We start from the raw sequence: 56,794 nt of genomic DNA on the forward strand, positions 1-56,794 counted from the left end.
CGAAGTTCCCGAGGGGACGACGCTGGCCAATGCCGGCTGGACCGGCACAGGAGACCTGACCCCCAATTTCCAGCCGGCCACGAGCGGCGGGGACTATTACCTTGGCGCCAAACGGATCAACACCTTCGAAACCGGGACGGTTCCCGGTGATGACCGCCAAGGTACCCTTACATCACCCGGGTTCCCCATCACGAAGAATTTCATGAGCATGTTGGTGGGAGGAGGCAACCGCTCCGCCGACTCCGGACAGACCCTCGCCGTCCAGCTGCTCATCAATGGCAACGTGGTCCGCTCCCTGGCCGGCGACAACGGCGGGTTGCTGAACTGGAAAGGCTGGGATGTCTCCGAATTCGCCGGGCAAAACGCCCAGCTGCGTATCGTTGACCAGGCTACCGGCGGGTGGGGACACCTGACGCTTGACCACGTCATGCTCACCGACACCGCTGCTGTTCCCAGGTCCGATGAAGAAACGGTGAACCTGGTCGTCGACGGGAAGGTGGTACGTACGGCCACCGGCAACGACAGTGAGAACCTGGACTGGGCATCCTGGGATGTCAAGGAATTCGTTGGCCGGCAGGCACAAATCAAGGTTGTCGACAACAACCGGTTCGGCTGGGGGCACATTCTCGCGGACGAATTCACAGCAAGCCCCGCCCCGGCGACGTCCCGGCTGGAGTCCTATGACTGGCTGGATTACGGCCGTGACTACTACGCCGCTGTCTCCTTCGGCAACATGCCCGAGGACAAGCGGATCATGCTGGGCTGGATGAGTAACTGGGACTACGCCAACAACATCCCAACCAACCCCTGGCGCAGCGCCATGGCCCTTCCCCGGGAAGTGAAACTCACCCAAACCCCTGACGGCCCCCGCCTCACCCAAAGCGCCGTGAAGCAAGTGGAAAAACTGGGAGGGAAAGCCAGCTACAACGACAAGAAGGGCGGCCCGATTTCCGCAGGAACGCACCCGCTTCCTGCACAGTCGGCAGGCCAGGTGCAGCAGGTGGACATCAGCTTCGCCCCCGGTACCGCAAAAAAATCCGGCATCACCGTCCTTGGTGACGGACAATCGTCCACCGTCATCGGCTACGATGCCACGACCGGCAAGATGTTCGTTGACCGCACCAAATCCGGCAACACCACATTCCACCCGGCCTTTGCATCCATCGAGGACGCCGCCGTCACGCTGGACAAGAACGGCAACGTCATTATGCGGATCTACCTCGACCGCTCCTCCGTAGAGGTGTTCGCCCAGAACGGCCTGAAGACCATCACCGACCAGGTATTCCCCAACCCGGGAGCCGACAAGATGGCCCTCTTCGCCGAAGGCGGTACCGCGCAGCTCAAATCACTCACCGTGACACCGCTGGAAAAGGCAATGTTCCTCCCCGAAAAGAAATAACACCCGCAATTTGACCAGCTCACCTGTGAGCTGGGGTTGAAGGGACTGGGTTCGGTAATCACCGGGCCCAGTCCCTTCAGCTTTTCCCTTGCACGTCTTGATGGGACACTGATCATGCATCAATTCCGCAGGGTTATCCTCAGAATCTTGCGCTTTTATTGCAGCTCCTGTGACCCTAATCTCATCAGTACAGGCTCTTCGACCGTCGGTCCCGTGCCCGTGAAGGGTGCTTCGGTGGCCTGAAACCTGGGGAGGTATCCTCATCGAAGCATCCCTCACGGGCCATGGGGCAGCGCCTGCAACTTTGCCGGACCAGTGCCAGGCCATCCGAATGGAAGGCCTGGCACCAAATACCCCTACCCAAAGGAGTGTCCATGTCAGGAAACAAAGCCGTCGCCTACAAAGAACCGGGTGTCGTCGAAATCATCAACACCGACTACCCGACGTTCGAACTGAAAGATGGGCCTGGTGTCAATCCGGCCAATGTGGGCCGAAAAGTACCCCACGGCGCGATCCTCCGCACGGTGACCACCAATATCTGCGGCTCGGACCAGCACATGGTCAGGGGCCGGACCACGGCGCCTAAGGACCTCGTCCTTGGCCATGAAATCACCGGCGAAGTGGTGGAGGTCGGTCCTGACGTGGAGTTCATCAAGGTGGGAGACATTGTCTCTGTACCTTTCAACATCTCCTGCGGCCGTTGCCGGAACTGCAAGGAGCGCAAGACGGGCATCTGCCTGAACGTCAACCCTGACCGCCCGGGCAGCGCCTATGGTTATGTGGATATGGGCGGCTGGGTGGGCGGCCAGGCCGAATACGTGCTGGTCCCCTACGCTGACTGGAACCTGCTCAGGTTCCCGGACCGTGACCAGGCCCTGGAAAAGATCATGGACCTGACCATGCTTTCCGATATCTTCCCCACAGGCTTTCACGGCGCCGTCACCGCAGGAGTGGGCGTCGGATCCACCGTCTACATTGCCGGTGCCGGCCCGGTGGGCCTCGCGGCCGCCGTCGGCGCGCAGCTGCTCGGCGCCGCCGTCGTGATTGTCGGTGACATGAACGAAGACCGCCTGGCTCAGGCCCGCTCCTTCGGCTGCGAAACGGTGAACGTCACCAACGGCGATCCGAAGGACCAGATCGAGCAAATCCTTGGCGTCCCCGAAGTGGACTGCGGCGTCGACGCCGTAGGGTTCGAAGCCCGCGGTCACGGCAAGGACGCCTCTCACGAGGCCCCCGCCACGGTGCTGAATTCGCTCATGGACATCACCGCTGCAGGCGGTGCCCTTGGAATTCCCGGCCTGTATGTCACCGGAGACCCTGGTGGAATTGACGAGGCAGCAAAGCACGGCTCCCTGTCGCTGTCCTTGGGCACCGGATGGGCAAAGTCCCTGTCGTTCACCACTGGACAGTGCCCCGTCATGTCGTACAACCGCCAGCTGATGATGGCGATCCTGCACGACAAGGTCCAGATCGCCAAGGCAGTAAACGCCACAGCGATCCCCCTTGAGGATGCACCGCGCGGTTACGCCGAATTCGACGCCGGTTCGGCAACCAAGTTCGTTCTGAATCCGAACGGATACGTCAAGAACTAGAACCGCAGCTGGCGGGGTCCGGAGGAAGATTCACGGTCTCTGGCCCCACCGTCACACCCCGGCATATAGACCGCTCACCGTAAGTAGCAACCCGCCCGGGTGGCACGGGCCTTCCTGGCCCGTGCCACCGGCGCGCATCCCTCTCCCCGCATCAGCAAAGGTAAGCACATGACCCATTACACCGCCCAAGAATCGATTCTCCGCCTTAGCAGCAACGGGAAGGAGCATGTTGACGTCCGGCTCGAAGCATCGAGTCCAGTGACCGTTCGACTGCAGCTCGATGGCGGCTGCAATTGCCAGCATGGCACTGAAAACCGCCCGGGTTCGTACGTTGACAGCGACCTCGGCGTCCGCTGACAGTCGCTACACGGGCCGTCCGGCAACAGCCCTAAGGCCGGGACGGCCCCGATGGAGGCGGGCGGATTGACCCGCTCCTGAACTGGCCCCGGAGCGCGACGCCGCTTACGCACGCGTTTTACTCGAGTGATTACCTGGTTTAGGCCCGGGATCTGCCTTGAATGAAGTGGAAGACCAGGACCACGACGGCAATAACCAGAAGTATGTGTATGAGGCCGCCGCCGATATTGGTGAGCAGGCCTAGAAGCCAGAGAACTGCGATGATGATGGCTATCCAAAGCAACACGAGAATCTCCCTCTTTTGTTTGGTAGAGAATGCCTGGTTGAATTCCCGCCCCTGATGCACCGGAAGAAGCCCTGCAGGAATGGCGGGTCTTTGAGAGTGCTAGGTCCGCTGGTGTCCGGATATTGGCGTGCCTCCCTGCTCTCGTGGCCTATGCGGCAGCAGCAATTTGGCCGACCCCGAATATAAATGCCGGATCGATGCCGAAGCTCACTTCATTTCCGCGTGGTGCCTCTCAACCTACTCCGCGTTCCGAATTTGGGACATATCAAAAATGGAGGAATTACAAGGCAGCGCGGCCGTACCAGCTCAGAATCTCGAAGTCTCATGCTTTTTGGGCGCTCCCCCATGCCGCTGCCTTCTTCTCAGAAGTGAAGCACAACAGCGATCATTTTGTTCGTTTCCATGGCCTCGTGGCACCCCTGCTGAACAAGTGAAGGTCTGTCAGAATCCAACTAGGCACCCAAATCCGATACCGCGAGCTAGCTCGACAGAATCTCCATTATCGGCGTATAAAGCACGAGTAGAAGTAGGTGCGAGAACTCCCGGGTTTCGACCAAGCGCGTGCAGCTTATCAACCTGATTGCCTTCCTTTACGAAGGTTTGCGAGATCTAAGATCACCTGTCGACGACGCTCGGATAGTTCTTCAGTTTGCGCGGTCCTGCCATAACTTCGGCGGTAGTTGGGACGGGAATTTCGAACCAGAGGGATCAAGGCGTAGGCAAGTTGGCTATCTTTCATCGGGTCATAGAAAAGCGGGATGGACTTAATTGTCCGCAACTAGGATTGCGACTCCGCGGGGTCGTGCGCCGGTGGAGGTGGCGAATGTGGCGAGCATGAAGAACCGTCCGTTAGCGGAGTGGACTTCCGGAGCCCAGTACTGGGTGTCCGCCCAGAAGCCTTGCGGTGGTCGGAATGCGGCGATGGGGCCATTCCAGTGCTCGAGATCATTGCTGGTGTAGCAGTCGAAGCCAGTCGCGGGCCCTCCCCAGACGTTCTCGTCGGTGGTCCCGAAAAGGACGAACTCCCCTGGAACCGGCTCCAGGATGAACGGATCACGCATCCGGATCTCCTCAAGGCGGAGTTGTTCAGCGGGCATCTGTGTTCCTTTCGTCGGTTTGCCGGCTCACCGCGTCCCGGTGTCGGCCCGTCCGTGCGCCAACACCAGTCTTGCCGTCCGGGTAGCCGTAGAGAGGACCACTTTCGCCTAATGAAAGCTTTTGCCCGCGGAGCGTCAGGGACGTGGCAGCTCGCACGGGGCTGGACCTGGACCAGCTCGCGGCCGTCCAAGGGATGCAGCCCTGCCCACCGCCAGCCTGACCTCTACCTGGCGGGAGCTACACTCCCCTGAAGACCTGGACCTGGATTTCGACCTGGGCGAGTAAAGGTACGGCTGCCGATGATCTCTCCGCTTGCTACCGCTGGCCAATGCTGAAGAGGCCCTTCGGGTCTTCGGCGCCAATCAGGACATGTTGAAGGCAGCCCAGGCGATGACCCGAACCGCACTGCCTTGTTTAACCCGCCTTACCAAGCGCTAAAGTTGCCGCCTCCCCTAGTGTGTTCATCATCGTCTTTGCCGCACCGCCGACAGCGCTTGTACACAGTGCCGTCTTCGGCATGTTCGACATGCCATTCGTGACGGATGTTAAATTTGCACAGAAGGGCCTGGATCATGGCATCCTCCGATTCAAATCGAAATGGTCCATACCGCTCAGGGTGGTCACCTACCACCACCGCCTTAGAGCCCAGTCGTTGGCTGCCCCGTCCCCGTCGGCCCCGTCCTTGCCGCAATACAGGCAGCGTTTGTACAGGCCACCGTCGTCGTTGTGTTCGACGTGCCAGCGGTGATGGAGATTGAGCTTGCACAGCATGTCTTTGAGCATCACGATCTAGCGCCTAATAGTAGTCGCGGGTGTGGGGGTCTTCGGGGTGATCACCGCTCGCAAGCGTTCCCGACCATCGGGCACTGTGGGCATCTTCCTTCCCGCAGTGAATGCAGTGGCGACGAAACTCGCCGTCGTTCATTTGGGCAAGCCAGTGATGGCCGATGCCCCATCTGCAAAGCAGTTTTCGGATCATGGTGATGTCTTTTCTGGGGCTTGCCCAGCTGTCTTTTGGTTGGCCGCATGACGTGGCTGTAAGACTAATCATGGCCTTTTGGAATCACCAGGAGAAGAGGCAATCGGCAACGCTTAGACCAGCTCGCGCCTCCCCGCGAAGGGTCAAGAAGCCCCTCCTCGCCCTAGCTTACGGAATCTGTATTCTCGGCGTTCAAGTAGGACGAGTAGAAGTAGGTGGGGAACTCGTCTCATTCTGCTTTCCGGCGTTCGGCTATGCAGGTTTTTCTTCTTGACCCCGCAGAATCTGCCTTCCATTCTGTTTTCAGGAGTGGTGCTGTATGGCCTCGTGCCCCCTAGGTAAGGTTGCGTCCAATGCCAGGCGAAGTGAAATCAGTGGCGACGTCCACGGGCTGGAAGCGCCTGGTCCTTCCCCGCTGCCCTGATTGTGACGATCGGGCCGGTATTGGAAGTACTGTCTTGGAATTGCCTGCCGTCGTTCCGCGATCTGGGCTACGGGATGCGGTCCTACGAACGTGAGATCCGCGGCCGGTCGGACTCCGTTGCGATACGGGATGCTATTGCCACGTCTATAGTGCTCGTTTATCTGGTTTTGCTGTCGTGGGCGAGCTACTGGGCAAAGGGTTCCCCAGGACGCAGCCCAGTCATAAAGTTGAGGGGCCGGGGCGACGGTGCCGCCGCAGGTCTGGCCGGATCCGGTGCCGCGGGCGGCCCCGAACCTGTCACGACGTCCCGAGTGGATGCGGCAATGAGCACGAAAAATCGCGTATGGCGGCAGGCGGCCCTCGCAGTCGTCCTCCTTGTATCTGGCTGTACCTCGTCCACCGATGAGCCCGCGCCGTCCTCAAGCTCACCGAATCCCTTCGCTTCCCTGGAAACTCAGGTCCAGCTGTTCATGGACGAAGGCGCGGTGGCCGCCGTCGTCCAGATACGCTGGCCCGAGGGCGAGTGGTCCAGGGCCTACGGCGTGCGTGACCTTGAGACCAGGACCCCGGCGCAGCCAACGGACCGTGCTGCGGTCGCCAGCGTCACCAAGACGATGACGGCCGTGGCCGTGCTGAAGCTTGTGGACGACAACCTCATCGGCCTCGACGATCCCGTCAACGACGTCATCCCCGGATTCACGACTTCACTCGCGCCACCAGCTCCGATCACCGTGAGGCAGCTGCTCAGCCATACCTCCGGAATGCCGGAAGTCAACGATGCCCTGCCGAAGGATGTTGACTTCCGCCCTGTGCTCGCCCAAACGTTGACGATGGAGCGGGGCCTGCAACTGGCAGGGACCCTTCCCTGGACCTCTGACGATGTCGGGTCATTCAAGTACTCGAACACCAACTATCTCGCACTCGGCCTCCTCATCCAGACGCTGCGGGACAAGCCCTTCGTCCAGGTACTGCAGGAGGAGGTCTTAGTCCCTCTCGGTTTGAAGAACACCAGCCTGGACCGTGTTGACCCGCACGAACCTGGTCTTCTGCACGGCTACGTGACCCTGCGCGGTGAACTAGTAGACACCACCGACAACACCTTCGCGATCGGCAACCCGGCCGGGGGCGCTATATCGACGATGGCGGACCTGAACCTCCTCATGGCCGGAATCTTCCAGGGACGGGCGGTTTCAGCGTCGTCCCTGCGCGAAATGAAGAGCAGCCCAGGCTTTCACCCGTACGGGCTGGGCGTGTGGGAGCATGCGGACGGTTGCTCGAAAGACTCGCGGCACGAGGGCCGTGGCGGGCTCTGGGACTACCAGACCGTGGCGGTCAGCAGCGCGGACGGGCGGTATCAGGCCGCGATGACAGTCACAACACCACCAATGCCCACCGAACTCGAGGACCCCTCCACCCAAGACAAGCGCGACTACCTGAACGGCCGAATAGAATCCACACTCAACGAAGCATTGGACCGCATCTGCAAGCCGGCCAACTGAAAGCGGTTTGGCCCCGCTGACGCCTCCTTCGTTAGCTTACTAAGCATTAGTGCAGCCCCCCCCCGGGAACGTCCAAATGCTGCCTGGTTGGACCGTGGGGTCTAGGTATTTACATTGAAGAAGCTTGCTGATGGACATCGTCGCTGAGCAGAAGACCAAGGGTGCCACCGTCGTGATGGTCACCCACCAGATGGAGGAAGTCGAACGGCTCTGTGACTAAGTGTGCTGACACCCCGGGGCGAACTTGTGTCAGCGCCTGCCGGTGACCCTTCCGAAGGGTTTCCTTCGCGCTGGTGCCAGCCGCAAAATTATCTTTATGAGCAGCAAAGTTGGCGCCCGTTGGGCTTGGCCGCTCTTTCTGGTCCTTGCCTACGGCATCCCCTGGGCGGTGCAAATCCCCGTGTACATGTCCTTGGTCCCGCGAGGTGTTGCGCCGACGAATGAAGCGAACTTCCTCCTGCTCGGCGCCGGCGGACCTGACTTCGGAATCCTCCTTGCAGTGGTCCTGCTGTGCTTTTCCTTCGGACCGTCAATCGCCGGCGTGGTTGCGATTGCGTTGGAATCCGGGCGCCCCGGGCTGCGGGAGCTTTTCGCCCGCCTGGTCAAGGTCCGGATTCCCGGTAAGTGGATCTTGTTTGTCTTCCTGTTCCCCGTCGTTCTCAGCCTGGCCGCGCTGGCGCTGGGCTGGGTCATGGGCGGCATGTCGCCGTTGGACTACCGCTTCCTGGTGCCCGTGGTGCTGGCCGTCCCATTCCTGCTGTTCCTCATCGTCTGCACCGGCCTGGCCGAAGAACTCGGATGGCGGGGCTTCGCACTGCCCCACCTGCAACGGACGCGGACCGCCGAGCGGGCCAGCTGGATCCTGGGTGTTGCGTGGGGTCTTTGGCATCTGCCCTCTGTTGTACTGCTGCCCCTGATGACTGGCGCGGCGGGCCCTTTTCAGGCGGCGATCTCGCTGATCGGCCTGACGTTCGGCGTTGTCGGGTACACCATCGTGCTGACGTGGCTCTACAACAACACCGGCAGCCTGTTCTGGATCGTCATCCTCCACGGCTACGCCAACGCATGGCAGTCATACGTGGTCCTTTCCTCCGGCAGCTTCACCGCACAGGTCGTTTACGGCGTTCTGCCCTGGGTCCTCGCCGCCTGGGTGCTAAAGAAGTACGACGTGCAGACACTCACCCACCGCGCACCGCCCACAGCGGCCCCCCGCCGGACGCGTCCGGCATAGAGAAGCACCAAAGAGCACCATTCCAAGGAAGTGACTCCCTGAGACCGCAGTCCACCGCCGCACCATGTCCTCGACAGCGGGGAGCTCAAAAACGGGCCTTTGAGGATCCGGATCGTGAAAATCCTGCATCCCCCGAACCCATCCGTTCCGAGTAGCGGCCACGCGGTTCCGCCGTCATCACGATTTTTGGCTACAAGGGATGCCCGTGGTCCCTGCCCTAATGTCAGCCAGCGATGCTGCCAAATCCTGCGAGGAGGGAGGGGGACGATCATGTTGCCGGGTGGGCGTGCCGCAGAGTGTCCAAAAATGACTCCCAAGGAGCCGTTGATGGCCTCCTTCACGAACGCTTTGAGTGCACTGCCGCCGCTGAGGTCCTCGGCGGGGGTTGCCCTGCGGAATTGTTCCTGTCGGGCAGTCTACCCCCGGCCTTCTGGTGGGGCGGGCCCGCGTGTGGAGGTCGGCACTGCACGGTATTCAGCAATACTCGTGGCCATCGACCAGACCACCAGTGCCAGGATGCCGGGAAGAAAGCCGTACCCGAACATGCTGTCTTGACCGAGGCCTACGACGGCGGTCAAGAACGTGATGAGGAAAGCAACCGCTCCGACTAGTGCCACGACTCCGGTCCAACGGGGGAAGGAACCGCTTCGCAGTGTCGACAGTCCGACGGCGCCCAGGAAGGCGGCAAAGCCCATCGCTGCAACCAGGTACGGGCCGGCGGACGCGGTTGCCACCGCTCTAATCGCGACCGGATTCGCGTCGGCACCCGCGCTGGTCGCGGACGCGACGTTAACGAGGGCCATCCCGATGCCCGCGATGCCAACGAGAGCACCCCCGAACGCCGCGTCACCTAGCGTCCCGGACCCGCGAACCGTCGGCTCCGCGCTCCCCAGTGTGCTTCGAATGGTCGCCGCGAAGTGCACGAACGCGACGCCTCCACAAAGGATGAGGGACGCACCGATGCCGCTCCTGGGCCCAACCTCGCCCGCCCAGGTCCTCCAGTCCTCGTCGGTGGCCGTGTAGTCCGGCGTGTTGCCACCGCTCAGGAACCAACCGAAGAGCAGGAGTACTGCGAACGCAAAGCCAGACAGAGCGAACAGCTGTTGCCACCGCCTGGGGAGGTCATCGGTCGACCGGGCCTTCGGGTTGCGTGAACCCGGTGTTGGCTCGGGAGTCATGGCTCGCGGGAAAGGATCGGACTATCCCGCCTGAACCCCCGGAGAGCGCAGTAGAAGCCGACGAACAGCTCCCAGATGGCCTCCGGCGCTACGAGGACGCTCGCCGCGCTTCCTGCCTCCCACAAGTCGAAGAGCACGCCAAGCTGCCCAATCAGGAGAAGTGGCCCTCCGATGAGACCGAACCAGGCCATGCGTGGCGGGACGAGGCCAGAGCGGTACATCAGGTAGCCGAGTACCAGGCCGTTCCCGATGGGGACGACAAGTCCTGGGCCGAATAAAAAGGACAAGTCCTTCAGCGCTGCTAATGAGACAGCGACGTCGGCTGCCTCGGGAGCCTCGTGGCGCAGTGCGACGATCGCGAGCACAAACATGATCCCAGATGCAATGAAAACACTCTCCATGATTCGAGCGGCGACGAAGGATATCGCCAGCGTCTGGTAGCGGCGCCTCGCGACCGGGTAGAGAACGACGGCCGTTCCGACGTTCGAGACGATCAGCAGAAACTCCAGGAATGCGGCCAGATAGATCTGCGTGTCGCTCCCGCCACCCGCGAGGTAACCAGCAGGGTCTTCGAGAACCGGCACAAACAGAAGCGCCGCGGGAATCGAGGTGAGGAACGTGATGATGAACAGCACCCCGAAGATCCGCGCGGTCCTCTGGTCGTCAGTCATTCCGCCCTCCGCTGCCATCCCTGTCAGTGGAGTCTAGGGAAACATACGCCCACAGGCAACGGACACGGAGCCCTCCCTGATCGGGCGCCGGTGTCTGCTTGCGTCTCCCCCGTTCGATGCATCCGACCAGGTCGCGGAAGACCCCCACCATCGAAAGGGCCCAGCGGCGAGGCCCATCCCGGTCATCCGCGAAGTTACTCAATGGCAGTGACCCCTTGGACTACGTATGGAAGCGCTACGCGCAGACTCCCGAGAGAGCTGGGGACGAACCGCCGAAGTGGCTCCCTGGCATCGCTGCCGGCGAGCTGCACGGTCAGCCCTCCCTCTGTACGCAGCCCTGGCGCTTATGTTCTGGTGATAAAGCCCTGCCTTTTGGCGAAGCCCGCGGGGGCACAAATCAGCGTGAGCTTCCGACCCTCATCGGAGTCGGAGAACAAAGGATCGACAAACCGGGGGCGCGCGAGGGCGTGGCGCCGCGGGACCGGGACATGGAACTTCTGGCAAGCAGCGTAGCTTTACGGAATATCAATTATCGGCGTTTTAGGAGCAATATCGGGCTTTGATTTCCGGCCCTGGGAAGGGATAGCCTTCACGGCAGGGGCCACAAGGCCTTGGACGCAGCTACATAGGCTCAGTGTGCGTAGCCTGCGGCTGCCTCGGTGAGCGTCTTTCCTTTCGTTTCGGGAGCCAGCCACTGGGATAGCCCCGCTCCGGCTAGGGCGACAGCGGCGGCGATGAGCATGGTGGGACCTGCCCCGAGGGTTTCCATTGAGATTGGCATCAGGAAGATGCCGATTCCTGCCCCGACGCGGCTGACAGCGGCTGCGAAACCTGTTCCGATTCCTCGGATCTCCGTGGGGAGGACTTCGCTCGGATAGACGCCTGTCAGCGTGGTGTACATCGCGTTGAAGAAGGAGAAGATCAGGAACAGGACGAGTACGACAGGCCCGGGCGCGCCGGCCCACAGGCCGATTATTGCGAGGACGACAGCGCACAGCCACTGCGGCGGGACGCACAGTATGCGACGGCCGGCCTTGTCGATCAGCAAGACCGTGACCACGACTCCGGCCAGGGCGATGGCGGACAGTCCTACTCCGCCGGCGAGTCCGCCGGCCAGGCCGTACTGATTCAAGACGCTGTCGGCGAACGTGGCGATAGCGAAGTATGGTGTCACGGCGCAGAACCAGAAGGCCGAGATGAACAGGGTGGACCGCCAGTGCTCCTTGGAGAACAGCATTCCGAAGCTGCCCTTGCGCACGTCCTCGTGCTGGACGTCTTCGAGCGCGTCATCGGGCATGTATTTTGCGGCGAGGGCGCGGGCTTCGTCCTTGCGGCCGACGCTCCATAGCCAGCGTGGCGACTCCGGCAAGCCAAGCCGGGCGAGGAACAATGCGATCGCGATGAAGGTGCTCGTACCCAGGATGAAGTGCCAGCTAAGGCTGGTGTACTCGGCCAGCATATGGCCGATCAGGAACGCGACCATGAAGCCGCCGTACCAGGCGATCTCCATTGCGCCCATCAGCCGCCCCCGCAGATGGGTGGCCGAGAACTCAGCCATTAGGGGCCATCCGACCGCATATTCGGCGCCGATTGCGATGCCCATCAGCAGCCGCACTACCAGCAGCCACAGGGGTGAGTCGATGAAGAACTGCATGCCTGACGCGACTGCGAAGAGGCCGATGTCAAACATGAAAATGGGTTTGCGTCCCCATTTGTCGGCTGCCCAGCCGCCAAGTGGTGAGCCGATGAGGATGCCGATCAAGGCAGCCGCTGCGATGAGACCTTGCCAAACCACTGAGAGTTCCAGGTCCTCGGCCATCCTGCCCGACAATGGCCCGATGATGCCGAGGATGTAGCCGTCCAGGAACATGCCGCCGATCAGGACGGCGATCATTCTGGCCATGAAGCGTTTTTTTCTTGCTGCTGTGACGACGTTCTGTCCTGCAGTTGAATTGTTTGTGGCTGTCACTGGTTAGTTCCTCCCCGTGGGGATAGACGAGCCTGGTTCCTCGTTTGCGGCAGTGAGGGGTTGGTGTTGGAGTATCATTTTGATCTTTTCGTGACTAGGCGGTGGGCGTGCCCTCCGGCGACGTTGGTGTGCAGATGAGAGACATCACGCCGCCGGAGCGCTTTTGGCGCGCAATACGAGTCTGAAGTTGTTTGTCGAGTTGACTCGGTAGGAAGATCACTCGTTATCGGCTTTGAATCTTCCGTTTGCTGCGCTTGGGGTTTCTAGCTTTCAGGGTGGGCGTGTGAGGCTTGCTTTCCGTTGCTGCTGGCGTAGATGGGTGTGCCCGCTGCGGTGGCGTCCACTGCCTGGAGCTGTCCTGTTGGTGGGGCGGTGGATTCTTTGGTAGCGAGGATGAACTTTTGGTGGCCGTGTTCATCGACTGCTGCGCGGACGGTGCGTCGTATGACGGAGTCAGAGAGTTGTTTGCGGAGCCAGATGGGGTCCCGGCGCAGGTCGCGGGTGAGGGCGACGCAGAGGACGAGCAGGACGATGACAAATGGTGCCGCGGCGACAATGGTCATGCGTTGGAGTCCGCTGAGTGCTTCGGCCGGTGTGTCTCCGCCGGCCAGGAGCATCACGATAGCGACGGTTCCCATCAGGGTTCCCCAGAACACGACGACAGGTTTTGAGGGTTTGAGCGTGCCGCGGGAGCTCAGGGAGCCCATGACGATGGAGGCGGAGTCGGCGCCGGTGACGAAGAAGATCGCGGTGAGGACCATGGCGAGCACGGCCAGGCCAATGGTGAGCCATTGGGGTGTGCCGAGTCCGTTCAGCATCGCGAAGAGGGCACCGTCGAAGGAGATGCTGGGGGCACCATCGACGATGGTGGCGATCCCGTCGCCGGTGTCGGGGGTGGCGTCAGCAGCGCGTTGCTGGTGGATGGCGGTGCCGCCGAACACGGCGAACCAGAGCAGGGAGACCAGGGACGGGACGAACAGCACGCCCGTGACGAACTGGCGGATGGTGCGTCCGCGGCTGATGCGGGCGATGAACATGCCGACGAACGGGGTCCAGGACATCCACCAGACCCAGTAGAACACTGTCCAGCTGGAGAGCCAGGACCGCATGGTGTCATCGCCGGTGGCTTCGGTGCGTGCTGCCATTTCCGGCAGCTGCTGGATGTAGGAGCCCAGGGCGGAGGGGATGAGGTTCAGGATGAACAGGGTGGGGCCAACGACAAAGACGATGACGGCAAGCACGACGGCGAGGACCATGTTGGTGTTGGAAAGGAACTGGATGCCTTTTTCCAGGCCGGAGACTGCGGAGGCCACGAAGCAGAACGTGAGCACGGCGATGATGATGACGAGCAGGGGTGTGGCAACTTCGCCGACGACGCCGTTGAACTGCAGCCCGCTGCCGATCTGCAGCGCGCCCAGGCCCAGGGACGCGGCTGATCCAAAGAGGGTAGCGAAGATGGCGAGAATGTTGATGATTTTGCCGCCGATACCGTCAACGGCTTTACGGCCGAAGAGGGAGACGAACGCTTCGGAGAGCAGGTTCTTTCGGCCCAGCCGGAAGGTGCTGTAGGCGATGGCGATGCCGACGACGGCGTACATCGCCCAGGGGTGCAGGGTCCAGTGGAACACTGAGGTGGCCATCGCGGTCTCCACGGCTTCGACTGTCTGGCCGTCCACGGTGCTGGGGGGCGGTGAGATGTAGTGGTACAGGGGCTCGGCGACGCCGTAGAACATCAGGCCGATGCCCATGCCGCAGGCGAACATCATGGAGATCCAGGACCCGGTCTTGAATTCGGGTCCCTCGCCGTCCTTGCCCAGCGGGATGTTCCCGAACCGGCCGATCGCCAGCCACAGGACGTACACGACGAAGACCGAGGACAGGAGAACGAAGACCCACCCCGAGGTTCCGAGGACCCAGTTCAGCGCCAGTGTCGAGGCGGCCGCCAGGCCATCGGTGTCAGTGAAACCCCAGATCAGGAACGCAATGACCAGGGCGCCGGTCACCACAATGATCGTCTTATCGAGTCCGCGGGCGTGTTCCCTGAGTGCTCCGCGTCGTTCGGCGACACCGTCCTTTAGATCTTCAAGGATCTTCACCTCCTCGGATTCGGTGCGGTGCAGGAGGGCGGTGTCATCTACGGGTGGCGCCGTTACCACCTCATCAGGGGAACCATCCGATGCAGAATGCTTAGTGCTCATCAGAGCCTCTTTCAGGAAAGGTAGGGATTTAGGGGTCTTGCGAATTGGGTGGGAGACACTGTCGGGAAGTTGTCTTCCAATCAGCGGCCCCACGCTGTGGGAAGCTTTTTAGCCGGCCCGGGTCCCCGGAGACTTGCCAGGGCCGTCCACGGGCTAATCTGAAGCCGACCAGCCTGATAAATATGACGTTGGCAAGATTTTGCCTACTGACAAGTGAAGTGTTCCCGCACGACGGGCATCACGCTGTGGCCTCGTAAAGCCCAGCCCACGGTGCGCAGTTCCAGAGATCAGAAGCGGGCGCACTGGACGGGGCGGGGGCAATGGGTGGCACGTGCGGGTGCTGACGGACCATCCCGGCGGGCAGATGGAAGAAAGCTGTGCCCAGAATGCGAAGTGCGGTGCTCATAATGACTCCTCGACGCTGACGAGGGAACCAAAGGTTCCGGAGGCTTTTGAAATGTTGGTCGGTGGTCCGTCGCCGGAACCTATGGAGTTGAACGCGGCGTTCATTTATTGAACCATTTTTATTGTGGCGCAGCTCACCCCAATCCGCAAGGGGTCGGGGGAATATTTCGAACGTTACGTTCATTGGATGAACAGCACTTGTTAGACGGGGTGCTGTTGAATCCAGCAGTTGTTGTTGGGCCTGCGCCGTCCCCCGAGCAACGGCCCTTTGTGCAATACGGGAATACTGACCCGTGGGCGGTTATCTCAACGCTTTAAAGCTCTCAGCGTTGCCGCCGGGGATGGACAATCTGCGGAGGGGCATCTGCGGGCCAAAGGAGTCCCAACAAAGGGCAGGCCCCGCCGGGCGGGCCCTTTAGAAGGGCAGTGGCAGCTTGGCGGTCCTGCCGCCGTCGAGCGTGATGACTTCCCCGGTGAGAAAGCCGGCTCTGTCGCCGGCCAGGAAAACAGCGAGGTCGCCCACGTCGCGAGGCTCGCCGATACGGCCGACTGGATGCAGCCTTTTCAAGGCGTCGCGCGCCTCTTTCGGTGCCGGTTGGGAGGCGAGATAGGTTTCGCTGAGTTCTGAGGCGATCCAGCCGGGGGCGATGGCGTTGCAGCGCATGTTGTCTGCGCCGAGATCGAGGGCGAGAGCTTTCGTCATCCCATGGATACCCGCTTTGGATGCGGCATATACCGCGTGCTGGGGATTGGCGGCAATGCCTTCGATGGAGCCAATATTGATGATGCTTCCGCCGCCTGCCTTACGAAGCTCGGGCAGCACGGCCTGGGCAAGGAATAGCGGTGCCCGCAAATTCAGGGCAATCATGCGGTCCCACTCCTCGGGCGTGATCTCAGCGACGCTGCGTTCGAACATGATGCCGGCGTTGTTGACGAGGATGTCAACCCCGCCAATCCGGTCGACCACCCGATCGACGACCGCGGGGAGGGCCGCTGTGTCCGCCAGGTCTGCCTGGATGCCAAACACTGAGGTGTGGTGTTGCAGTTCCGGATCAAGTGGCCGACGCTGAACGACGGCCACGCGGGCGCCTTCTTCGAGGAAGCGGTCTACGATGCCCCTGCCGATTCCCTGGCCGCCCCCGGTGATCAGGGCTTTTTTGCCCAAAAGCTGCATGGTCTTGGTTAGTCGGTTTCCGGGCTGGTGCAGAAAAAGCAGCTGTTGGTGTCACAGTCGTCGGCAGCCGAAGCGACAGCACTGTCGCCGCCGGCTGTTTCGGCATAGAGAGTGTTGGCCATGGCTTATTCGCCGTACATCAGATTTGCAAGGAACGATTCCAGTTGCCGGCTTGAACTGGCTTCGTTGCCGCGCGCCGTAACGGGGTGCGCCTGCTCCAGGTACAGACCTTCCCAGGGTGAGCACCTCAGCTCTCCTGCTTCGGCGGAGACGCCTGCTTCGAAGGGGGCGACATTTTCCTCCGTGGCTGCCGGCGAAAACGCCGGAAGGGACGGAGCGGGTTCACGTACCGTGGTGGAGTTGCGGTGACCGAAAGCGCTAAAAATGGCGCGGTGCCCAATGGAGATAGACATGCTTGCTTTCCTTCCTTGCTGCCGGCTTCGAAACGACTGTGCCTGAAGCTAACGATAATAAAATGAACGTCTCGTTCGACTATTGAACGTTTAGCTAGTGTGGCACACCTCACGCGAGCGGCGCAATAGGTGTCCTGCAGGATTTCCCCCCTCAGATTTCATGACGGGACACGGCGAGTACGCGGGGCTTATCGGCGCTGCAGACCATGACCCGACCGCTGCCGTCATCCTGGATGATCCAGAAGACGCTTCGGTCAAGGGCCAGCATGTCAATGTGGCCCAGCATGCTGCTCCCGTCCCGGCGGAAGACCCGCACAACATCTCCCCGGGACAATTTTGACCAGTCCGGTACGGGTGCAGGCGGCTGAGGGCGGTGGTGGGCAGTGGCGGTCCGGGGGTGGGTGTACATGGTCATGGTCCGATCAAAGTTGGGTGAGGGCCTGGCGCCGCCTTGCAAAGGAGCGTGAGGGGGGCCACAATTGAGACTGTTTATCTTATGAACGTGACGTTCAACTTATTACTGGGATGCGGCTTTTTCAAGACCCTGCATCAACGGAGCATTTGATAAACGATGGGGACAAGCACTTTCCAGACTTCATCATGCAGTGGCCCCACGGATCTTTCTCCGCCTCCCGGGCTTGCTGTGTCAGAAGGGCCTGATGGCGGGCTGTGTGGCCCTTTTGCGGGACAAGCGAGGGCCTCTTTTCCCTGACAAGGAGGGATTGACTATGCCGTACTGGCGTCAGAAGCAGAAGCAGAAGCAGAAACCGCGCAGGGAGCCCGCGGAAGTTATCAGGGAGCGCGATGAGCGCCGGACCGCGGCATTGGCCCAATGCGTGAGGGAAATGAATCACAGCAAACAGGGGTTGACCCACACTCTGGTGGCCGAGCGCGTCGGAGTCCCGGTTCAGTACGTGCGCTGGAAGTATCCGTCCATGGAGCAGCTGCTGGAGATGGCCGAGGCCTAGACGGGCATGGCTGTGCGCTTTGCCGGATGCCGTACAGCACGGCCTGTCAGGCAGGAAGTAAGGTTAGGAAGTGCCCTGGTCGATGCCGAGGAGAGCCTTGGCTATGTCTTTGCTGGCCATGCGGAGCTGTTCGATCGTGTCCGGCAGGCTGTCCGCTTTCAGCCGCTGCTCCGGTCCGTTGACGGACACGATGCCTACCAGGGCGCCGCCTACGTCCCGAACCGGGACGGCCACGACAAAGAGGCCTTCTTCAAGTTCACTGTCCAGAACTGCGTACCCCTGTTCCCGGACTGTGTGCAGTTCCTCGATGAGCGCGCGGGATTTTGTGATGGTTTTCGACGTATATGCTTCCAGCTTTTTGGGGAGCGCTTCGGCAACTTCTTCGTCGGTCATTTCCGCAAGCAAAAGCTTGCCCGTGGCACTGGCATGCACCGGGTAGGTTTCGCCCACGTACATGGTGACGTTCAGATACCGGGAACCGGACGCTTCGGCAATAACGTCGTAGGCCAGCGCCTCCCGCACCATTGAAAAGCTCAGAGTCTCTTTAACCTGCGCGGCATACTCTTCCAGAATGGGTTGCACCCTCGCCACCGCGCCGGTGTAGGGGTCTGCCAGCCGGCCCAGTCGCGCCATCTCCCAACCGAGGGTATAGCGGTTGTCTACCCGGTCAACGAATCCCGTTTGCTCCAGGCTCAGCAGCAGGCGGAAAGCCGTGGGGCGGGTCATTCCGACGGCCTGGGCCAGCTCGGTAACAGTGATTCCCGCCCTGTGCCGGCCCAGCTCACTGAGCAGTACGGTGGCTTTAATGACGGACTTGTTGGTGAGGTCAACGGTCTCGCCAGGCGCAGTGTCGTCGCTGCCAATTCCCGCCTGTACGTCCACGTCTGTTTCCGCTGCCACATCAGCCCCCGGTCCCGGTTCTGTTCACTTCTGTCATGGCACAGCAGCCCTGACTGGTCTGTTTACCATCCTATGCCCCTCCAAGAAGCGAACAAGGCGTTCAAGACCGCAACGCTCGACTCCATGTCTTCTCAGGCCTGACGGCAAAAGGCCCCAGGCTTGCCCGAAGGGGATATGCCCGGGAGGAGCACTGGCGCCCGGGCCGGGCAGCAGTGACTTCTGTCGGTTGCCGTCAGCCGACCCTTGTGTCCTCGTGGGATACGGGTTCTCGCACGAGGAGCGTGGTCGGAGTATTGATGCGCTCGTAAGCATCCTGCCCCGTGGCAAGCTGGGCTGCCTCCTCAACGTTGGTCACGACCGGCACGGAACCCAGTAGCGGACGTAGCGCCCTGAATGCGACGGCGGAGAAAAACACGATGTAGAAGGCCGGGTCATAGGAGCTGCCGGTGACTTCGACGAGTACCTCGCTGCCCAGTAGCGGGGTGCCGCCAAAGATAGAAATCGCCAGGGTGGCCTTGCTCGTTCAAGCATCGAACGGCACGGTCGGAACGACGACATGCGCAACATCCACTCTCAAAAAGTAGCCCCCGGTAGGCCCAGTAGAAAAAACCTCTTGACAGTGAGCTGGGTTACAACCTAAATTGAACGCAGTGTTCATATCTTGAACGTGACCAGTTCTCAAGTTGTCGCATTGTCCGGCACCAGTCCAAGGAAGCACCGCTGCCATGAAAAACGAGCCTCTTAGCCTCTTCGCCTTCGACGTCTTTGCCCCCTCCCACCTCACTTCCGGGTCGTGGCGCAACGAAGCTGACCAGGGCTACCGCTACACGGACCTCCGGTACTGGACCGGCATCGCTCAGATGCTCGAAAACGCGAGTTTTGACGGGATTTTCTTCGCCGACAACCTCGGATACCACGACGTTTTCCGCGGGAACGGCGACGCCGCCCTGCGCGACGCGGCGCAGTTCCCGATCAACGATCCGACTGTGCTGATCAGCGGAATGGCTGCCGTCACCAGGCACCTCACGTTCGGGGTCACCGTCTCGGCAACGTACGAGCCGCCCTACCTGTTGGCCCGCAAGTTCAGCTCGCTGGACCACCTGACCTCCGGCCGGGTCGGCTGGAATATCGTGACCTCCTACTCGGAGGCTGCGGCCCGCAACCTGGGTAAAGAGCAGCAGCTCACTCCGGCGGAGCGCTACGACCTCGCCGATGAGTACATGGACGTCGTCTACAAACTGTGGGAGAGCTCCTTCGAAGAGGACGCTGTGGTCCGCGACTCTGAATCGGCAACCTACATCGATCCATCCAAGGTGCATCCGATCAACCACTCCGGTGAGCACTTCACTGTCCCCGGGTTCCACCTGTGCGAGCCTTCTCCGCAGCGCACTCCTGTCCTGTTCCAGGCCGGTTCTTCGGCCAGGGGCATGGAGTTCGGCGGCAGGCACGCGGAGGCCGTCTTTATTCAGAGCACCTCTGTTGAGGGGGCCAAGCGCAGTGTCGCCAAACTCCGGCAGGCTGTGGCCGACGCCGGCCGTGACCCGCGTGACATCAAGGTGGTCATCCTGCTCACCGTCGTTGTCGCCCCGACGGATGAAGAAGCCCAGGCGAAGTACAAGAAGGCCGTGGACAACGCCCCCATCGACGGGATCCTGGCGCGGTTCAGTGGCTGGACCGGAATCGACATGTCCGAATACGAACTCGACACCCCCTTGCGCTCCGTGGGAACCAAAGCGGGGCAGTCCATGGTGGACATGTTCTCCAAGGCGGACCCGGACCGGGACTGGACAGCGCGCCAGATCGCAGAATTCCTCGCCGTCGGCGGCACCGGTTCCACCATCGTTGGCTCGCCGGAAACGGTTGCGGCGGAACTGCGCCGCTGGCGCGACGAGGCCGACATCGACGGCATCAATCTCAGCTACATCACTAAACCCGGGGGCTGGGAAGAGTTCATCGAGCTCGCCCTTCCGGAGCTCCGCGCCCAGGGCATCGTTGCCCCGGCCCGCCCCGAGGACCAGGAGCCGGTCACCCTGCGTGAAAAGCTCTTCGGCCAGAAGTACACGCTGGACGGCCACCCTGCCACGGCCCAGCGCGCCAAGCACCTCAGCGACGCCGCCCGCTAACCGCAGCCGCCACAACGGAAATTATCAACGAAGGATCCCTCAATGACTGAACAAACTGACGTCGTCGTCATCGGCGCCGGTCTCGCCGGCCTCATCACCGCCCGTGAGCTCAGCAACCGCGGCCACAGCGTGGTTGTCCTGGAAGCCCGCGACCGTATTGGTGGCCGTCTGTGGACCGAAAACCGCCTGGGCCAGAAGCTGGAGCTCGGCGGCAACTGGCTGCACTGGACCCAGCCCCACGTCTGGGCAGAGGTCACCCGCTACGGACTCGAGGTCTCCCGGGGCCCGCGCTCCGAAGAAACCTACTGGCTGGCCGGCGATGAAGTACGCCGAGGCAACCTGGACGACTTCATGAAGCTGATCGATCCCGGCATGACCCGGTTGCTGGAAGACACCATGAAATGGCTGCCCCGCCCCGATGCGCCGCTGACCAACCCCAACCTCGCCGAAGCCGACCAATACAACCTGCAGGAAATGCTGGACAAACTGGACCTGTCCGAGGACGAGCGGAACGCGAACGAAGCCGCCTGGGTGGGCCACTTCAACGCTCCCCTGGACCAATGTGCCTACGTCAACGCCCTGCGCTGGACCGCCGGCTCCTCAGGCCATTGGCACCTGATGCACGAGGCGTCGGCAATCTTCCGCCTGAAGCACGGCAATGACACGCTGCCCAACGCGATCGCCGCGGACACCAACGCCGACATCCGCTTCGAGGCCCCGGTGACCGCCATCCGCCACCACAGCGGCGGAGCCACGATCTTCTACGCCGACGGGCAGGAGATCGAGACGAAAAAGGTGGTCATCACCCTACCGCAGAACATTCTGCACAAGCTCGATGTCCAGCCCGCCCTGTCCGAGGGCAAGCTCGCCCCCAGCCGGGAAAAGACCGCATCCCAGGGCGTCAAAGCCTGGATCCGCGTCAAAGGACCCATCAAGCCCTTCTTCGCCTACTCCGCCCAGGACAAGCCACTCTCCGTGATCCGCACCGAATTCGTCAGCGAAACCGACGCCGTCCTGGTCGGCTTCGGCGCCGACGCGAACCGCATCGACGTCACAGACCCCGGGCAGGTCCAGGAAGCCATCAAGGTATGGCGCGACGACCTGGAAGTCCTCGAAGTCACCGGACACAAGTGGGGCGAAGACCCCTACGCCGAGGAAACCTGGCAAATCCAGCGCCCCGGTCAGCTCACCAAGTACCACGCAGCGCAACAGGCCAGCGAAGGTGCACTGCACTTCGCCAGCAGCGACATCGCCAACATCTGGGCCGGGTTCTTCGACGGCGCCATCGAGTCCGGCCTGCGAGCCTCCCGTAATGTCCACGCAGAACTCATGGCGGGTCAGCCATGAGCGCACCGGCACTGGACACCCGCCGGATCACCTCCGATCACTACCGGGCCGTCATGCGGCACCTGGCCACCGGGGTCGCCGCCATCTGCTCCACCAATGCTGTCACCGGTGCGCAGAACGGCATGATCGTCGGAACGTTCGCGTCGTTGTCCATGGAACCGGCGCTGGTGACCTTCAGCGTCACCCACACCTCCACCAGCTGGCCGAAGATCTCCGAAGCCGGAACCTTCAGCATCAGCCTTCTCGCCGAAGACCAGCAGCAGGTCTGCCGCGCGCTGTCAGCCAAGGGCGAGGACAAACTCAGCGACGTCAGGTGGTCCGAATCCGCCTGCGGAACACCCCACATCCACGGCTCAGTTGCCTGGTTCGACTGCAGGATTGAGCAGCAGTTCGTGGCCGGCGACCACGTCGTCGTCATCGCCAGCGTCCTGGAGATGACCCCGGGAGAGGGCAACCCCCTCATCTTCCATGGCGGCCGCTTCGGAAGCTTCAGCGAACGCCAAACCGCACCGTCCCTTTAACTGGAGACGACGCCGACAGGGCCCGCCCAGCCAAGCAGAAGGCACTACGGGCCCCACCCTCTCTGAAATCGATCAAGGAAGATTGACATGGATATCACCCCAACCAAAGCCACAACTCCAGCAACAGAGGTCACCCCCGCCTTTTACCGCCAGGTGCTGGGAAAGCTCCCTACCGGTGTTGTGGCCATCACCGGCATCAACGATGACGACGAAAAGCTCGGACTGGTCGTCGGCACGTTCCAGTCCCTTTCACTGGAGCCGCCGCTGGTCATGTTCTGCGTCGACAAGTCCTCTTCAACCTGGCCCAAGCTGCGCAAGCTCCAGAACTTCACGGCCAACATCCTTTCCGATGACCAGATCAGCATCTGCCGCTCTCTCTCCCGGAAAGGCCCCCAAAAGTTCGAAGGCCTGCCCTGCACCACCGGGCCCCTCGGCACCCCGCACCTGGATGGCGCCACCGCCTATATCGACTGCAAGGTCACCGCCGAAGTTGTGGTCGGTGACCACTACATGGTCGTCGGAGCAGTCACCAACATGGAGGAAGGCAGCGGTAACGCCCTGATCTTCCGTGGCGGCAAATTCGGGCAGTACCTGCCCATCGACCTCCCCACCCAAACACCCGAAGCAGTCAGGAGCGCATCATGAGCAACCGCCGCGAGGAACTTCTCAACGCCTGGAACCGTGCCTGGGGCGACGGGGACGTCGCCGCCTTTGAACAAATCATCACTCCCGGGTACCTCCGCCGCTCAAAATCCGGCAGCGAGGACTCCACCAGCGTCGTGGAAACCATCAAGGCGACCCACGAAGCCTTCCCGGATTTCAGTACCGACATCCTGCACATCGTTGAAGACGGCGAAACCGCCGCCATTCATTGGCAAAGCCAGGGAACCCACCAAGGCTCGTTCATGGACGTGCCCGCCACGGGTCGGAGCATCACCGTCACCGGTGCCTCCTTCCTCCGCTTCGAAAACGGAAAAATCGCCGAGGAATTCGTCGTGTGGGACCCCCGGGAGCTGCTCTCCGCCCTCGGCATCTGGCACCTCGGGCCAGGCAACGCCTGAAAGCCCAGCCGACCAACCCGCCAGCCACAGAGGCAGCAACAACTCCAGCGGGCTGCCCGCGCCCTTTCATTGTCTTCAGGAGACGTATCAATGACGCTTAACGGACACTCCCTCATCGCGGGAGAGACCACCGCCGGAACAGGCGGCACCACCTACGGAATCAACCCGGCCACCAATGAACAGCTCGAGCCGGCCTACTCACTGCTCACCGAGGACCAGGTCAAGGCCGCCACAGCAGCGGCAGCTGAGGCCTACCCGTCCTTCTCCACCCTCGACCCGGAAATCCACTCCGCTTTCCTTGAAGCCATCGCTGACAACATCGAGGCACTCGGCGAGGAACTCATCATCCGGGCCAGCCAAGAGACCGGGCTTCCCGCCCCCCGGCTCCAGGGCGAACGTGCCCGCACCACCGGCCAGCTGCGCCTCTTCGCAACCGTTATCCGTGCCGGTGACTTCCGCGGCGTCCGCATCGACCCCGCCATCCCGGACCGCACTCCCCTGCCCCGCGCGGACATCCGTCAGCGCCAGATTCCGCTCGGCCCGGTCGCCGTGTTCGGTGCCAGCAACTTCCCGTTCGCCTTCTCGACGGCGGGCGGTGACACCGCCTCGGCTTTGGCCGCCGGCTGCCCCGTGGTCTTCAAGGCCCACAACGCCCATCCCGGCACCGGCGAACTCGTCGGCCAAGCAGTCGTGAAGGCTGTCAGGCACTTCGGCCTGCACCCCGGCGTGTTCTCCCTGGTCTACGGGCCCGGAGCCAGCATCGGCCAGGCCCTCGTGGCCGACCCCGCCATCAAGGCTGTCGGTTTCACCGGTTCCCAGGCCGCCGGCATCGCACTCATGAAGACGGCCGCCGCCCGCCGGGAGCCCATCCCCGTCTACGCCGAAATGTCTTCGCTGAACCCGGTCTTCGTCTTCGAAGGGGCCCTCAAGGGTGACATTGACGCCCTGGCGCAGCAGTACGTCACCGCCGTCACCGGAAGCTCCGGCCAGCTCTGCACCTCCCCCGGGCTGCTATTCGCCCCAGCAGGTGAGGCAGGGGACAAACTCGCCGCCGCCGTCGGCCGCGCTGTGTCCGCCTGCGCAGGGCAGACCATGCTCACCGAAGGCATCGCGGGCTCCTGGAACGCAGGAACCGAAGCACTCGGCAGCGCAACAGGTGTAGCCCTTATCGGGAAGGGACTGGAAGGGCAGACCAAGAACGCCCCGGCTCCGACAATCTTCGGCACCCAGGTCCGCGACTTCGTGACCAACCATGTCCTGCACGAGGAGATCTTCGGCGCCGCGTCCCTGGTCATCCGCTACACCAGCACCCAGGACCTGATCGAGGCCATCAGCAGGATCGAAGGTCAGCTCACCGCGTCCCTGCAACTCACAGAAGAGGACTACCCGACCGTGGCACCCCTCATCCCGGCGCTCGAGCAGAAAGTGGGCCGCATCATCGTCAACGGCTGGCCCACCGGCGTCGAAGTAGGCCATGCCATGGTCCACGGCGGCCCCTTCCCCGCCACCTCCGACTCCCGCACCACCTCGGTCGGGACCCTCGCCATTAACCGCTTCCTGCGCCCCGTCGCCTACCAAAACATCCCCCAGGAACTCCTCCCGGCCCCGCTGCAGGACGAGAACCCCTGGAAGGTCAACCGCCTCATAGACGGCAAACCGGAACACGGCTAAGCCGGCACTTCCCCGCATCTTCCGGCCCCGGGCATGCCTCCCGCAACGAGTCGCCCGGGGCCGGATCCCCAACCACTAAGAAACCAGGGACCGTGACGACCATCATTACGCTTGAAGACATCGCCGATACCCTCCGCACCGCCCGGCTGCAAGGCCAGCCCGTCTCCGCCCCCACCAAGACCTGGCCCGCGCTGGACGCCGACGCCGCGTTCCAGGTCCAGAAGATCAACGTTGAGCACGCCGTTGCCAGCGGCGACCGGCTCGTAGGCTACAAGCTCGGAAACATCGCAAAGGTCATGCAGGACGCCTTCGGCTTGGACCAGCCGGACTACGGCCACCTGCTCGCCGGCCTCTTCGAATTCGAAGGCACCACCCTCAGGCGGGACAACTACATTGCGCCCTATGTGGAACTCGAGCCGGCCTTTGTGCTCCGGTCCCGCCTCGGCGGCCGGAACACGACCATTGCGGACGTCATCAACGCCATCGACTATGGGCTGCCCGCCATCGAAATCATCGACTCCCGTGTGAAGGACTGGGCCATCGGCCTACCTGACACCCTCGCAGACAACGGTTCCACCGGCGCCGTCATCCTCGGCGGTACCCCGCGTAAGGTCACCGACCTGAACCTTCGCGACATGCGGGGTGTCCTGACCTTCAACCACCGCGAAATCATCTCCGGCAGCACCGGAAACATCCTCGGAAACCCTCTCGCTGCCGTCGCCTGGCTGGTGAACCGCCTCGCTGACTATGACGTGGAGTTCGAAGCAGGCCACGTAATCCTTCCAGGCAGCTGCCTGCAGGCCGTGCCAATGAACGAAGCCGGCCGCTGGTCCGGGACCTTCGAAGGCTGGGGCACCGTGGAATTCGACGTCGCAACCTGACGTTGTATTTTGACCAACGTCTCGGGGCGGCCAACTCCTAATTTCAGATGTTGCGGGGGCGAAAATGCGGGTCATCCTTCTAAGTGGCTACAACAATAAGCGGGACGCGTAGCCCTCTATATCCACACCGGCAATGCTTCCGGAGACAGTCTCAGCGCCCGGCTGGCCAAGGAGCGGTGGCTACTTTGACACTGGCATCGTCCGTTGCTCTGCATGCGAAATGAAAGAAACAAACACCATGGCATTACTGGCTGAGCTGAGCGGCTGGGTCGGTGCACTGTCTGTCCTGGCAGGATACGTCTCGCTGTCACTTGGATTGATTAGGAACGGCCGCCTCTTCCAGCTGAGCAATCTGCTCGGATCAGTCACCCTTGGGCTCAACGGACTTTTCCACGGGGCCATGCCCTCGGTTGCCTCAACGTCGCTTGGGCCACCATTTCCGCCGTCGCCCTTGTCCGTCTCCGCCGGACCACGAAGACAGATAAGGATCCGGACCGCCCCCAAGAAGCTTTCGCGGCCCCGCTACCCAGTTCAATACCCGACCTAAATTGACTCCCGCCATGGACGGACAAAAGTCGCAACTGGTTTGGCCCAGGGATCAGCAAGCACGGGTTTGCCCGGCCGTGGCAGGTTGTTGGTTCGACTGCCACCCTCTTGCGGCATCCTGACCCACCTGCAGTAGGCCTCAGGCGTAATCCACACTTCGCGCGGGGTGCCAGATGTGCGAAGTAGCTCTTGGTATCCGAGCCGGGAAAAGCAAAAATGGGATGTTCGCTGAATGGACACCGCGTTCATAGTCGTGGCTCGGTGTAGGCGAACCAGTACTAGAGGTGTGCTCCTTGGAAGACTCGTTATCAATCGCCGACATCATCGCGGATCCTAGCCTTGATACGTGGATAGTCAGTGGACAGGCTGGCGCTTCCCGGCCGGTATTTTGGGCGCATTCCTGCGAAATGCCTGACCCGAGCCAGTGGCTCCAGCCGCATGAGTTGTTGATGACAACGGGCATGTGTGTTCCTGCTGACGCGCAGGCGCAGCGTCGCTTTATTGCAGCACTGGATGAGGCGGGCCTTGCCGGAATAACCATCGGGGAGGATGGACTCGCCCCGCCGCTGACCAAGGCAATGATGGATGAGTCCCAGCGCCGCGGTTTTCCGATCCTCAGAACCGGTCCCAGCACCCCTTTTGTTGCCATCGGGCGGATGGTCGCCTCGTCGAACTCCAATAAACAAACCATGGGAGTCCTGCGCCTTGCCAAGCTATATCGGGTCGCGGCACAACGTGACCCGGCGGATCGGCGGTCCGCTGCGTCGCTTAAGAAGCTGTTCGGCACCGCTATTACCGTGGTAGATGTAGCGACCGGGTGTGTCGTTATCGGTGAGGGACATCTGGGGCCGGTCGAGGCACGCTCACACCCTTTGCGCACTCTGCGGCATGCTCGCCTCATTCTGGGGGATGACCCACGGCTCGACGCGTTGTCGCTCGTGCACCTGTCGCAGGTCCTTGAGGTTGATGCCAACGAGATATTTCAAAGTGCCATGAAGAAGATCGGCGAAAGCACCGCTACGTTCGAGAGCGCGCTTGCTGGCCGCTTGGAGGCGCGCTCTGCGCTCGGGAACTTGTGGGGCGGTGACCACGGGGGATATCGGGTAATGGCGACGGCGTGCGAGGTCGAACTAAAGGTGGAACTTGCACTGGCCTTGGCCACCCCCGACACGCTCACAACATGCAGAGACGGCAGGCAGCTCACCGCGGTGCCCGAGAGCAGATTCGAGCAGGTCAAGGCGTTGTTCCGTGAGTTTGGCCTTCGCGCAGGAGCTTCTGGGGTGCATTTTGATCCGGCAGATCTGGAAGCGGCCGTGGACGAGTCTCGCTCCGAATATGCCGCTGCGAGCACAACCGGAGGAACTTTTAGCGAGTTCCACGGCGAACGGGTGTCACTGCTTGCCAGGTCGAAAACGGAACGTGGTCGGATCGTGAAGTCAGTGCTGGGGCCGCTCGCCTCGGATGACGCGCGGTTCGTGCCGTTACGGGAAACTCTCTTTACCTTCCTCGACCATAACCTCCACTGGAATCAGACAGCAGAGACGTTGAGGTTGCATCGGCAAAGCGTGGTGTATCGGCTTGATCGGGTGGAGCAGCTCACCGGGAGGAGTGTACGCCGCACTAAGGACCTGGCCGAGCTTTGGCTGGCACGAACGAGCTGGGAATCACTTGAGGCTGACCGCCTGGCTTGAGCGCCACATAGGTGCCGGCACCTCGGCTGGTTAGGCGGCGCTGGACAAGAAAGGGTCCCGGGCAGCAGCCAGCCGCGGGACCCTTTCGTGTGCCGAGCGAGGCGTCAGGAGTTGATGACGGTGAAGACCTTGGTGATGGTCTCGTGGACGAGCCATCTGCCCTTCCATCCTGGCTGCATTAACACCGTCGTTCCGGGCGTGAGGTCGGTGGCCTGGCCGGTGTCGTCGACGAGTTGACCGGAACCAGCAATGATGTGGATGTACTCCACATAGCCGACGTGGTCCGTGGAGAATTCCCCTGGGCTGACCTGCCACAGGCCCAGCTGATGCGCCGGGGTTTCCTCAAGGACGAGCGTTGATGCTGTCGGCTGACCGGTGATGACACGTTCAGATGCGATCGGAACCGGTGCTGGCCAGCTTATTTGTGCGGTGTCGATGTGTGTCGTTGTCTGCATGCTCAGATACTTATACTCTTTCTTGCGGTTTCGATAATGGCTGTGGCAGCACGTTCTCCGCTGCGCAAGGCTCCCTCCATGAGCCCGGTGTACTCGAAATCGATGTACTCCCCGGCGAAGTAGAGATGTCCGTGCGGTGCGGCGAGAGCCTGCGCGTCCTCGGGGGTGAAACCGGGTGCGTGTGCGGTGTACGCGCCGGCTGCCAGAGGGTCGAAGGGCCACGCGGTCAGCACTGCTTTGGACGATGCCAAGGCGAGGTCGCTCCGCAGCTCGCGGACGCGCTGCTCCCACACGTTCTCGTTCTCGTCGATCTGCAGGTCAAGGAGGTGCCCAATCTCGCCGCCGAAGCAGTTCAGCACAGGCGCAACTTCGACCTCGGACGCGTTGGCCGTCCAGGTCCAGAATCGGTCTGTCACACTCATTACAGCGCTGGTTTTGGGTGTCTCCTCCAGCGGGATCTGCAGCTTCGCCGCGTTTCCCTGGACCACCCGGTCCATCGCGTCCGTCTTCCACTTGGGCAGCGCCAGTTCCATTTTGGAGGGATTGTTGATCACCCCAAATGGCAGGGCCACAACCACATAGTCGAAACTTTCGGTTTGCTCTCCCGCTGTTACCAATACGGTTTCACCAATTTGCTCCACTGCGTCGACCTTCGTCCTCAGACGGATGTGATCCCGGATGGTTGCCGCCATCGCCTCTGGCAGGCGCTGGTTGCCGCCCCCCACGCGCCAGCTGGGTCCTGGCGCGAGCGAGGCTACGTGGTCCAGTGTCTCTTCGGCAGTGACCTGGTCGATCCGAACGGCCGTGGATATCTCCACCCGTGCTTCCAAAGCCTCCCGGGCAGGTCCGGAAACTCCGATCTGGTCAAGTACATCCGCGACAGAGCACGGTTCATTGGCGGTGGCCGCCGCCTCGGCCGCCAATTTCCCCAGGTCCGCCATTTCGCCCATCGTTACGCCGGGGCGATCGGCAGGTGTCCGGCTGTAGTAACTCATTCCAGTGTCCACCAGGGAAAGTTCGTGCTCTAAGCAGTAGCGGCGGAACGTCGTGTAGCCGTCGAGCACAAACTCAGCGCCGCGTTCGATCACATGTGGTGCGCCGGCAGCAATGACAGTGTCAGACCACACCCGTCCACCCAGACGATCCCTGGCTTCGTAGACCGTGACGTCATGACCGGCCCGTACCAGTTGGGTGGCGGCGGCGAGCCCCGCCAGCCCAGCGCCGAGCACCGCGACGCGCGGCGCGGCACTCATCAAGATGCTCCCTTGGAACCGGCGACGGCGCGTTCACCCAGCCTGCTGCCATTCGGGCCCTCGATTGATGCTGCCTCAGCCAACGTGCGCCCCTTGGTCTCCGGCGCCCAGGCGGCGCAGACGAGGAATCCGATCACGGTGATTGCGGCACCGATGAAAAGGGTGCCATTGAGCCCGATCGTGGTGATGCCGATCGGCGTCAGGTAAATTCCGATCGCAGCACCGATCCTGCTGCACGCAACTGCCACGCCCACAGCGGTGGCGCGCACCTCGGTGGGGAACAGTTCGTTGGGATAGATCCACTCCAGGACGCTCGGCCCGCCGGACACGAGAGCGTAGAACGCGAAACCGGCCACAACAAACCAGCTCGGCGCGTTCTGCCACACGCCGAGGGCGAGCATGGCAACAGACATAAGGGCGAAGGGGAAAACAGTCATGGGACGGCGTCCCCACGTCTCGATCAGCCTGAGAGCCGGCAGGATCCCAACGGCAAACAGTGCTGCGATCAGGAGCTGCCCCAGAGTCTCTGCGCTGCTGCCGTGAATACCTGCAGCAACGAGGATGATTCCTCCGAAGGTGTAAAGCACGTTCTGCGGGATGATCTGCGTTGAATATAGTGTGCCGCACATGATCGTCCGCTTGAGGTATCCGCCACGGGTAAGGGAAGCCAGGTCTCCCCAAAAGGAACGGTGGCGCGTGTCAGTGGTCAGATCGGCAGCATCAAGCGTGACGTGGTTCCCATAGACGAGCTTCATGACCTTCTCGGCCTCGTCGATGCGTCCCTTGCCGGCAAGCCAGCGCGGTGACTCGGGGATCCCGCGCCGAAGCAGGACCACGATGATGCCAACGACGGCGCCGCTAAAGAGCAGAGCGCGCCACTGACCATACCCTCCGGAGAGGCTCACTACGATGTAGCTGACAAGGAACGCGAACATTGCTCCAACCGTCCACGCAAGCCCCGACAGACCGATCATGAAGCCACGCCGTTTGCTGGGCGTGAATTCAGTCAGCAGCGAGGTTGCGATTGGGTAATCTGCGCCGATGGCTAGGCCGATGATGAACCGCAGAACAATCAGCTGCCATGCCGCGTCCACGAAGGCGGAGAGCGCGCAGGCGATGACGAGCACGGCGAGGTCTAGCGCATACATCTTTTCGCGTCCGATTCGGTCGGTGAGGGCGCCGAAAATGGTAGCGCCGAAGAACATGCCGACAACGGAGGCTGCGCCGATGAGTCCAGCCTCCACGGTGTTGCTGGGGATGTCATTGGCAAAGCCGATAAGGGCTACGCCGATGAGGCTAATGATGTAGCCGTCCAGAAAGGGACCACCGCAACACGCGATCAGCAGCTTTCGGTGGAACTTGGTGACCGGGGAATTGTCGATTACGTCAAATGCTGTCATGTCATCTTCCTTGATGAGACGGGTGACCGGATGACCAACACTAAGACCGAGCCATTTCCCCTGCGTATTAGCGATTTGTATGGAATCAGGTCCCCGTTTAGGCATTTGACGAAAGGCATCGCATCGGGGGTGGCTAGACGACGAGGCCGCGGGCAGTCGTCTTGCTCCCACACAAAAATATCAGGTTGGAGCACACCCCAACCTGACAGATGCGACGCCTGGCCCTCCAAACGGCGGGCTTGATTCTGCGATCCACGGAGAAGCCCGTCCCACCGCCCACACCCGGGACAATTCTTATGGGTTATCCACCGTTACTGCTGCTAAGGAGCTACCCCTACGGCTCCCCCATACGAGGCCGTAGATAACCCGAACTGACCCCAGCTGTGGACGGACCAGAGTCACCGGAGCGAGCTTGTCCGAGTCCGCTCCGGTTGAGGAATATCCACCGGCGCTCTAGGAAACGGCTGGGGGAGGGAGTGAGCGGGTGCAGCATTACGTGTGGTTCACGGTTAGGCACGTTTATTAGAACTACTCGTGTACTTGTGAGTTACTTCAGCCGTAATGCCCCGTCTGCTGGGGTAACGGTAAATATGTCTGGCTTCTTATAGCCCGCTTGTGCAAAGGTTTTTCTCACAACGGCGCGGACGTCCTGTTCGGCATCTTTTGGACTTAATGCAATAGCGGCTCCGCCGAAGCCGCCGCCGGTCATTCGGGCTCCGATTGCGCCATTGGATCGCGCCGATTCGACGGCCAGGTCCAGTTCCGGACAGGAAATTTCGAAATCATCGCGCATAGATACGTGGCTTCCGTCAAGCAGATCTCCAATTGATACCGGGCCCGCGGAGCGGAGACGGTCTACTGTTTGGAGCACGCGCGCGTTCTCGGTTACTACGTGGCGGACGCGGCGGAAGGTTGCTTCGTCCAGCTTCTTTCGTGCCTCGTCGAGGTCCTGAACTGTAATGTCTCTTAGGGTTTGGACGCCGAGCATGCTGGCACCTAGCTCGCAGGAGGCGCGGCGTGCGGCATAGCCGCCGTCGGAGTGGGAGTGTGAGACTTTGGTGTCGATCACCAGCATGACCAGGTCGGCCTCTTCGGCTGGAAACGGGACGAGTTGGACGCTCTGGTCCCGGCAGTCAAGGAAGACAGCGTGCCCTTTGGACCCTCGCAGGGACGCTGACTGGTCCATGATGCCGGTGGGCGCACCGACGAAGTCGTTCTCTGCGCGTTGCGTGGCCAAGACCATGTCCTCGGCTTGGAGGTTTGCGCCTGTGAGTTCATTGAGTGCCGTGATGACGGCGCACTCGATGGCGTGTGATGAGGAAAGTCCGGCGCCGAGGGGTACATCCGAATCGAGAAGGAGGTCGATACCGGGGACGGAAATCCCGCGCTGCTGCAGCGCCCACACCACCCCGAGAGGGTACTTTGTCCAACCTTTGGCAGACGCGCGATCCAATGAGGTCACGTTCGCCGTCGTTATTTCCTGGTTACCGTAGGTCGACTGCAACCTGATAGTTGCGTCCGGGCGGACACGCACGGCTACCCGGGCGGTTTTGTCGATGGCGAACGGCAGCACGAAGCCGTCGTTGTAATCCGTGTGCTCGCCAATCAGGTTCACCCGGCCGGGCGCCTGCCATATGCCATTTGGTGCAGATCCGAAGGCCTGCTCGAAACGGGCTGACAGCTGAGTGATGCTGAGGGGGCGGGTCATGCGGGTGTGCCTTCCTTGGCGGTGTTGCGTGCTGAAGCGGCTCCTGCCATTGAGCGGAGCTGGTCGGCGACGCGTTCGGGCGTGGTGTCGTTGATGAAGGCTCCCATGGCAGCTTCTGAACCAGCGAGGTACTTCAATTTGTCCGCAGCCCGGCGCGGGGAGGTCAGCTGGAGGTGAAGGTAGCTTGCCGGGCGGAGCAGGTCATCGAGCGGGGCCTGGTGCCAGGCGGAGATATACGGCATTGGTGTGGGGTACAAGGCATCGAGGCGCCGGAGCAGGTCAAGGTACACCTCGGCCAGCTCATCCTTCTCTTCGCTGCTGAGACCGGCAAGATCCGCGACGTGGCGGTTTGGCACCAGATGAACTTCCAATGGCCACCGGGCAGCGAACGGCACGTAGGCGCTGAAGTGCTCGCTCTCCAGGACCATGCGGCTGCCGTCCTCCCGCTCTTGTCGCAGAATCGAGCCCGTCAGGGTTTCCCTGCCGTTCGTATTGTCGAAGTACTTCCGCGCGGCAGCGCCGAGCACGCTGGCACGAGGCGTGATGTAGGGGTAGGCGTAAATTTGCCCGTGTGGGTGGTGCAGGGTAACGCCAATTTCCGGACCGCGGTTTTCGAACGGAAACACCTGCTTGACGCCGGGCAGGGAACTAAGGACCTCCGTCCGCTGGGCCCAGGCTTCCACCACAGTCCGGGCACGGACTTCACTGAGGCCGCTGAATGACCCGGTGTGTTCCGGAGTAAAGGCAATAACCTCACAACGCCCGTTCGCCGGCGCGGTCACGCCCCAGACAGGGTCGCCGGAGACCGGCCCGAGGGTCGGGCCCAGTGACGGAAAGCGGTTCTCGAAGACGACAACGTCGTAGTTCGCTGCGGGGATTTCGGAAGGGTTTCCAGACGTCGTGGGGCAGATAGGGCACTGGTCCGCGGGCGGCAGGTGCGTCCGGCTCTGCCGGTGTGCCGCGACTGCGACCCATTCACCGGTCAGGGCGTCATACCGGACTTCGCCCGGTTCTCCGCGCGGCGGCAAGTCCCTGAGGTCGTTAAGTTCTTCTGCGCGCGGTACTCCGGCGGGCGCATCATCGTCGAAATAGATCAGTTCACGGCCGTCAGCAAGACTGGTGCTGGTGATGCTTGTCATGTGAGAAGTCCTTTGGATTCTGGAGTGTATACCGATCGCGTGGGGGAGGCGGAGTGACTCCGCCCTCGGCAAAGTACTGCTGCCGGCGCGAGTCCTCCCATCGCATGGAAAGCCCCTGGCTGCTGCATGCGGTAGAACCGCTGCGGGCTGGAGCCTGCCGGCTCCGGATTTCGGCGGTGAAAGGCCTGCACCGGCAGCGGCTTTTGTCCCGCCGTAGGTCCTACTGGCACCCGCAGGAACGTCGCACCTGCAGGTCGGTTGGAAAAATGAGGTGTTCTGACTCGTGGGTTCGGCGTGCTCCGATAAGGGCGCTGACAGCGGCTTCTGCCATGGCCTTTGCGGGTTGTTTGACTGTGGTCAGTGGTGGCCAGCTGTACTCCGCCTCCGCGGAACCATCAAATGAGGCCAAGGCGACGTCCTCAGGCACTGATACTCCGGCTTCGTGCAGTGCCCGGAGGATGCCGACCGCTTGCAGGTCTGAGCTGACGAAGAGAGCATCTGGTTTGCTTGCTGAGGCGAGCAGGCGTCGGCCGGCGGCATACCCGCCCTCGCGGGTGAACGCGCTCCGGACGATCGGACCCTCGGGGAGACCTGCTTCGGTAAGGGCCCGCAGCCAGCCCTGTTCACGTCCGTCGAGAAAGTTTCCTGTATTCGTTCCCATTGCCAGGGCAATGTTGGTGTGTCCGTGGCCGATGAGGTGTTCAACTGCGGATTGTGCACCTGATGCCAAATCCACTCCGACGCTGTTGAAGCCGGGAGCATCGGCACTGTGGTTGAGGAGGACCGCGGGGATATCTGCGGATTCCAGGTCCGTGAGGTCCGGTTCCATCAGCACGCTCGAAAGGATCACCCCATCGACCTGGCGGGCTGCAAGGTTGCGGATGTTCCTTCGCTCCTTGCCGAGGTTTCCGTCTGAGTTGGTCAGGAGGAGCGCATAACCGAGTTCCGCAGCAGCGTCCTCCACAGCATGGGCGAGCAGTGAAAAAAACGGGTTGCCGTTGTCGGGAATGACAAGCCCGATGGTTTCAGTCGACCCAAGTTTGAGCGCCCTGGCTGCAGCGTTGGGCCGGTAGCCCAGGACACGGATGGCGTCCTGAACCTTCGCTTCAGTGGCCGGCGCGACTTTCTTGGGCCCTTTGTTCACGACATAGCTGACTACTGCGGTGCTCACGCCTGCATACTTGGCAACATCCTTACGGGTTACCGGGCTGCGGGGAGCTTGCGTCGCTGATGCCGTCATGTTGTACATGCTAGCTACCGGCGCCCGGCGCATCTCCGAAGTCGCGGATAGGAAGCCGCTGGCCGCCGCAGCGTGCTGACTCGTGGGCCACGATACCCGGCAGCGTGAACCTGGCTGCGACCCAGGCGTTTATTGGTGGCAGGGTGCCGTTGTTGACAGCGGTCACAAAATCATCGACCAGGAAGTGGTGGCTTCCCTCATGCCCGTTCGGGGCACCGTGGAACTCCTTCGGTAAGCGGCTGGTGTCATGTACCGGCGCCAAACCTGAAACGAAAGCGTCCCTCAGCTCCGGTGCCACGTGGGCCAGCGACGGGTCATCAAGGGACATGCTGGGACGTGTTTCAAGCTGCGTGGAGATGTCATGGACAGCCTGCTTGTCCTGCCAGACGGTGACCTGGGCCAGCTGCTCAAAGCTGGCTTCGGTGCCGAAAAACCGGAACCGGGACTCCCGGATGTGTGAGGGGTAGCCCACCCGGCGCATCTCGTTCGTGCGCATCACGCCCCCGTCGTTCAACTCAAAGAGTGCGGTGGCATTAGAGAAATCGTTGCCGAACATGCTGACGTCCTTATTGAACACGCCGTCGTTGCGGTCGTCCCTGACCCCGATGCAGCTGACACTGACCGCATGGGCAGGAACGGCGCCGAGCACCCCTCCCACAGCGTGTGTGGGATAAAGCATGGGCGGGTAACTGGCGGTTTCCTTCCATCTGTCTCCGCCGCTGTACTGATAGGCCTCGTAGAAGCCCAGGTCCATGTCGTGGACGTAGTCGCCTTCGGTGTAGAAGATCCTGCCGAACTTCCCGGCGGCGTGCTGCTGGCGAGCGTATACGGTGGCCGGGTTGTAATAGCTGGTCTCCCCCATCATGTAGACCAGACCGGTATCCCTGACAGCTTCGATAATTTCGGAGATTTCCTCTTCGCAGACTGCCATGGGAACAGCTGAGTAGACGTGTTTTCCGGCGCGGAGGGCCTGCTGAACCAAGGGCCCATGCGTCCAGCGCTGCGTGAAGATGGCAACGGCATCAACATCGGAGGCCAAGAGGTCTTCAAAGCTCGGCTTCGACCCCGCCAACCCGAACTGCTCTACGGCCTCAGCGGCACGTTCCGGAACTTCGTCCACAACATACACGGCACGCACGCCGGGGTGGAGATTGAAGAGATGGGCGAACTGGGTGCCGAATTGCCCGGCTCCCACTACACCGATGGTAAACACCATTGTTTGCTGCCTTTCCTGATGCCACGAACCGTCCCCGCTGGAACACGCGTTTGCAGTGCATGTAGTTTCGCACCCGGAATCTACTCGCGTCAACGAAAGAGCAGCCGCAGATGATTCTGTCGCGAAAAGCCGCGTAAATGGCCTTGCGCCTCGGCATCTACTCGTATAGATTACCTTCCAGTTGTTACCCCCATCACAGTCAGGAAAGGGTCGAAGATGACCACCCTTGCCAAACATTCGAATTCCGCTTCACGGTCTGCATCCTCCGTCAAGCCGCAGGGCAGTCACCGCCGGTTCGGGGACCTCAAGATTGCGCTGCTGTTCATCGCCCCGGCGATGATCGGGTTCGTGGTCTTCTACGTCCTGCCCACCATTCGCGGAATCTACCTGAGCTTCACGGAATACAACATCCTCGGAGACCCGGAATGGATCGGCCTGGATAACTACACCGCCATCGCCAAGGATCCGCTGTTCTGGAACTCCCTCGCCGTCACGGGACAGTATGTGTTCCTCAACATCGTCCTCCAGACAGCGCTGGCCCTGGGCATTGCCCTCCTCATGCACCAGGTCGCCAAGTCCACCATCATCCGCGGGGCCCTGCTCCTGCCCTACCTGATGTCCAACGTCATCGCCGCACTGCTGTGGTTTTGGATGCTTGACTACCAGATCGGGGTAGTGAACCAGTTCATCGAGTGGACCGGTATGTCCCGGGTCGCGTTCTTCGGCAGCGAGGAATGGGCCATCCCCACCCAGGCGCTGATCAACACCTGGCGCCATATGGGCTACACAGCGCTGCTGATCTTCGCCGGACTCCAGGCCATTCCGGGGCACGTCTACGAGGTGGCCAAACTGGACGGTGCCTCATCGTGGCAAACCTTCGGCAAGATCACCATTCCGCTGCTGCGCCCGGTCCTGGTCCTGGTCCTCGTGGTGACGGTGATCGGTTCCTTCCAGGTCTTCGACACCGTCGCAGTCACCACGGGCGGCGGGCCGGTGAACGCCACCCGCGTCATCCAGTACTACATCTACCAGCGCGCCTTTGCCGAGTCGGACTTCGGCTACGGATCCGCCATCGCTGTCATTCTCTTCCTCATCCTCGCCCTGGTGGCCTTCATTCAGATGAAGTTCCTCAAGGGCAACGAGTCGGACCTGGACTAGGAGTCCCGCATGACAACCACCACAAGCCGCGCACCGCTGCCGGCCGCAACCCGCCGCCGTCGTCCTTTCAATGCCCGCCGCGCCGGCGCCTGGGCCCTCCTGGTCCTCGCCATCGCAGTCTCCGTCCTCCCGTTCCTCTGGGTCCTGCGCACGGCACTGTCCACCAACAACGCCCTGGCCTCGAATGCCACCAGTTTGCTGCCGGCAGAGTTCACCTTCGGCGCCTTCAAACGGGTCTTCGGGCTGCAGTCACCGGCCGAAGCCATCGCCGAAGGCGGTTCCGGCGCCGCCATCGATTTCTGGCTGTACCTGCGCAACTCGATCATCTTCTCCTCCATCACCACCGCGGGTGCCGTCTTCTTCAGCGCGATGGCCGCCTACGCCTTCTCCCGGCTTCGCTGGAAGGGCCGCAACGCCGTCTTCAGCCTGTTCCTGGGCACCATGCTGGTCCCGCCGATCTTCACGGCACTGCCCAACTTCCTGCTCATCAAGAACCTGGACCTGCTCAACACCATGCTCGGCCTGGTCCTCCCGTACGTTTTCATGACCCCGTTCGCCATCTTCTTCCTCCGGCAGTTCTTCCTGAACATGTCCCGCGAGGTGGAAGAGGCGGCAATGCTCGACGGCGCCAAACACCTGCGCATCTTCTTCCAGATCGTGCTGCCCAACGCCGCAGCGCCCATCGCAACACTTGCCCTCCTCACATTCATCGGCCAGTGGAACGAATACTTCTGGCCCCTGCTGGTTGCTTCCCAGGACGACGTCCGCGTCCTGCAGGTGGGCCTCGGCGTCTTCAAGTCCCAGTCCCCGCAGGGCGCTCCTGACTGGTCGGGCCTTATGGCAGCGACCCTCATCTCGGCCCTGCCGGTGCTGATCCTCTTCGCCGCCTTCGGCAAGAAAATCGTCAACTCCATCGGCTTCTCCGGCATCAAATAATCCTTCCCCCACCCCATCCCCACCCGAACGGAAAGTAGAACCATGAAGAAATCCCTCGGCGCCGTCGCCGTCGCCGCAGCTGTGGCGCTCTCCCTCTCCGCCTGCAGCGGATCCTCCTCTGAAGAAGCTGCCAAGGGCGAAATCAGCTACTGGCTGTGGGACGCCAACCAGCTTCCCGCCTACCAGCAGTGCGCTGACGACTTCACAAAGGCCAACCCGGACATCACGGTCAAGATCACCCAGCGCGGCTGGGACGACTACTGGTCCACGCTCACCAACGGCTTCGTCGGCGGCACCGCCCCGGACGTCTTCACCAACCACCTTGGCCGCTACGGCGAACTGGCCGAGAACAACCAGCTGCTGGCTATTGATGACGCCGTCGAGCAGAACAACATCGACCTGACCGCTTACCAGGAGGGCCTGGCCGACCTCTGGGTGGGCCAGGACGGCAAGCGCTACGGACTGCCCAAGGACTGGGACACCATCGGCCTGTTCTACAACAAAGCCATGCTTACCGCAGCTGGCATCTCCGAGGACCAGATGAAAAACCTCAGCTGGAACCCCGAAGACGGCGGCAGCTACGAAAAGGTCATTGCCCACCTCACTGTGGACAAAAATGGGAAACGCGGCGACGAGGCCGGCTTCGACAAGAACAACGTCGAGGTCTACGGCCTAGGCCTGAACGGCGGCGGTGACTCCTCCGGCCAGACCGAATGGAGCTACCTCACCAACACCACCGGCTGGTCCCACACCGACAAGAACCCGTGGGGCACCAAGTACAACTACGACGACCCTCGCTTCCAGGAAAGCATGGACTGGTTCGCCGGGCTGGCCGACAAGGGCTACATGCCCAAACTGGAGACCACCGTGGGTGCGGCCATGGCCGACACGTTTGCCGCAGGCAAGTCCGCGATCAACGCCCACGGCTCCTGGATGATCGGCCAGTACACCGGATACAAGGGCATCGAAGTCGGCATCGCACCCACCCCTGAAGGACCCGAAGGACGGGCCTCCATGTTCAACGGCCTGGCTGACTCCATCTGGGCAGGGACCGAGAAGAAGGAAGCAGCCACCAAGTGGGTGGGGTACCTCGCCTCCGCTGACTGCCAGGACGTTGTAGCCTCCAAGGCCGTGGTCTTCCCCGCGCTCAAGACATCCTCCGATAAGGCCGCCGAAGCGTTCAAGGCCAAGGGTGTGGACGTCACAGCGTTCACCGAGCATGTCAAGAACAAGACCACGTTCCTGTACCCCATCACGGACAACACCGCCAAGGTCAAGGGCATCATGGAGCCCGCCATGGATGCGGTGGTTTCCGGCAAGGCGCCGGCCAGCTCCCTCACGGCAGCCAACGAACAGGTCAATTCCCTCTTCAAGTAGCCCTGCTTCAAGTAACCCTGACCGTGGCTGCGTATGTGGTCGCAGCCACCCCGCCGGGTGCCACCGTTCCCTCCTCGCGACGGCGGCACCCGGCACCCGGCACCCCTTTCATTCCCCAATTTGATTTCGTGTCGCAGCGACGCGCAGCACAACGACGAAAGAGATTTCCCTTATGGATCCCCTCCACCTCCGTTCCGCCGGCACCAGCCTGGTGATCAGCTTCAACAGTGGGGAGGCCGAGATCATTCATTGGGGCGCGGACCTCGGCAGCACCCTGCCGGACCTCGCCATCCTGGGCGAGCCGATCCCCCACTCCGCCATCGACACCACTGTTCCCGCCGGCCTCCTGCCCCAGGCGTCCTCCAGCTGGCGCGGCCGTCCCGGCCTCCGCGGCCACCGCATCGCCGACGGTGTCTCCGGACTCGACTTCTCCGCCCGCCTCCGCACGGTGTCAGCACGTACCGAGGGCAACACAGCCGTCATTGGCCAGACGGACCCGGACGCCGGGATATCCGTCGAATCCACCCTGGCGCTGCACGACGGTGGCCTGCTGGAGCTGCGGCACACCGTCACCAATGACGGCACCACCCCTTACCAGTTGGACGAACTGGCGACGGTCCTCCCGGTGGCCCCGGACGCCGTCGAACTCCTTGACCTGACCGGCCGCTGGTGCCGGGAAAACCACCCGCAGCGCCGCACCATCCAGCAGGGCACGTGGGTGCGGACGGGCCGGCACGGCCGCACCGGGCACGATTCGTCCCTCCTGCTGGCAGCCGGCACCGCCGGCTTCGGCAACCGGCACGGCAAGGTCTGGGCCACCCACCTTGCATGGAGCGGAAACCACGAGCAGTTCACTGACACCCTTGGCGATGGCCGCACCATGATCGGCGGTTCGGAACTCCTGGGACCGGCCGAGGTCATCCTCGAACCGGGCGCCAGCTACACCACGCCTGCCCTGTTCGCCGCTTACTCGGACCGCGGGCTGGACGGCATCAGCGAGGCCTTCTACAGCTGGTTCCGGTCCCGCCCGCACCACGTGCTCCCCGCCGCCGGCGGCGGCAAGCCGCGCCCCGTGGTCCTAAACACCTGGGAAGCTGTCTACTTCGACCACAACCTGGAAACGCTGATCGAACTCGCGGACTCCGCAGCGGAGCTCGGCGTCGAACGTTTTGTGCTCGACGACGGCTGGTTCCGCGGCCGCCGGGACGACCACGCCGGCCTCGGCGACTGGTACGTGGACGAGACTCTCTGGCCGAATGGGCTGACCCCGCTCATCCAAGCCGTCACGTCTCGCGGCATGGAATTCGGCCTGTGGGTGGAGCCCGAAATGGTCAACCTCGACTCGGACATCGCCCGTGCGCATCCGGACTGGATCGTTGGCCCCTCCGCCATCCAGCACAAGGACGGCGGCCGGCTGCCGCTGGAGTGGCGGAACCAGCACATCATCGACCTCGTCAACCCTGAAGCGTGGCAGTACATTTTCGACCGCATTGATGCCCTGCTGGGCGAGAACAACATCAGCTACCTCAAGTGGGACCAGAACCGGGACCTGCTGGAACACGGCCACGGCGGTCGTTCTTCCGTGCACGAGCAGACCCTTGCCGCCTACCGACTATTTGACGAGCTTAAAAAGGCGCACCCCGGCGTCGAGATCGAAAGCTGCTCCTCCGGCGGCGCCCGGGTGGACCTGGGAATCCTGGAGCGGACGGACCGTATCTGGGCCTCGGACTGCAACGACGCCCTGGAACGGCAGACCATCCAGCGCTGGACCGGGCTCGTGGTTCCCCCGGAACTGGTGGGCGCACACATCGGGCCCACCACCTCGCACACCACAGCCCGCACCCATGACCTGTCCTTCCGTGCCATCACGGCCCTCTTCGGGCACTTCGGCATGGAGTGGGACGTCCGCCAGGTCACCGGTGCGGAGCGACAGGAACTCAAGCGGTTCATCGCGCTGTTCAAGGAACACCGCGACCTCATTCACAGCGGACGGATGGTCCGCGCCGACGTCCCCGACGAGTCGCTGATGCTGCACGGTGCGGTAGCCGCAGAGTCACCTGAAGCAGGCACGACGGCGGCGCTGTTCGCCCTGGTCAGCACACGCACCGCGTTCGCTGAGCAGCCCGGCAAGGTCACCATCCCCGGACTGGAGCCGGACCGGACCTACCGGATGGAGGCAATCTCCCCGGTTCCCGGTGACAGCGACTACGCCCACGCCTTCACGCAGGTCCAGCCCCCGGCCTGGCTGGCCGACGGGGCAGTGGCCAACGGCCGCTTCCTGGCCGAGGTGGGCGTGTCCATGCCCATCCTCAACCCCGAACACGCACTGCTGCTGCGCTTCACGGCCCTGTAGCCGCAGCGGCCCAAACGAAGACTGCCCCGGCGCTCCCCGCTGTTCGGAGCCGTCGGGCTCCGGGGCAGTCTTCGCCGAACGGAAGGATGTCTATGCGAATTCTCGTTACAGGGGGAACCGGCTACATCGGTTCCCACACTGTTCTGTCCCTGCAGGAAGCCGGCCATGACGTGGTGGTCATCGACAACCTTGTCAACTCCAGCGAAGAGTCGCTCCGCCGGGTTGCGGAACTCACGGGCAAGACAGCAGAGTTCCACAACGTTGACCTGGTGGACGAAGCCGCCGTAGAGAAGGTGTTCGCCGGCGACACAATTGAGGCTGTAATCCACTTCGCCGGGCTGAAGGCTGTGGGCGAGTCGGTGCAGGAGCCGCTCAACTACTACTACAACAACCTGGTGGGGACCCTGAACCTCATCCGGGTCATGGACCGGCACAACGTCCGTTCCATCGTCTTCAGCTCCTCAGCCACCGTCTACGGTGAGCACAACCCCATCCCTTATGTGGAAAAGATGGAGATCGGGGCCATCAACCCCTACGGGCGAACCAAGGAACAGATCGAGGATATCCTCTCGGACCTGGGTTCAGCCGACAGCCGCTGGCATATAGCCCTGCTGCGCTACTTCAACCCTGTGGGGGCCCACCCCTCCGGGCGAATCGGCGAGGATCCCCAAGGCATCCCGAACAATCTGGTGCCCTTCATTGCCCAGGTGGCCGTGGGCCGCCGTGAAAAGCTGATGGTGTTCGGCGGCGACTACGACACCCCGGACGGCACATGCCTGCGCGACTACATCCACGTGGTGGACCTCGCCGAAGGCCACCTTGCCGCCCTGAACCACGTGGCGGACCGCACCGACGTCTTCCGCTGGAACCTCGGCTCCGGCAAAGGCTCCTCCGTTCTGGAGGTACTGCGATCCTTTGAAAAAGCTGTCGGCAGACCCATCCCCTACGAAATCACCGACCGCCGCACCGGCGACCTGCCCGCCTTCTGGGCAGACGCCACCTCCGCCCTTTCCGATCTTGGCTGGTCCACGACCAAGACCGTGGACCAGATGTGCACGGACCACTGGCGCTGGCAGAAAAACAACCCAACCGGCTATGCCGGCTAGAAGGCCGGAAGCGGCCAAGACTGAATTGGCGATGACCAGCTTGGACACTCACGCGGCCGGGGCACCAAGTTCGCATCCGGTTCAGCCTGTGCATGCTACAGACATCCGGGACGTCGCGGCCGCTGCCGGTGTGTCCACCGCCACCGTCTCCCGTGCACTGCGTGGACTCCCACGTGTCTCGCAGTCGACCCGCCAGAGAATCCAAGCTGCCGCGGCCAGCCTAGGCTACGTTCCTTCTTCCGCTGCAGCGGAGCTGGGACGCAAACGCGGTGTCCCCGCCACCGACGTCATTGACCAGGCAAGCCAGACTATTCATACACCGGCTCCCAGACGGGGGACGATCGTTGTAATCAATGAGTTGCTAACCGGCCTATGCGGACAGCACGAGCCGCCGGGGCCCGGCAGCTCAGAGATGGAGCAACTTATCCAGGCCGCTGCGTCCGCAAATGGGTTCAGCGCATGCGTGACGTCCTGCAGTCCTGCGGAAATGTCGGAAAACGTACGCTCGGTCCCGGTTTCGACCGTCGGAATAATTATCGGAACCCCCGGCCCAAGCTTCGTCTCCGCCGAACTGTCCTGTGCGCTGGCGTCTGCGCCCATTCCCACCGTCCAGGTCCATCTGAGCAACAATAGTGACCGAAAGAACGAAGTCCTCGCGACCCCTCCACCCCCCGCGTGCACCGTCGTCATCGGCGGCGCAGGCATCTACGGATACAAACTGGCCATCGACTACCTGGGCGCCGCCGTCCGATCAGACGGCAGTCGGGGGCATCAAGCCCGGAGTTTGCTCGCCTGCCGCGCAGATGCCCAGTTAGGTCACACCCCAACCTGACACACAGGAACAATGTGCCTTGACTTTCTTCTGAGAGGGGCCTAGAACTCAACCTGACAGGATGAGCTTGGAGGCGCCGGTGACAGGACAGCGGATCGGGTACGTGCGGATCAGCACCCTGGACCAGAACGAGAAACGCCAACTAGAAGGCCAGATTCTGGACCGGGTCTTCACGGACAAGGCCTCCGGCAGGGACACCGCCAGGCCAGAGCTTACGGAGTTGCTGCGGTTCGCCCGGGACGGGGACACCGTGGTGGTGCACAGCATGGACCGGCTGGCCCGGAACCTGGATGATCTTCGGGCTCTGGTCCAAGGCCTCACGCGAAAGGGTGTGCGGGTGGAGTTCGTCAAAGAAAGCCTGGTCTTTACCGGCGAGGACTCCCCCATGGCCAACCTCATGCTCTCCGTCATGGGCGCCTTCGCCGAATTCGAACGCTCCCTCATCAGAGAACGCCAAAGGGAAGGCATCGTCCTGGCCAAACAACGCGGCGCCTACAAAGGCCGGAAAAAGACCCTCACACCGGAGCGAGCCGCCGAACTTGTCCAGCGCGCCGGCACCGGTGTTCCAAAAGCCCTCCTTGCCCGTGACTACGGGATCAGCAGGGAAACCGTCTACCAGTACCTGCGCCAAGCCAAGCTGGAGTGAACCGCTCCCCTGCCGGCGCCGTCGACGGGCAATAGTCTGCGCGGGCGTAGCTTGACGGAATATAAGATATCGGCTCTTTGAATCCGGTAGCGGAAGGGGCTAGGGAAGCTCCCGTTTCCACGGGGAAATCCGGGGTTCTTCAGGCCGGAATCTGTCCGTACCCGTCCGCGATACTTTCTGCCGATGCTGAGGCGCTGCAGTCAGCTGACGCATGATTCCACGCATGAGAACCAGACGTGGACTTGAAAACACGATCCTAAGCATGCTTATGATGTTTATGGCCGAATGCGAACGGCTGCCAACCAGAGGAGGAAACACCATGGGATTGGGCGACAAGATTGAGAACGCTGCCGAGAAGGCCGGCGGTAAGGGCAAGGAAGCTGCCGGCGCTGCCACGGGCGATGAGAGCCTTCGGACCGAGGGCCAGGCCGACCAGGCTAAAGGCGATTTGAAGCAGGCCGGCGAGAAGGTCAAGGACGCCTTCAAGAAGGACTGACCAGACCACAGCGAAGGACGCGCCCAGCGAACGGGGCGCGTCCTTTTGTTTGCCCCAAACAGAAACGAACCGGGGATGGGAACGCGCCATTTCCGCCCTGTCAGCCGGAAGGCCCGGGCCACCGGCTGACGCCCACCCGAGGGTACTCCTCCTGGCTTATAGCGGCGAGTACCTAAACCTGAGGCGTGGTTCCGACCATAAGGCAGCAATTCGCTCTGGCTTCGATGGCAGTTGCCGAAATCTAAAATATCGGCTCTTGGAAATGGGCGGGGGAGTTCGGGGAATCCCCCTTGTCCAGTACGTCCCGCCCAGAACGAGAAAACGAAAAAAGTCTCGACTAGACGCGGCAAGAACGGATGCTACTGACCAAAATGGCCCGGGCACCAAGGTCGTACAGTTCGTCCATGATCTGGTTGGTTTCTTTCTTGAGCACCATGGACCGAACGGCAACCCATTCCGGGTCCCGCAGCGGCGACACGGTGGGTGATTCCAAGCCGGGAGTAAGGGCAGCTGCCTTTTCTAGGAGCTCAGCACGGATGTCATAGTCCATGAGAACGTATTGGCGCGCGACGAGGACGCCCTGCAGGCGGCGGATCAGGACGTCGATTTCCTTCGTAGTGCCGGGCGCGGCGCCGCCTTCACCTGCCCGACTGATAAGGACGGCCTCAGACCTGAGAATCGGTTCGCCGAATATTTCCATCCCCGCCGCTTTGAGCGTGTTGCCGGTTTCCACGACGTCGGCGATGGCGTCGGCCACGCCCAGCCGGACGGACGATTCTACTGCGCCGTCCAAGCGGACCACCCTCGCGTTGATGCCGCGTTCGGTCAGGTACTGGTGCAGCAGCCTGTCGTACGTCGTGGCGACTCTCTTGCCGTTGAGTTCCTCTACCGAGGCGAAGTGCCCCACCGGTCCGGCGAAGCGGAAGGTGGACGCGGCGAATCCCAAGGGAAGCAGTTCTTCGGCTTCCACTTCGGCATCCTGCAGGAGATCCCGGCCGGTGATGCCGAGGTCGAGCGTTCCTTGACCAATGTAAACAGCTATGTCGCGGGGGCGGAGGAAGAAGAACTCTATGTCGTTGTCCCGGTCTACCAGGACCAACTCGCGGGTGTCCCTGCGCTGGCGATAGCCGGCTTCAGAGAGCATCGCGGAGGCGGCTTCGGACAAGGAGCCCTTGTTGGGGACAGCTACAAGCAGCATTTTCAGTTCTTTTCGGGCTGGGTCTGCACTCTACAGCGGAACAATCTGTGTGAGCAGAATGGAGTTATCGAGTGGGAGGAGCAAACGTGTGCTTCCGCTTTGGGGGCTGAGGGATGAGCGGTGCGACTTCACTACACCTTGTGCCGGACAGGATAACGCCAGCAGCTGCCTCCAGTCATCGGAGTTTCCGTTCAGTGCTCTGCTGCCACCTCGGACGGAAGAGAATGTGGGCTGCCGGCTGATCCCAGCTCGGCAGCCCACATTCTCTGTCTCACGGAGTCCGCTGGGCTTCAGCGCCTACCTTCGGTGTGGTGCTTCTGGGCTCGCCCGCTCCGCCGGAGCAGGAGGGGCCAGTCCTCACCGTTTGGCAACGACCTTGTCTTGGATTTCGCTGAGCGTAATGTCTTCCAAGGACCGGCCCTTTGTGCGCACTGCGAAGAGCAGTGTGCATATCACGCCTACTGAAAGCACTGCGGTCGTCATACCAAATACGCCGACGAATCCCCACTGGGCCGCGAAGATTCCGATCAGGAGAGGAGCTGTGATTGATCCGACCCGGCCGAAGGACGAGCTGAGGCCGACGCCGGTGGCGCGGAGCCACGTCGGGTACACCTCAGGGGTGTAGGCGTAGAGGCCGGCGTAGGTGCCGTTGAGGAAGAAGGACAGGGCGATGCCCGCGGCCGTAATCAGTGCCGGGTCTGTCATGGAGCTTAACCAGAAGGCGCTTGCGGCGGAGCCGATTAGGTAGATGGCAATGGTGTACTTACGGTCAAGTTTTTCGTTGACCCATGCTGCGCTGAAATAGCCCGGTATCTGCGCAAGGTAGATGTACAGCGAGAAGGTGAAGCTCGTTGTGACGGTGAGGCCCTTGCTGATCAGCAGTGTCGGTATCCAGGAGAAGAAGCCGTAGTAGGAAAAGGTGATGACGAACCAGATCAGCCAGGTCACTGAGGTGATGCGACGCATCTTGGGACCCCACAGGAACTTGATGGCTTTGCCCAGGGAGAACTTCTCTGGTTCCGGCTCTTCGGCGTGATTCGGGTCGACCTGCGGCAATGCCTTACCAGTGGAGGCCAGGACCTTGTCTTCGAAGGAAACGACAACCCTTTCGGCCTCCTCGTGTCTTCCTGCGTTCATTAGAAAGCGGGGAGATTCAGGGAGTGCGCGCCGCCACCAGAGCAACATGACAACTGGAAGGAAAGTAATCACCTGGGCCCACCGCCATCCGTCAGGAAAGGCGGGGACGATGAAGCGTCCAATCAGGGCGGCGGCGACGAAGCCGAAGGAGAAGAATCCGGCCAACGCACCGAGGAACCAGCCGCGCTTGTGGCTGGGCACAAACTCGGAAAGGAACGGGGCAATGATGGCGCTTTCAGCTCCAGCACCCAAGCCGGCAAGTATGCGCATGATGAGGAAAACTTCGAAGTTCCACGAAACCGCAGCAATCAGCGAAGCCACCGCGTACAAGGCCAGGGAGTACATCATCACCCTTTTTCGGCCCAGTTTGTCTCCCAGGTACCCGGCGAGGAACGCGCCGAACAGGTAACCGAACGGGGCCGCCGAGGCCACCAGCCCAAGCTGGGGCGAGGATAGCCCAAAAGCTGCTTTGACGTCGGGCAGCAGGAAGGCGACGACAGCGTTATCCATTCCGTCGAATGTGTAACCAAGCCCTCCAATCAACAGCAGGGCGTAATGCGGCCTGCTCAAGGGCAGGCGGTCTAGCCGGGCAGATAGGGACACATGGGCTCCTTCAAGAGCAGCTGCAAGCTGAATGTAGTCGAATCAGATGGTGGCAATCCCACATGGCAGCGTGAATAGAGCAATCGAGAACGAGATATGACGATGGCCTGCCCCGCCACTATGCAGGGACATTGTCGGATTGTCGACTGAAACTCTATGAGCCGCATCACGCCATACCTATGGACGGGGGATTAGTGATCGTCACCGCCCGTTCGACGCGCGTTCAATTCCCCACTAGGCAAGTGCGTATAACTGTTATACAGTTTGGCTTGTGACTATCGACACAGTAACTGTTGCGGATGCTGTCCGCCTCCGACTTGAGCGGAGCCTCCTCGCCGGAGATTACCCGGCTGGGGCCGACGTAAAGGACACCCACGTCGCACAGCAACTTGGAGTGGCCCGGCCCACCGCTCGCGTTGCGGTTCAGGCCCTTATCGCGAGCGGCTTGCTTGTCCGCGAAAACGGCAAGAGCGCGAAGGTAAGGCAGTTTTCCCTCGACGACGTTGCCGATATCTTCCGAGTGCGGCGGCTCATAGAGTTTGAGGCAGTCCGCTCTGTTTGCAAGGGGGCAAACACCGCTGCGGTGCAGCTGTCGCTTGATAAGTTCCTTGACGTCAAAGATGACGGCGATTGGGAAACTGCGGCTGAAGCTGACATGGGATTCCATGCAGCTGTTGTCGCGGCGGCCGGCTCCCCTAGGCTCAGCGCCCTCTTCCAAACCATCTCAACGGAAATTCGCCTACTCCTGGCCCTCCTTAGGCCCCGCTATGCCCGGATATCCGCCCTGCATGATGAGCACACCGAATTACTGCAAGCCTTGACCAGTGGCGACACCGATCAAGCACTGCATCTTTGGGCCGCACACCTTGACGATGCAGAGACCTTCCTCAGCAGTCCTGTCGAAACGCCCTAACCGGCTGGCACCTCTTCCTCTCCTCCTGCCAGGCATTAGAGCAATCCCGGCCAAACTCCTCCTGCCGGTAACCGTTACTGCCCCCTGAACCTGGGCAGCCCCTTTCCCACCCTGTGCCTTTTGTGCGCTCTTCAGCCGGCGTCCACACGGGGCAGGACCTTGCCGCGATAGCCCCTGCCCTCTTCCCGCGCCCGGACTTACGCCTGCTACTTCACTCCCACCTCAATTTGTTCGCATCACCCCACCAGGAAGGCAATTCATGAAAAAGTACTCCCCTCAGGCCACACGCCGGACGGTCCTGGCAGCAGCAGCAGCAGCAGTTGCAGCTCTGGCACTGACGTCATGCTCAGCTGCTGCCCCGACGGCTTCAACGGAAAAGAAAACCGTCACCATCGGCATCGGAAACGAAGCGCCCTTCGCGTTCACCGAATCGGGCTCGGAATCCCTTTCCGGCCTTGACGGAGAAATGCTCAGCGCCGTGGCAGAAGCCAAGGGCTGGAAGATCAAGACCTTCGTCACAGATTTCGCAACCCTGATCCCGGCACTCACGGCAAAGAAGGCCGACATCATCGTCGACGGAATGTTCATCACGGATAAACGGAAGGAGCAGATCAACTTCACCGATCCCCTCTACCTGCAGCCTGAAGGAATGATCGTTCCGGCCGGCTCAACCCTGACGTCCAAGGAAGATGTTAAAGGCAAGGTCATCGGCGCCCAGACCGGCACCGTTTACGGCGAATGGGTCAAAACACTCGGCGGCAGCGACGTGAAGTTCGTTGATACCCAGGCGGCACTGATCACCGCGGTCGAAAACGGCCAGGTTGACGCTGCCTTCACTGATTCCGCTGTCATTGGCTACAGCCTGGTTCAAAAGCCGAACTCCAAGATCAAGCTCGTCTCCCCCTACGAACCGCACTTCCAGGGCATCATCGGCGCGGGCGTGCGCAAGGAAGACACGCAGCTGCTGGCGGATCTGAACGCAGGTTTGGTGGAACTGAAGAAGTCGCCCAAGTACCTGGAAATCCTCAAGAAGTATGGCCTCGGCGAGGAAAACGCTTCCAAGTAAACACTCCGGGAGAGTGCCGCCACCCAGCGGCCCTCCCCCGTGACCACTATCAGAATTTGGAAGTAAGTAATGGACTTCATCACCAGCACGATTGCAGTGTTTCCGCAGCTGCTCTCCAGCGTTCCCGTCGTTCTCCAGCTGGCCTTCGGTGCCATGGCCCTTGCCCTAGTCCTGGGACTGCTGATAGCTCTGGCCCGGCTGTCGAACTCCAAACCCCTCAAAACTGTCGCGACCTGCTTCGTGGAGGTGATGCGGGGAACTCCCCTCCTTGTCCAACTGGTCTACATATTCTTCGTCCTGCCCAGCATCGGAATGGAGATCGAACCGGTTCCTGCCGGAATCATTGGGCTGGGTTTGAATTACGCCGCGTACCTCTCTGAGGTGTTCCGTTCGGCCATTCTTTCCGTGGAGCACGGGCAGACCGAGGCGGCCCTGTCGTTGGGCTACACGCCCACCAGCGCCCTTTGGCGAGTTGTAATCCCCCAGTCCTTTGTGGTGTCGATGGCACCGATCGGGAACTACTTCATCTCACTCATCAAGGACACGGCATTGACCTCTGTTATCGCGGTCGCCGAAATCCTCAAGACGGCAAACATGCTGAACAGTCAGACCTTTCAGACAACGGAAATCTACACAGCTGCAGCCCTGCTCTATCTGATCATCAGCCTTCCACTCTCACGAGCAGTGGTTCTCCTGGAACGAAAGGTCCGCGCCAATGCCTGAAACGGCCGTCATCAAAATTCGCGATGTACATAAGACATTCGTACTGACTCCCAAAGCAACCCTGTGGCAGAAAGTCACTTCGCGCCAGCCGCTGGAGAGGCGCATTGAGGTCCTCAAAGGTGTCGACCTCGACGTCCAGCGGGGAGAGACCGTCGTTATCCTAGGTTCAAGTGGCTCCGGTAAAAGCACCTTGCTGCGCTGCATCAATAAACTCGAAACTATCGATAACGGCCGGATCCTGGTAAATGACCACCTGGTCGGCTACGAGGAGCGCGACGGGCAGCTCATCGCCGAAAAACCTTCCCTTACCGCGAAAAAACGCACCGACATTGGCATGGTCTTTCAGCACTTCAACCTGTTTCTGAACAAGACGGCGCTGGGCAACGTTATGGCGCCCCTCCGCGACGTCAAAGGCCTGAGCACCGCCCGAGCCAGAGAAATAGCCCTGCCTCAACTTCGGCTTGTCGGCTTGGAAAACCGTGCCGAAAACTATCCCAGCAAACTCTCCGGCGGGCAGAAGCAAAGAGTCGCCATCGCCAGGGCTCTGGCGATGGAACCAAGCGTGATGCTCTTTGACGAGCCAACTTCCGCTTTGGACCCGGAACTGGTGGGCGAAGTGCTTGCTGTCATCAAGAAGATCGCCGAGCAGGGCACCACCATGGTCATCGTGACCCATGAGATGCAGTTTGCCCGGGACATCGCAGATCGTATTGTCGTCATGGACCACGGGGTGATCGTGGAACAGGGCCCACCTGAACGAATTTTCACGCAGCCGGAGCACCCCAAAACGCGAGCTTTACTCAGCCGCTCCGGAGTCCTGCCCAATTCGGCCGCCTGAGGTAATCGTAGGATGCGAAGGGACCCCACCGGCGATGCCCGGTGGGGTCCCTTCGCATGTTCCTAATAGAGCCGGCCGCCGGCTTCAACAGCCTTGTCGGGGACGACCAGAATGCACTCGCCTTCGGCATCGGGCACCCCCAGCGTCAGGACTTCGGACATCACCGGCCCTATACGCCGAGGTGGCAGGTTCACCACGCACATCACACGCTGCCCAGTCAGCTCATCCAGGGCGTAGTTAGCCGGCAGCTGAGCGCTGGACTGTTTCACACCGAGCTCACTCCCTAAATCGATCCAAAGCTTATAGGCCGGTTTCCGGGCCTCCGGGAACTCTTCGGCCCGAACAATCTCTCCTACCCGGATGTCGACCTTCTGAAAATCTGCGTATTCAATCATGTGATTCCTCCTGTGCTTTTCTTCTGGTTTGAGTCCCCATGCGGTCGATATGGGCATTCACGTTGCCGTGTACCCTCCGTCAACCGGAATGGATGTTCCCGTGATGTAGGCCGCCTGCTCAGAGGCCAGGAAGGCAACTGCTGCAGCAACGTCCGCCGCCTCGGCGATGCGGCCCAACGGAATGCCCGAGGTGACCTGGTCTTCGACGGGGCCGGGGTCCGGCAAACCGGCAAGCCACTCTTCATAAAGACGCGTGCGGGTCATACCGGGTGCCACGGCGTTGACCCGGATGTTGTAGGGGGCAAGTTCGACGGCGGCGGACTTGGTAAGTGCGAGGAGCGCGCCCTTGGATGCCGCATAGATTCCCATCGAGGGGACCCCCACCGAGGCGAGCCTCGATGTGATGTTTACGATCGACCCGCCGCTGCCGCTGTCTTTCATGGCCGCAGCAGCGGTCTGAAGCATGGCAATCGGGGCAATTGTGTTCGCCTCAAAGACCCGCCGGACATCTTCCATCGGTGACTGAAGCAGGTCTTCGGTGTAGTCGATAGCGGCGTTATTCACGAGAACGTCCACCCGGCCAGCGAAAGCCAGGGCTTCTTCGACCACACGTCCAGCAGTGCCTGCCTCCGTCAGGTCTGCCGCGAAGAAACGTGCCCGTCTTCCAAGCGATTCGGCCAGTTGTTTTCCCTTGGCGTTCGAGCGACCATTCAGCAGCACGTGGTATCCCTGCTCGTACAGCATCCGACTTATGGCTGTGCCGATACCTGAGGTTGCTCCGGTGACGATCGCTGAACGCTGGACTGCAAACCTGTTGGTCATGGAGACACCTCCGCTTCCTTCGGCCGTGAATGGTTATCGAAGACACCCCGTTCGTGGGGTGCCGCGGTGCTGACGAGGACGAGCCCTGCGACGACCAGCGGAAACCCGATCCAGCCTTCCGGCCGGAATCCTTCGCCCAGAAGGAGTACAGCGAGGACCGTGGCCACTACGGGCTCCAGTACCGTGTACAGGGTTGCGGTGGAGGCCTTCATCCGTGCCAGCCCGTAGGCGAAGAGCCGGTGGCCCAATGCTGTCGGAATCAGCGCCAGATAGAGCAGAACTGGCCATACAGGTGCTGAAAACGTCTGCTCACCAGTCAGGAACAGCAATGCCAGCATGGGCAACGACGCAGTTCCTTGGATCGAGGCCACGACGGCACCGTGGGCAAGGCCCCCGGGCCTTTCGACGCAGGGCCCGATGAGGCGACCTGTAGCAAACGCGTACAGCGCGTAGGTAACCCCTGAAACCAAGGCCGCGACAAGCCCGGGCAGAAGCCAGCTACTGCCGTCCGAACCTTCCAGCCCGGCCGGTGTCCTGGCCGCGAGAAGCAAGCCGGCGCCGGCAAGAGTTGCGACCACAGCCACCACCCATCGTCCCGTCACCCGTTTGCCGTCCAGGGCCCATTCCAGCAGGCCCGCAAAAAGAGGGCCCGAACCCATGGAAACGATAGTCCCCAGGGCTGCCCCGGTCAGAGCAACTGCGATGTAGAACAAAGGCATATAGAGCAGAAGCCCCACAGTCCCGAGCAATATGTACCGTCCTGCTCCTGGTGCCCGAAAAACGACCCGGACACCTTTCAGGGAAATCAGGGCGAAGACCAGACCTCCGACGCCCACGCTCGCAGCCCCGATCGCTACCGGGTTTTGCTGCGGGATGAAAGCGGCCGCCACCCCCGTGGTACCCCACAAAGTGGCCGTCGTTATGACCGCAGGAGCGGCCCAGCGCGAGCCGTCAGCGCCCCTCATTAGGCTGTCAGCAGCTTCTGAGCGATCTTACGGGCATCTCCCAGGCAGCGGTCCGCACCTTCCAGGCCTGCCCGCGCCATCGCCCCTTCGAGCAGGAAGGCCAAATGTTCGGCCCCTCCCCGCTCCAGGAGAGGAGGAAGAGTCGTCATATCTGACAGATGGCTGGCGATGATGGCCTCAACCTCTTCCTTGTGCTGTCGTACCACATCCCGGCCCGGGTCCCCCACAGGAAGCTCCGATGCAGCGTTCAAGAGCCCGCAGCCGCGGAAGCCGCATTCATAACCGGCCCTCGCATGGTCGAGATAAGCATCGAAAACTGCAAGGACGCGCTCCGCGGGCTCCTCTGCCTCGGCGAGCCTGCGGATATACAGCTCCATCCACTCCTGATGGCGGGCAGCAAGGTACGCCATGATCAGGTCCGCCTTGGAGGAAAAGTTGTTATAAAGACTCTTTTTTGCGACTCCGGCCGCAGTGGTCACCGTGTCGATGCCGGTGGCCGTCAGCCCGGCGCTATAGAACTTCCTGGACGCCGCTTCGAGCAGCTTGTCGCGTGCGGTACGACGTATCGCCGCTGCTTTCTCCCCCGCATCTGTTCGTTGACTAGTCATCAAACCTCGTCTTTTAGTAGTTAGACCAGTCATGCTTCCGGGCCTATTTCGTTCGCCACACCTTGACGTCATCGCCCTCGTGTATTGCAACTCGCCCGCCTCCGTTGTCCAGCCAGAGCCAGAAGATGGAAGCGTCGTCGGCGACCACGTCGACCGAGCCGCAGAGGGTCCCCCCCTCACCGGTGTGAACGGTCACGCGGTGGTCGGCATCCAGTTCAGTCCACTCATAGGGACTCATGGCAAACTTGCTTTCTTTCATCGGTTGCTCCTCTACCAGCCGCGTTGGGCGAGGCGGTGGGGTTGGGGGATTTCGTCAACGTTTATGCCCACCATGGCTTCGCCCAGGCCGCGGGAGGCCTTGGCGATGACGTCGGGGTCATCGAAGAAGGTGGTGGCCTTCACGACGGCGGCCGCGCGCTGGGCCGGGTTGCCGGATTTGAAGATGCCGGAACCAACGAACACGCCGTCAGCGCCGAGCTGCATCATCATGGCAGCGTCAGCCGGGGTGGCAATGCCGCCGGCGGTGAACAGCACCACCGGAAGCTTGCCGGCAGCGGCGACTTCCTTGACCAGTTCGTACGGGGCCTGCAGTTCCTTGGCCGCAACGTACAGCTCGTCCTCGGCCAGGGCGGCGAGCTTGGCGATCTCGGAACGGATCTGGCGCATGTGCCCGGTGGCGTTGGAGACGTCGCCGGTGCCGGCCTCGCCCTTGGAACGGATCATCGCAGCACCCTCGTTGATGCGGCGCAGCGCCTCACCAAGGTTGGTGGCACCACAGACGAACGGAACCTTGAACTTCCACTTGTCGATGTGATTGACGTAGTCAGCCGGGGTCAGGACCTCGGACTCGTCAATGTAGTCCACGCCCAGGGACTGCAGGACCTGCGCTTCGACGAAGTGGCCGATCCGGGCCTTGGCCATCACCGGGATGGACACGGCGTCGATGATCTGGTCGATCATGTCCGGATCGGACATCCGGGACACCCCGCCCTGGGCACGGATATCGGCCGGAACACGTTCCAGCGCCATCACAGCAACAGCACCGGCATCCTCGGCGATGCGGGCCTGCTCGACGTTGACGACGTCCATGATGACCCCGCCCTTGAGCATCTCAGCCATGCCCCGCTTCACGCGGCTGCTGCCCGTGAGGGTGGAGGCGGGGTTTTCCGTTTCAGGGCTCATGATTGCTCCTGCTGATTCTGTGGTGGTGGGTTTTGGGCGCGAATGCGCCCCTGGTAGGTCCAGAGGACAGGTGCGCCGTCGCGGGCAGGCATCATGGTTCCTCTGCTTAGCGGGATTCTCTTGCCAGCGTCCTGCGCCGGGGACCATAGTCCGGTGCGTGGGCAATGTGATCCCGTTTCGGCCGTCAGGTCTTCTCTGCGCGCCACAGGCCAGCTCAGGGCGGCCAAGGTGCTGCGCGTGTGCTGTGGAGTTTTAGCCATGATCACGTCCTGTCTCTTTCCAGGCTGCTGAACTTCGCGCCATCGATGAAGTCCGCCGGGACGGCATGGCGGGGGCTGGCTGGGTTCAGCAAGGAGTGCTTCCGTCCGTAGAACCAGTAGATCGTCAGGCCAATAACGAGCCAGACGCCGAAGCGGAGCCAGGTGTCCCAGTGGAGCTGGAGCATCA

54 protein-coding genes and 2 pseudogenes (2 of these 56 only partly in view) are annotated in these 56,794 nt (G+C 61.8%); 30 read left to right on the forward strand and 26 right to left on the reverse strand.

The window, feature by feature from the left end; genetic code table 11:
* From AC3A4Z_RS07455 to AC3A4Z_RS07465, 3 genes are all read left to right on the forward strand, one after another.
* Positions 1-1,399, forward strand: the 3' portion of a protein-coding gene (locus AC3A4Z_RS07455; RefSeq protein ID WP_498710987.1) for a GH32 C-terminal domain-containing protein. The gene continues 1,136 nt to the left of window position 1, outside the view; 1,399 of the gene's 2,535 nt are visible here — the last part of the coding sequence; the start codon falls outside the window, past its left edge; it ends in the stop codon at positions 1,397-1,399.
* 374 nt (positions 1,400-1,773) lie between these two features.
* Entirely contained in the window at positions 1,774-2,991 is a 1,218-nt protein-coding gene (gene fdhA, locus AC3A4Z_RS07460; protein WP_142064968.1) for a formaldehyde dehydrogenase, glutathione-independent, read from the forward strand.
* 168 nt (positions 2,992-3,159) lie between these two features.
* Positions 3,160-3,348: a hypothetical protein gene (locus tag AC3A4Z_RS07465; RefSeq protein WP_498710988.1), complete on the forward strand. Its 189-nt coding sequence runs from the start codon at positions 3,160-3,162 to the stop codon at positions 3,346-3,348.
* Between the two features lie 139 nt (positions 3,349-3,487).
* Here the strand turns inward: AC3A4Z_RS07465 and AC3A4Z_RS07470 are convergent, their stop codons facing one another.
* From AC3A4Z_RS07470 to AC3A4Z_RS07480, 3 genes are all read right to left on the reverse strand, one after another.
* Positions 3,488-3,634 (reverse strand): lmo0937 family membrane protein, encoded by a 147-nt coding sequence (locus tag AC3A4Z_RS07470; RefSeq protein ID WP_493961182.1) that lies wholly within the window; start codon positions 3,632-3,634, stop codon positions 3,488-3,490.
* A 764-nt stretch (positions 3,635-4,398) separates the two neighbouring features.
* Positions 4,399-4,731, reverse strand: a complete 333-nt coding sequence (locus AC3A4Z_RS07475; protein ID WP_498710989.1) for a family 43 glycosylhydrolase — start codon at positions 4,729-4,731, stop codon at positions 4,399-4,401.
* A 625-nt stretch (positions 4,732-5,356) separates the two neighbouring features.
* On the reverse strand, positions 5,357-5,518 hold the full coding sequence (locus tag AC3A4Z_RS07480; protein ID WP_498711144.1) for a hypothetical protein: 162 nt from the start codon (positions 5,516-5,518) through the stop codon (positions 5,357-5,359).
* Positions 5,519-6,458: 940 nt separating this feature from the next.
* Between AC3A4Z_RS07480 and AC3A4Z_RS07485 the strand changes: the two genes are divergently transcribed.
* From AC3A4Z_RS07485 to AC3A4Z_RS07495, 3 genes and pseudogenes are all read left to right on the forward strand, one after another.
* A complete protein-coding gene (locus AC3A4Z_RS07485) occupies positions 6,459-7,634 on the forward strand; it encodes a serine hydrolase domain-containing protein (RefSeq protein WP_498710990.1) in 1,176 nt (391 codons plus the stop codon).
* A 118-nt stretch (positions 7,635-7,752) separates the two neighbouring features.
* Positions 7,753-7,851, forward strand: a pseudogene (locus AC3A4Z_RS07490) (ABC transporter ATP-binding protein); the annotation flags it as partial.
* Between the two features lie 99 nt (positions 7,852-7,950).
* Complete coding sequence (locus AC3A4Z_RS07495; protein WP_498710991.1) at positions 7,951-8,865, forward strand: CPBP family intramembrane glutamic endopeptidase; 915 nt, start codon at positions 7,951-7,953, stop codon at positions 8,863-8,865.
* Positions 8,866-9,281: 416 nt separating this feature from the next.
* Here the strand turns inward: AC3A4Z_RS07495 and AC3A4Z_RS07500 are convergent, their stop codons facing one another.
* The 6 genes from AC3A4Z_RS07500 to AC3A4Z_RS07525 all read right to left on the reverse strand — a co-directional run bounded on the left by AC3A4Z_RS07500 (position 9,282) and on the right by AC3A4Z_RS07525 (position 16,873).
* Positions 9,282-10,043: a hypothetical protein gene (locus AC3A4Z_RS07500; protein ID WP_498710992.1), complete on the reverse strand. Its 762-nt coding sequence runs from the start codon at positions 10,041-10,043 to the stop codon at positions 9,282-9,284.
* Complete coding sequence (locus AC3A4Z_RS07505; RefSeq protein WP_498710993.1) at positions 10,040-10,714, reverse strand: DUF4386 domain-containing protein; 675 nt, start codon at positions 10,712-10,714, stop codon at positions 10,040-10,042. The genes AC3A4Z_RS07500 and AC3A4Z_RS07505 overlap by 4 nt, the downstream gene beginning before the upstream one ends.
* Before the next feature lie 631 nt (positions 10,715-11,345).
* Positions 11,346-12,617: an MFS transporter gene (locus tag AC3A4Z_RS07510; protein WP_498710994.1), complete on the reverse strand. Its 1,272-nt coding sequence runs from the start codon at positions 12,615-12,617 to the stop codon at positions 11,346-11,348.
* Between the two features lie 329 nt (positions 12,618-12,946).
* Positions 12,947-14,881 (reverse strand): BCCT family transporter, encoded by a 1,935-nt coding sequence (locus AC3A4Z_RS07515; protein WP_498710995.1) that lies wholly within the window; start codon positions 14,879-14,881, stop codon positions 12,947-12,949.
* Between the two features lie 820 nt (positions 14,882-15,701).
* On the reverse strand, positions 15,702-16,460 hold the full coding sequence (locus AC3A4Z_RS07520; protein ID WP_498710996.1) for an SDR family NAD(P)-dependent oxidoreductase: 759 nt from the start codon (positions 16,458-16,460) through the stop codon (positions 15,702-15,704).
* Between the two features lie 125 nt (positions 16,461-16,585).
* Complete coding sequence (locus AC3A4Z_RS07525; protein ID WP_498710997.1) at positions 16,586-16,873, reverse strand: hypothetical protein; 288 nt, start codon at positions 16,871-16,873, stop codon at positions 16,586-16,588.
* A 160-nt stretch (positions 16,874-17,033) separates the two neighbouring features.
* On the opposite strand from AC3A4Z_RS07525, the gene AC3A4Z_RS07530 reads away from it, so the two are divergent.
* A complete protein-coding gene (locus AC3A4Z_RS07530; protein ID WP_498710998.1) occupies positions 17,034-17,213 on the forward strand; it encodes a hypothetical protein in 180 nt (59 codons plus the stop codon).
* A 388-nt stretch (positions 17,214-17,601) separates the two neighbouring features.
* On the forward strand, positions 17,602-17,841 hold the full coding sequence (locus tag AC3A4Z_RS07535; RefSeq protein WP_498711000.1) for a hypothetical protein: 240 nt from the start codon (positions 17,602-17,604) through the stop codon (positions 17,839-17,841).
* 63 nt (positions 17,842-17,904) lie between these two features.
* Here the strand turns inward: AC3A4Z_RS07535 and AC3A4Z_RS07540 are convergent, their stop codons facing one another.
* Positions 17,905-18,741: an IclR family transcriptional regulator gene (locus AC3A4Z_RS07540; protein WP_498711001.1), complete on the reverse strand. Its 837-nt coding sequence runs from the start codon at positions 18,739-18,741 to the stop codon at positions 17,905-17,907.
* Positions 18,742-19,466: 725 nt separating this feature from the next.
* On the opposite strand from AC3A4Z_RS07540, the gene AC3A4Z_RS07545 reads away from it, so the two are divergent.
* The 9 genes from AC3A4Z_RS07545 to AC3A4Z_RS07585 all read left to right on the forward strand — a co-directional run bounded on the left by AC3A4Z_RS07545 (position 19,467) and on the right by AC3A4Z_RS07585 (position 28,582).
* Entirely contained in the window at positions 19,467-20,864 is a 1,398-nt protein-coding gene (locus tag AC3A4Z_RS07545; protein WP_498711002.1) for an LLM class flavin-dependent oxidoreductase, read from the forward strand.
* A gap of 42 nt (positions 20,865-20,906) precedes the next feature.
* Positions 20,907-22,211, forward strand: a complete 1,305-nt coding sequence (locus AC3A4Z_RS07550; RefSeq protein ID WP_498711003.1) for a flavin monoamine oxidase family protein — start codon at positions 20,907-20,909, stop codon at positions 22,209-22,211.
* Positions 22,208-22,732: a flavin reductase family protein gene (locus AC3A4Z_RS07555; protein ID WP_498711004.1), complete on the forward strand. Its 525-nt coding sequence runs from the start codon at positions 22,208-22,210 to the stop codon at positions 22,730-22,732. Before AC3A4Z_RS07550 ends, AC3A4Z_RS07555 begins: the two co-directional genes overlap by 4 nt.
* A gap of 87 nt (positions 22,733-22,819) precedes the next feature.
* Positions 22,820-23,377, forward strand: coding sequence for a flavin reductase family protein (locus tag AC3A4Z_RS07560; RefSeq protein WP_498711005.1), 558 nt, complete (start codon positions 22,820-22,822; stop codon positions 23,375-23,377).
* On the forward strand, positions 23,374-23,793 hold the full coding sequence (locus tag AC3A4Z_RS07565) for an ester cyclase (RefSeq protein ID WP_498711006.1): 420 nt from the start codon (positions 23,374-23,376) through the stop codon (positions 23,791-23,793). Before AC3A4Z_RS07560 ends, AC3A4Z_RS07565 begins: the two co-directional genes overlap by 4 nt.
* Positions 23,794-23,883: 90 nt before the next feature.
* Positions 23,884-25,464, forward strand: a complete 1,581-nt coding sequence (locus tag AC3A4Z_RS07570; RefSeq protein ID WP_498711007.1) for an aldehyde dehydrogenase (NADP(+)) — start codon at positions 23,884-23,886, stop codon at positions 25,462-25,464.
* A 92-nt stretch (positions 25,465-25,556) separates the two neighbouring features.
* On the forward strand, positions 25,557-26,345 hold the full coding sequence (locus AC3A4Z_RS07575; RefSeq protein ID WP_498711008.1) for a 2-keto-4-pentenoate hydratase: 789 nt from the start codon (positions 25,557-25,559) through the stop codon (positions 26,343-26,345).
* 238 nt (positions 26,346-26,583) lie between these two features.
* Entirely contained in the window at positions 26,584-26,892 is a 309-nt protein-coding gene (locus AC3A4Z_RS07580; RefSeq protein ID WP_498711136.1) for a CBU_0592 family membrane protein, read from the forward strand.
* Between the two features lie 292 nt (positions 26,893-27,184).
* Positions 27,185-28,582, forward strand: coding sequence for a PucR family transcriptional regulator (locus AC3A4Z_RS07585; RefSeq protein ID WP_498711009.1), 1,398 nt, complete (start codon positions 27,185-27,187; stop codon positions 28,580-28,582).
* Between the two features lie 104 nt (positions 28,583-28,686).
* On the opposite strand, the gene AC3A4Z_RS07590 is transcribed toward AC3A4Z_RS07585, so the two are convergent.
* The 7 genes from AC3A4Z_RS07590 to AC3A4Z_RS07620 form a co-directional block, all read right to left on the reverse strand.
* Positions 28,687-29,037: a cupin domain-containing protein gene (locus AC3A4Z_RS07590; RefSeq protein WP_498711010.1), complete on the reverse strand. Its 351-nt coding sequence runs from the start codon at positions 29,035-29,037 to the stop codon at positions 28,687-28,689.
* 2 nt (positions 29,038-29,039) lie between these two features.
* A complete protein-coding gene (locus tag AC3A4Z_RS07595; RefSeq protein WP_498711011.1) occupies positions 29,040-30,290 on the reverse strand; it encodes a flavin monoamine oxidase family protein in 1,251 nt (416 codons plus the stop codon).
* Complete coding sequence (locus AC3A4Z_RS07600) at positions 30,290-31,690, reverse strand: MFS transporter (protein WP_498711012.1); 1,401 nt, start codon at positions 31,688-31,690, stop codon at positions 30,290-30,292. Before AC3A4Z_RS07600 ends, AC3A4Z_RS07595 begins: the two co-directional genes overlap by 1 nt.
* Before the next feature lie 547 nt (positions 31,691-32,237).
* Entirely contained in the window at positions 32,238-33,398 is a 1,161-nt protein-coding gene (galK, locus tag AC3A4Z_RS07605) for a galactokinase (RefSeq protein ID WP_498711013.1), read from the reverse strand.
* Positions 33,395-34,537: a galactose-1-phosphate uridylyltransferase gene (gene galT, locus AC3A4Z_RS07610; RefSeq protein ID WP_498711014.1), complete on the reverse strand. Its 1,143-nt coding sequence runs from the start codon at positions 34,535-34,537 to the stop codon at positions 33,395-33,397. The genes galK and galT overlap by 4 nt, the downstream gene beginning before the upstream one ends.
* A 220-nt stretch (positions 34,538-34,757) precedes the next feature.
* Positions 34,758-35,777, reverse strand: a complete 1,020-nt coding sequence (locus AC3A4Z_RS07615; RefSeq protein ID WP_498711015.1) for a LacI family DNA-binding transcriptional regulator — start codon at positions 35,775-35,777, stop codon at positions 34,758-34,760.
* Between the two features lie 10 nt (positions 35,778-35,787).
* On the reverse strand, positions 35,788-36,993 hold the full coding sequence (locus AC3A4Z_RS07620) for a Gfo/Idh/MocA family protein (RefSeq protein ID WP_498711016.1): 1,206 nt from the start codon (positions 36,991-36,993) through the stop codon (positions 35,788-35,790).
* Between the two features lie 216 nt (positions 36,994-37,209).
* Here AC3A4Z_RS07620 and AC3A4Z_RS07625 point away from each other — a divergent pair, with 216 nt between their 5' ends.
* From AC3A4Z_RS07625 to AC3A4Z_RS07665, 9 genes and pseudogenes are all read left to right on the forward strand, one after another.
* Positions 37,210-38,151, forward strand: a complete 942-nt coding sequence (locus tag AC3A4Z_RS07625; protein ID WP_498711017.1) for a carbohydrate ABC transporter permease — start codon at positions 37,210-37,212, stop codon at positions 38,149-38,151.
* A 9-nt stretch (positions 38,152-38,160) separates the two neighbouring features.
* Positions 38,161-39,087, forward strand: a complete 927-nt coding sequence (locus AC3A4Z_RS07630) for a carbohydrate ABC transporter permease (RefSeq protein ID WP_498711018.1) — start codon at positions 38,161-38,163, stop codon at positions 39,085-39,087.
* 42 nt (positions 39,088-39,129) lie between these two features.
* The gene (locus AC3A4Z_RS07635) at positions 39,130-40,464 is read left to right on the forward strand and encodes an ABC transporter substrate-binding protein (RefSeq protein WP_498711019.1); all 1,335 of its coding nucleotides are present in this window, start codon (positions 39,130-39,132) and stop codon (positions 40,462-40,464) included.
* Positions 40,465-40,636: 172 nt separating this feature from the next.
* Entirely contained in the window at positions 40,637-42,817 is a 2,181-nt protein-coding gene (locus AC3A4Z_RS07640; RefSeq protein WP_498711020.1) for an alpha-galactosidase, read from the forward strand.
* Between the two features lie 92 nt (positions 42,818-42,909).
* The gene (gene galE, locus AC3A4Z_RS07645; RefSeq protein ID WP_498711021.1) at positions 42,910-43,923 is read left to right on the forward strand and encodes a UDP-glucose 4-epimerase GalE; all 1,014 of its coding nucleotides are present in this window, start codon (positions 42,910-42,912) and stop codon (positions 43,921-43,923) included.
* Between the two features lie 31 nt (positions 43,924-43,954).
* Positions 43,955-44,191 (forward strand): annotated as a pseudogene (locus tag AC3A4Z_RS07650) (LacI family DNA-binding transcriptional regulator); the annotation flags it as partial.
* Positions 44,192-44,233: 42 nt separating this feature from the next.
* Positions 44,234-44,755 (forward strand): type II 3-dehydroquinate dehydratase, encoded by a 522-nt coding sequence (locus tag AC3A4Z_RS07655; RefSeq protein WP_498711137.1) that lies wholly within the window; start codon positions 44,234-44,236, stop codon positions 44,753-44,755.
* A gap of 79 nt (positions 44,756-44,834) precedes the next feature.
* Entirely contained in the window at positions 44,835-45,401 is a 567-nt protein-coding gene (locus tag AC3A4Z_RS07660) for a recombinase family protein (protein WP_498711138.1), read from the forward strand.
* A 319-nt stretch (positions 45,402-45,720) separates the two neighbouring features.
* Complete coding sequence (locus tag AC3A4Z_RS07665; protein ID WP_137320645.1) at positions 45,721-45,897, forward strand: CsbD family protein; 177 nt, start codon at positions 45,721-45,723, stop codon at positions 45,895-45,897.
* A gap of 337 nt (positions 45,898-46,234) precedes the next feature.
* Here the strand turns inward: AC3A4Z_RS07665 and hisG are convergent, their stop codons facing one another.
* A complete protein-coding gene (hisG, locus tag AC3A4Z_RS07670) occupies positions 46,235-47,095 on the reverse strand; it encodes an ATP phosphoribosyltransferase (RefSeq protein WP_498711022.1) in 861 nt (286 codons plus the stop codon).
* A gap of 357 nt (positions 47,096-47,452) precedes the next feature.
* Entirely contained in the window at positions 47,453-48,835 is a 1,383-nt protein-coding gene (locus AC3A4Z_RS07675) for an MFS transporter (RefSeq protein WP_498711023.1), read from the reverse strand.
* Between the two features lie 271 nt (positions 48,836-49,106).
* Here AC3A4Z_RS07675 and AC3A4Z_RS07680 point away from each other — a divergent pair, with 271 nt between their 5' ends.
* The 4 genes from AC3A4Z_RS07680 to AC3A4Z_RS07695 all read left to right on the forward strand — a co-directional run bounded on the left by AC3A4Z_RS07680 (position 49,107) and on the right by AC3A4Z_RS07695 (position 52,375).
* Positions 49,107-49,748, forward strand: a complete 642-nt coding sequence (locus tag AC3A4Z_RS07680) for a GntR family transcriptional regulator (protein ID WP_498711024.1) — start codon at positions 49,107-49,109, stop codon at positions 49,746-49,748.
* A gap of 259 nt (positions 49,749-50,007) precedes the next feature.
* On the forward strand, positions 50,008-50,814 hold the full coding sequence (locus AC3A4Z_RS07685; protein WP_498711025.1) for an ABC transporter substrate-binding protein: 807 nt from the start codon (positions 50,008-50,010) through the stop codon (positions 50,812-50,814).
* A gap of 69 nt (positions 50,815-50,883) precedes the next feature.
* Complete coding sequence (locus AC3A4Z_RS07690) at positions 50,884-51,537, forward strand: amino acid ABC transporter permease (protein ID WP_498711026.1); 654 nt, start codon at positions 50,884-50,886, stop codon at positions 51,535-51,537.
* Positions 51,530-52,375 (forward strand): amino acid ABC transporter ATP-binding protein, encoded by an 846-nt coding sequence (locus AC3A4Z_RS07695; RefSeq protein ID WP_498711027.1) that lies wholly within the window; start codon positions 51,530-51,532, stop codon positions 52,373-52,375. Before AC3A4Z_RS07690 ends, AC3A4Z_RS07695 begins: the two co-directional genes overlap by 8 nt.
* 62 nt (positions 52,376-52,437) lie before the next feature.
* On the opposite strand, the gene AC3A4Z_RS07700 is transcribed toward AC3A4Z_RS07695, so the two are convergent.
* The 7 genes from AC3A4Z_RS07700 to AC3A4Z_RS07730 all read right to left on the reverse strand — a co-directional run.
* Positions 52,438-52,770, reverse strand: coding sequence for a tRNA-binding protein (locus AC3A4Z_RS07700; RefSeq protein WP_498711028.1), 333 nt, complete (start codon positions 52,768-52,770; stop codon positions 52,438-52,440).
* Positions 52,771-52,827: 57 nt separating this feature from the next.
* Positions 52,828-53,592, reverse strand: a complete 765-nt coding sequence (locus AC3A4Z_RS07705) for an SDR family NAD(P)-dependent oxidoreductase (RefSeq protein WP_498711029.1) — start codon at positions 53,590-53,592, stop codon at positions 52,828-52,830.
* Positions 53,589-54,557 carry a DMT family transporter gene (locus AC3A4Z_RS07710; RefSeq protein ID WP_498711030.1) on the reverse strand — a complete coding sequence of 323 codons (969 nt, stop codon included), beginning with the start codon at positions 54,555-54,557 and terminating at the stop codon, positions 53,589-53,591. Before AC3A4Z_RS07710 ends, AC3A4Z_RS07705 begins: the two co-directional genes overlap by 4 nt.
* Positions 54,557-55,165, reverse strand: coding sequence for a TetR/AcrR family transcriptional regulator (locus AC3A4Z_RS07715; RefSeq protein WP_498711139.1), 609 nt, complete (start codon positions 55,163-55,165; stop codon positions 54,557-54,559). The genes AC3A4Z_RS07710 and AC3A4Z_RS07715 overlap by 1 nt, the downstream gene beginning before the upstream one ends.
* Before the next feature lie 43 nt (positions 55,166-55,208).
* A complete protein-coding gene (locus AC3A4Z_RS07720) occupies positions 55,209-55,424 on the reverse strand; it encodes a hypothetical protein (protein WP_498711031.1) in 216 nt (71 codons plus the stop codon).
* An 11-nt stretch (positions 55,425-55,435) separates the two neighbouring features.
* Positions 55,436-56,347, reverse strand: a complete 912-nt coding sequence (gene pdxS / locus AC3A4Z_RS07725; RefSeq protein ID WP_498711032.1) for a pyridoxal 5'-phosphate synthase lyase subunit PdxS — start codon at positions 56,345-56,347, stop codon at positions 55,436-55,438.
* A gap of 262 nt (positions 56,348-56,609) precedes the next feature.
* Positions 56,610-56,794, reverse strand: the 3' portion of a protein-coding gene (locus AC3A4Z_RS07730) for an amino acid permease (protein WP_498711033.1). It continues 1,309 nt past the right edge of the window; the window shows 185 of its 1,494 coding nt (coding positions 1,310-1,494); the start codon falls outside the window, past its right edge — the gene reads right to left on this strand; the stop codon is at positions 56,610-56,612.

Source organism: Arthrobacter sp. Soil_C_49 (assembly GCF_057656635.1).

Excerpts from the sequence above, each read along its gene's own strand:
- AC3A4Z_RS07570 (WP_498711007.1), top strand. The coding sequence starts at position 23,884 with ATGACGCTTAACGGACACTCCCTCATCGCGGGAGAGACCACCGCCGGA.
- AC3A4Z_RS07475 (WP_498710989.1), bottom strand. The coding sequence starts at position 4,731 with ATGCCCGCTGAACAACTCCGCCTTGAGGAGATCCGGATGCGTGATCCG.
- galE (WP_498711021.1), top strand. The coding sequence starts at position 42,910 with ATGCGAATTCTCGTTACAGGGGGAACCGGCTACATCGGTTCCCACACT.
- AC3A4Z_RS07520 (WP_498710996.1), bottom strand. The coding sequence starts at position 16,460 with ATGCAGCTTTTGGGCAAAAAAGCCCTGATCACCGGGGGCGGCCAGGGA.
- AC3A4Z_RS07510 (WP_498710994.1), bottom strand. The coding sequence starts at position 12,617 with ATGGCCAGAATGATCGCCGTCCTGATCGGCGGCATGTTCCTGGACGGC.
- AC3A4Z_RS07565 (WP_498711006.1), top strand. The coding sequence starts at position 23,374 with ATGAGCAACCGCCGCGAGGAACTTCTCAACGCCTGGAACCGTGCCTGG.
- AC3A4Z_RS07600 (WP_498711012.1), bottom strand. The coding sequence starts at position 31,690 with ATGACAGCATTTGACGTAATCGACAATTCCCCGGTCACCAAGTTCCAC.
- AC3A4Z_RS07640 (WP_498711020.1), top strand. The coding sequence starts at position 40,637 with ATGGATCCCCTCCACCTCCGTTCCGCCGGCACCAGCCTGGTGATCAGC.
- AC3A4Z_RS07505 (WP_498710993.1), bottom strand. The coding sequence starts at position 10,714 with ATGACTGACGACCAGAGGACCGCGCGGATCTTCGGGGTGCTGTTCATC.
- AC3A4Z_RS07590 (WP_498711010.1), bottom strand. The coding sequence starts at position 29,037 with ATGCAGACAACGACACACATCGACACCGCACAAATAAGCTGGCCAGCA.
- AC3A4Z_RS07545 (WP_498711002.1), top strand. The coding sequence starts at position 19,467 with ATGAAAAACGAGCCTCTTAGCCTCTTCGCCTTCGACGTCTTTGCCCCC.
- AC3A4Z_RS07595 (WP_498711011.1), bottom strand. The coding sequence starts at position 30,290 with ATGAGTGCCGCGCCGCGCGTCGCGGTGCTCGGCGCTGGGCTGGCGGGG.
- AC3A4Z_RS07530 (WP_498710998.1), top strand. The coding sequence starts at position 17,034 with ATGACGGGACACGGCGAGTACGCGGGGCTTATCGGCGCTGCAGACCAT.
- AC3A4Z_RS07495 (WP_498710991.1), top strand. The coding sequence starts at position 7,951 with ATGAGCAGCAAAGTTGGCGCCCGTTGGGCTTGGCCGCTCTTTCTGGTC.
- galT (WP_498711014.1), bottom strand. The coding sequence starts at position 34,537 with ATGACAAGCATCACCAGCACCAGTCTTGCTGACGGCCGTGAACTGATC.
- AC3A4Z_RS07665 (WP_137320645.1), top strand. The coding sequence starts at position 45,721 with ATGGGATTGGGCGACAAGATTGAGAACGCTGCCGAGAAGGCCGGCGGT.
- AC3A4Z_RS07690 (WP_498711026.1), top strand. The coding sequence starts at position 50,884 with ATGGACTTCATCACCAGCACGATTGCAGTGTTTCCGCAGCTGCTCTCC.
- AC3A4Z_RS07500 (WP_498710992.1), bottom strand. The coding sequence starts at position 10,043 with ATGACTCCCGAGCCAACACCGGGTTCACGCAACCCGAAGGCCCGGTCG.
- AC3A4Z_RS07620 (WP_498711016.1), bottom strand. The coding sequence starts at position 36,993 with ATGGTGTTTACCATCGGTGTAGTGGGAGCCGGGCAATTCGGCACCCAG.
- AC3A4Z_RS07710 (WP_498711030.1), bottom strand. The coding sequence starts at position 54,557 with ATGAGGGGCGCTGACGGCTCGCGCTGGGCCGCTCCTGCGGTCATAACG.
- AC3A4Z_RS07560 (WP_498711005.1), top strand. The coding sequence starts at position 22,820 with ATGGATATCACCCCAACCAAAGCCACAACTCCAGCAACAGAGGTCACC.
- AC3A4Z_RS07685 (WP_498711025.1), top strand. The coding sequence starts at position 50,008 with ATGAAAAAGTACTCCCCTCAGGCCACACGCCGGACGGTCCTGGCAGCA.
- AC3A4Z_RS07705 (WP_498711029.1), bottom strand. The coding sequence starts at position 53,592 with ATGACCAACAGGTTTGCAGTCCAGCGTTCAGCGATCGTCACCGGAGCA.
- AC3A4Z_RS07535 (WP_498711000.1), top strand. The coding sequence starts at position 17,602 with ATGCCGTACTGGCGTCAGAAGCAGAAGCAGAAGCAGAAACCGCGCAGG.
- AC3A4Z_RS07715 (WP_498711139.1), bottom strand. The coding sequence starts at position 55,165 with ATGACTAGTCAACGAACAGATGCGGGGGAGAAAGCAGCGGCGATACGT.
- hisG (WP_498711022.1), bottom strand. The coding sequence starts at position 47,095 with ATGCTGCTTGTAGCTGTCCCCAACAAGGGCTCCTTGTCCGAAGCCGCC.
- AC3A4Z_RS07635 (WP_498711019.1), top strand. The coding sequence starts at position 39,130 with ATGAAGAAATCCCTCGGCGCCGTCGCCGTCGCCGCAGCTGTGGCGCTC.
- fdhA (WP_142064968.1), top strand. The coding sequence starts at position 1,774 with ATGTCAGGAAACAAAGCCGTCGCCTACAAAGAACCGGGTGTCGTCGAA.
- AC3A4Z_RS07485 (WP_498710990.1), top strand. The coding sequence starts at position 6,459 with ATGAGCACGAAAAATCGCGTATGGCGGCAGGCGGCCCTCGCAGTCGTC.
- AC3A4Z_RS07515 (WP_498710995.1), bottom strand. The coding sequence starts at position 14,881 with ATGAGCACTAAGCATTCTGCATCGGATGGTTCCCCTGATGAGGTGGTA.
- galK (WP_498711013.1), bottom strand. The coding sequence starts at position 33,398 with ATGACCCGCCCCCTCAGCATCACTCAGCTGTCAGCCCGTTTCGAGCAG.
- pdxS (WP_498711032.1), bottom strand. The coding sequence starts at position 56,347 with ATGAGCCCTGAAACGGAAAACCCCGCCTCCACCCTCACGGGCAGCAGC.
- AC3A4Z_RS07555 (WP_498711004.1), top strand. The coding sequence starts at position 22,208 with ATGAGCGCACCGGCACTGGACACCCGCCGGATCACCTCCGATCACTAC.
- AC3A4Z_RS07700 (WP_498711028.1), bottom strand. The coding sequence starts at position 52,770 with ATGATTGAATACGCAGATTTTCAGAAGGTCGACATCCGGGTAGGAGAG.
- AC3A4Z_RS07695 (WP_498711027.1), top strand. The coding sequence starts at position 51,530 with ATGCCTGAAACGGCCGTCATCAAAATTCGCGATGTACATAAGACATTC.
- AC3A4Z_RS07580 (WP_498711136.1), top strand. The coding sequence starts at position 26,584 with ATGGCATTACTGGCTGAGCTGAGCGGCTGGGTCGGTGCACTGTCTGTC.
- AC3A4Z_RS07550 (WP_498711003.1), top strand. The coding sequence starts at position 20,907 with ATGACTGAACAAACTGACGTCGTCGTCATCGGCGCCGGTCTCGCCGGC.
- AC3A4Z_RS07720 (WP_498711031.1), bottom strand. The coding sequence starts at position 55,424 with ATGAAAGAAAGCAAGTTTGCCATGAGTCCCTATGAGTGGACTGAACTG.
- AC3A4Z_RS07525 (WP_498710997.1), bottom strand. The coding sequence starts at position 16,873 with ATGTCTATCTCCATTGGGCACCGCGCCATTTTTAGCGCTTTCGGTCAC.
- AC3A4Z_RS07630 (WP_498711018.1), top strand. The coding sequence starts at position 38,161 with ATGACAACCACCACAAGCCGCGCACCGCTGCCGGCCGCAACCCGCCGC.
- AC3A4Z_RS07465 (WP_498710988.1), top strand. The coding sequence starts at position 3,160 with ATGACCCATTACACCGCCCAAGAATCGATTCTCCGCCTTAGCAGCAAC.
- AC3A4Z_RS07615 (WP_498711015.1), bottom strand. The coding sequence starts at position 35,777 with ATGACGGCATCAGCGACGCAAGCTCCCCGCAGCCCGGTAACCCGTAAG.
- AC3A4Z_RS07625 (WP_498711017.1), top strand. The coding sequence starts at position 37,210 with ATGACCACCCTTGCCAAACATTCGAATTCCGCTTCACGGTCTGCATCC.